Here is a 57,671-nt window from a genome sequence, read left to right on the forward strand (position 1 = left end):
CGATATTGCGTTCGAGCAAGCCTTCGATAATGCCTTGATAGTGGCTCACGCTGCGCGTCACGAACTTGAGCAGGTAGTCGTAACCGCCGCTCGCCAGGTGGCATTCCACGATCTCGTCCACGTCCTTGATCGCGGCGACGAACTTGATGAAATCCTCCCGCCGATGATCCGAGAGCGTGACTTCCGTGAACACGATCTGCACGTCGCCCAGTTTTTCAAGCTCGATCTGCGCGCCATACCCGACTATATAGCCCGCTTTTTCAAGCCGTTTCACGCGAATCAGGCACGGGCTCGGTGAGAGTCCGACGGTGTCGGCAAGCTCGACATTGGTGATGCGGCCTTTCTTTTGCAACTGCGAAAGAATGCGCAGGTCTATGCGGTCGAGCTTGCCGTCGCTGCTCATTGTCGGGGCGTGTTCCGGTGACTGGGATCGTTGGGACATGTGGAATGTGCCCGACGATCTTATCACGCGGCCACGCCGCCTTTTACCCGCAGCGCCGCGCGGACTTCGGGTTCGGCGAGCACGTCGTCGAGCGTTTTTGCGAGGCGCTCGAACAGCAGGTCGAACTCCGCCGCCGTGTAGCTCAAGGCCGGCGCAAAGCCCAGGATGTTGTCGCCGAACGCACGGAACACAAGGCGGTTCTTGTACGCGGCCGCCGCGATCCGGTCCGGCAGTTTCAGCGATGCATCGAAGCCCCGCTTGCTGTCTTTATCGGCGACAAGTTCGAGCGCGCCCAGCAAACCGCGATGGCGCGAATCGCCAACGAGCGGATGCGCGAGCAACGCGTCGAGGCCGCGCGCAAAACGCGGCGCGTGCGCCACGCCGTTCGCAAGCAGGCCGCCTTCGTGATACAGCCGCATGACTTCCAGGCCAATCGCCGCGCTGACCGGATGCGCCGAATACGTGTGGCCGTGACCCACGCTCGCGACCGGATCGCCGTCGGCTATGCCTTGATAGACGGCGTCGGACATGAGGACCGCGCCCATCGGCGCATAACCCGCCGTCAGGCCCTTGGCGACCGTCATCAGGTCCGGTTGAACGTCTTCGCCCTCGCAGGCGAACAGCGGGCCTGTGCGCCCGAACCCCGTGATGACTTCGTCGGCAACGAACAGGATGTCCAGCTTGCGGCAGGCTTCGCGCATTGCCTTGAGCCAGCCGGGTGGCGGCACGATCACGCCGCCCGATCCCTGCACCGGTTCACAGAAAAATGCGGCGACGTTTTCAGCGCCCAGTGCCGCGACTTTCGCTTCGAGCGCGCTGACCGACGCGGCGATCAGCGCGGCGTCGTCGGCAAACGTGTTGCGGTATGCGTAGGGCGAGGGCACATGATGCTGATTGGGCAACGGCACGTCGAAGTTGCGATGGAACACCGGCAGCGCGGTAAGTCCCGATCCCACCGCCGACGACCCGTGATAGCCGCGTTCGAGTGCAATGATGTGCTTCTTCGCCGGCCTGCCCGTGGCGTTGAAGTAATGCGTGATGAAGCGCAGCGCCGAGTCGACCGCGTCAGAGCCGCCGAGCGTGAAATACACATGCTGCAGCGAAGCGGGAGACCGGGCCACGAGCTGCTCGGCAAGTTCGATAGCAGGCGCGTTGCCGAAGTGAAAGTAGCTGGTTGCGTAGGGCAGGCGCGCCATTTGTTCGGCGGCGGCCTTCACGATGCTGGCCTGTCCGTACCCGACGTTCACACACCAGAGGCCGGAAAAGGCGTCGAGCAATTCGATGCCGCTGGCGTCGCGCAGAAAGGCGCCGGTCGCCGATTCGAGCACGGTGACGCCACGCGCTTCATGCGCGCGGTAGTTGATGACCGGGTGAATCAGATGCTTGCGGTCGGCTTCAATGAGCGATTGGATCGACATGAAATTCTCTCGGCGGTTCGTGGGTGATCGATCTCTCAATGGTATTGAAGGCGCCATTTTTTCCGATGCGTTAATTCATGCCTGAACCGCGCAAGCACCTCGTTTTGCAGGGCGTGCGCAGCATTTTGTGCTGCCGGCGTTATTGCATTCAGCGAAATCAGGATTTACATTTGCATCACCGATCGAATCTTACAAATCCGCTTAAGTCTGGCTTTTTCGACAGGCAAGGGGGTAAAAATGCGCTGGTTCGTCCTGCTATGGTTTGTTGGCAGCGCTGCGTATGTGTTCAGGCGCGGCGACGTGCGGTTCGGCTTCTGGCGGCAATTATCGGATCATTCGACCTTCATGGCGCCCGTCAACTGCCTGTGTTATCTGTTCTCGCCGTTGAAATCCGCGCCTTATATAGAGAGCGGCACGTTCTCCGAACTCGAGCCGTTGCGGGCCAACTGGGCTCGGATTCGCGATGAAGCACTGGCCGTCGATGCAGCCGAGAAGATCGCCGCGGCGAACGGCTTCAACGACATCGGCTTCAACTCGTTCTTCAAGACAGGCTGGCGGCGTTTTTATCTGAAATGGTACGACGCACCGCATCCGTCGGCCGCTGCGCTCTGTCCGTTTACCACGGGATTGCTACAGCAGATTCCCACCGTGAAGGCGGCCATGTTCGCGCAGCTTCCGCCGGGTGCGAGCCTGGTCCGGCATCGTGATCCATACGCCGGATCGGTCCGCTATCACCTGGGACTGGTGACCCCGAATGATCCGGGCTGTTATATCGATGTCGACGGACGCAAGTATTACTGGCGCGACGGCGAAGCAGTTCTTTTCGACGAGACCTATATTCACTACGCCAAGAACGAAACAGACGTCTCGCGGATCGTACTGTTCTGCGACATAGAACGTCCGATGCGCTTCGCCTGGGCCGCCGCGCTCAATCGCGCTTTCGCAAAAGTCTTGCTGCGCGCGGCGACCTCGCCGAACGACGAAGGCGACCGGACGGGCGCATTGAATCGCGGATTCAAATACATCTATGCCGTGCGGCGCGTGGGAAAGCGTCTAAAGGCATGGCACAGGCCCACCTATTACGTGGTCAAGTGGGTGCTGTTCGGCTCGGTTGCGTTCATTGTGTTCTACGCGCTGTAGCCAGGAGGCGCGTCAGGCCGGCACCGCGTCGTCCTTGCGCACGAACGCTTCGAAGCCTTCAACGCTCATGGGCCGCGAGAAATAAAAGCCCTGGTACGCATGGCATCCGACGCTTGCCAGGAAATCGCGTTGCGCCGCGGTTTCCACGCCTTCCGCAATCACGCCAAGTCCGAGACTCTGTGCAAGCGCCACAATGGTCCGTGCAATGGCGGCATCGTTTGGATCGACAAGCACGTCGCGCACGAACGATTCATCTATCTTCAATTGATCCAGCGGCAGGCGCTTCAGGTAAGACAGCGAAGAATAGCCAACGCCGAAGTCGTCGAGTGAGAACACCACGCCTTTTGCCTTGAGCGTCCACATCTTCTGGACGATGTCCTGCATGTTGTCCACCAGGAGGCTTTCGGTGAGTTCCAGCTTCAACCGGGCAGGATTCGCGCCCGTCTTGCGGATGACCGCCAGCACGCGGTCCACGAAGTCCGGCTGGCGGAACTGCTGCGCGCTGACATTGACGGCCATGCTCAGGTGCGCCATTTCAGGCTGTTCCATCCAGCGCGCCAATTGCGCGCAGGCGGTCTCCAGCACCCAGTTACCGAGCGCCAGAATCAGGCCGGTTTCCTCGGCGAGCGGAATGAAATCGGCCGGGGCCACAATGCCGCTCTCCGGATGCTGCCAGCGCACCAGCGCTTCCGCCCCGACCACGCGGTTGTCATCGAGCACCTGCGCCTGGTAGTGCAGCACGAACTGGTCGTCTTCAATCGCGCGGCGCAATCCTGCTTCCAGCGCCACGCGTTCCACCACGGCAGTCTGCATGGCGGGATCGAAGAAACACATTGCGTTGCGGCCGCGCTCCTTCGATTTGTACATGGCGAGGTCGGCCTGCTTCAGCAGTTCGTCGATGGCCGTCTGATGTCCCGTGAACACGGTCGCTCCAATGCTCGCCGTGCTGCGATATTCGACATCGTCTAGATGGTAAGGATTGCCAAGGACGGCGAGAATCCGCTCGCCGACGATCTCGGTCTGGTTCGCTGCCTCCTGCGGGTTTTCGTGCAGGCTTCCAAGCACCACGACGAATTCGTCGCCGCCCACGCGCGCAACCGTATCGCTTTCGCCCACGCTCGCGGCGAGCCGTCCCGCCGCCTGTTGCAGCAGCACGTCGCCCTTGTCGTGGCCAAGGGTGTCGTTGAGTGTCTTGAAGTGATCGAGGTCGATGAAAAGCAGCGCACCGCAGGTCTTTTTCTGCGCACTGAGCGCAATGGCCTGTGTCAGGCGGTCGATCAGCAGCGTGCGGTTGGGAAGGCGGGTGAGGGCGTCGAAGAAAGCGAGTTCGCGAATGCGTTCCTCCGCGATCTTGCTCTCGGTAATGTCGTGATGCGCGCCCACATAGTGGCTGACCACGCCGTCGGCGCCCGTCACGGCCGAGATGCTGAGCCACTTCGGATACACCTCGCCATTCTTGCGGCGATCCCATATCTCGCCTTGCCAGCCGCCCTCGCGGTTGATCGAATCCCACATCTGGCGGAAGAAGGCGGCGTCGTGGCGGCCGGACTGAAGCATGCGGGGCGTGTTGCCGACGAGTTCCTCGGCGCTATACCCGGTGCATTCTATAAACGCCGAGTTGACGCGCAGGATCCGCGTGTTGGCGTCGGTCACGATCATGCCTTCCAGCGAATCGAAGGCGACCGCGGCAATGCGCAGTTCCGACTCGGCCTGCTTGCGCTCGGTGATGTCGCGCCCGCTCGTGCGAAAACCCGCGAGAACGCCTTTGGCGTCGGTGATTGGCACCCACGACACCGATAGCCACACAATCGAGCCGTCCTTGCGCACGCAGCGGAATTCGAGGTCGTCTCCACGATATCCCTGCAGCCCTTTTTTGAACTCCGGCGCGACCCGCGGCATGTCTTCCGGATGAATCAGCGTGCCGGCGAAGTCGGGCATTGCCATGCATTCTTCAACGGTGTATCCGGTGTACTGCCTGACGGACGGATTGATCCAGCGCGGCTTGCCGTCCGGTCCCCACCAGACTTCCCAGTTGACCGTGCAATCGGCGATGGCGCGGAACTTCTCCTCGCTCTCGCGCAATTCGCGCGTCATGGTGGACGCGAGACGCATGGCGCGGCCGCGTCCTGTCACCAGCAACCACGCGAGCAAGGCGAGCATCACGCTCAAGCCCGTGCCGGTGAGCGCGATGAGCCATTGCGCGTTGCGGCCGAAGCCCGCCTTGAAGCCGTCCAGTGTGGTGAGCGAAAGCGTCCAGTCATGGCCCGCGACCACGAGATATTCGCTGGCGGAAAGCATTTCTCGCGCCGGCCTTTTACCGGCATTCGACGAACGATAAAGCAGGGCGGAGGCCGTGGGCTCGACGCCGTCATAGATGGCGAGCGACAGGCCGCGCGGCCGTTCGCCATAGAGACTTGCGATCACATCGTGCATGCGAAACGATGCATACACCCAGCCCGCGAGATGCGCGCGGCGCGCGGCAACATTGTCTTGCGGTTCGCCGCGGGTATAGACCGGTACGTACATGATGAAACCGGGTTGGGGATCGGGACCGTCGTCGACCGCGAGCCTGACCTTGCCCGATATCACCGCCATGCCCGAATCGCGCGCCTTTTCCATGGCCAGCCGGCGCGTGGGGTCGGTCCAGGCGTCGAAGCCGAGCGGCGCGCGGCGGTTGGCGCCAACGTTCGGTTCGCGCTGGATGATCGGCGCGTAGTCGTCGCGCATGCCCGGCGGCTGGATTGCATAGTGATTGAACCCTTGCGAGACCATGTTCGCGACATGCGCGTCCTTCTGCGCCGCCGATACCCATTTGACGAAGCCTATGGCCTGGATGCCGGAGAAGTTCGCATCGAGATTGAGCGCGGCGACGTAGTCGTGGATGTTGTCGCGGCCAACATTGTCGACCGCGGCGAACAGTCCCTGCACGCCGCGCAGCATCTGTTCGTAGGCGGCCATGCGCTGTTCGACACGGCTGACGGCGTCGCCGAGCGAGAAGTCGAACTGCGAGAGCAACTCACGCCGGGAAGCCTGGCGTTCATGATCCCACACCGCCCAGGTGACGCTCAGCGCCGCGCAGAGGATCAGCAACGGGATCACGAGCGGGATCAGGCCGACACGAGCCCAGCGGCGCGCCCAGTTCATTGCGGCGCCTTGAAATTAACCATCGCGTTGGCGAGGTCGGGCTTGAAGTACTTGAGAAAGATGCGCCGCACGGTGCCGTCCGCGCGCATCTGGTTCACGAGCGCGCGCCATTTCGCCTGCTCTTCGGGCGAGAGCGCTTTCTTCGACATGATCAGACCATGCGGCACGGCCGGATCATTGAATTCAATAACAGTCGTGACGTCGCGAATACGCTTTTCTTCGAGTGCCGGATAATCGAAGGGCTCCATGATCATGCCCTGGATGCGGCGGTTGATCAGCGCTTCGTACAACGGTTCCAGGCCCCCGGCCTGACTCACGCGATTTTCGGCGGCGAGTGTATCGACGAGTTTGTTCGCCGAATCGCTATAGCGAAAGCTGCGAATCACGCCCAACTGAAACTGGTCGCTGCGTTCAAAATCCGCGAGCCTGTGCATGCCGGAATCTTTTCGCACCAGCAGATAATATTTATCGCTGAAATACCACGCAAACGATGCAAAGCGATCGCGCTCGGCATTGGCAATGCCCGACAAACTGAAATCGAGCGCGCCGGATTCGATCAATTGCCAGATACGCGCGCGCGACATCAGGCTCACATTGACTTTACAACCGCTGCGGCGAATGAGTTCGTCGGCGAAATCCTTGTCGATACCCGTGTCGGTATCCGCGGAATAAAGCAGGCCGTGATCGTGCAAAGCGAGCGTAAATGGCCGTGAGCAGTCGGGACCGGCCGCCACCGCGCCGCTCATGGTCAAGATCAAGCAGCACAGCATAAGCAGCAAGCCGCCAAGACCATGTCTGATCACTGTGTCTCCATTCTGGCGAGTTGATTAAGAGCGCGGCGGCTCAATGAGGCTCACGCACATACGTCTTTGTTTAGCTGAATTTTTTAAGCGTTCGTTTAGTAGATTTGCCAATAGCATGCCATACAGGCAGCCGAGAGTTTATTCGCAAATCGATGGCACTAACGTCTGACGCCGCTCAGTTCGAGTAATTATTTAATTTGAGCAGGCTTGAATGAATGGATGTCTTTAATTGGAAGCACCTGATTTCAGGCGTGAAAAGACGATGATTAAGGGCATTGCCTTGAAGGAAAGCGTTTGCGCGCTTTGCAGCGCGTCAATGCACGGCGAATACCTCGTGCATTGACGCGCCGCTTCGCATTATTCGCTACTGGTCCATTCCACGTTCGCCCCGACCGATCGCAGGTTCTCGACAAAGCGCGGATGCGCGCGCCGGATCGGCAGGGCGTTGATGATCTCCGAGCGCCCCTCGATGCTCGCGGCAACCATCAGCAACGCGATCGCCACGCGAATGATGTACGGGCTTTCGACCTTGGCCGGCGTGAGCGTGAGCCCTCCGAACGTGATCAGCCGATGTGGGTCCGACAGGAACACGTGCGCGCCGAACTTCGACAGTTCGCCCGACCAGCCCATGGCGCCGTCATACACCTTGTTCCAGAACATCGCGCTGCCCTCGGCCTTCACGCCAAGCGCGATGAAGATCGGCAGCAGGTCGACAGGAAGGTAGGGCCACGGCGCCGCCTCGACCTTGGTGAGGATGTTCTGCGTGAACGGCCGGCGCACGCGCAGCGGGCCGTCGCGAACGGTACGCGACCAGCCGCTGCTGTGCTCCACGTGCACGCCGAATTTCGCGAAGGTCCGGTCGATCAGCGGAAACTGTTCAGGCGCCGTATTTTTCACCGCGATGTCGCCGCCCGTGATTGCACCAAGCGCGAGGAACGTCGCGATCTCATGGAAATCCTCGCTGAAACGGAACTCGCCGCCGCCCAGCTTCTTGCCGCCTGTCACGGTGATGCGCGAGGTTCCGATACCCTCGATTGCCACGCCGAGCATCGCGAGAAAACGGCAGAACTCCTGCACGTGCGGCTCCGACGCCGCGTTGACCAGCGAGGACGTGCCGTTTGCCGACGCAGCGCAGAGCACGAAGTTCTCGGTGGTCGTTACCGACGCATAGTCGAACCAGTGATCGTTCGCGCTCATCTGCGTGTCGGCGCGCACGATCAACGAGTCGGACGTCCGCTCGATGCGCGCGCCGAAGCGCTCGAAGACCTCGACGTGCGGGTCGATCTCGCGCACGCCGAGCGTGCAGCCCTTGACGTCGTTTTCGAGGCGCGCCACGCCGAAGCGCGCAACGAGCGGCGGCACCAGCATGATGGAAGAACGCATCTCCTCGGGCAGCCGGTGTTCGGCCGGATCGAACCGCGTTGCATGATGATGCAACTGTAGAACACCGGTTGCAAAGTCCATTGACACGCTGCTGCCGAGCATGCGGAAAATATCGAGGATCTTCTTGACGTCGGTGATCTCGGGAACACCGACAAGCCGCAACGGCTGGTCCGTCAGAAGGGTGGCGCAAAGAATGGGCAGGACGGCGTTCTTGTTGGCGGACGGAGTGATTTCACCGCGTAGCGGGATGCCGCCGTGGACGATCAGGTTGGACATGTAGGGGTGCCGGGCATTGAAGAGCAAGGCGCATATGATGCCATTGCGTTGAACGTTTGCCTGCACCGCGCGGTCAATTTTTGATGTCGCTGTCTGCGCGGCACGACATTGGAGTGCACTTTTCAGAATGCGCACCCGGCCCCTATTTTTTTCGCGTGCGGTTCGCGCTTTTTGTTCAGCAAAGTACCGTTACGTTTCAGCAAGACGCCTTCGGCGGTATCATGATGACTGTATATACATACAGTCATCATGAGCGACTCTACTTCGACGCCGCTGCCTGATTTTCAGCGGCGTTTCTATTACCTGGTGAACTTCGAGCGCGCGCTTCAATGGCTCGCGGATCGCTACGACGACCTGTGGGTGCAAGACGAACGCGTTTTCCTGCGCGAATTTCCAGCGTTGCCGCTGGCATCGCGGGCGCTGCTCGTACGCATGCTGATGCGCGTGGGTCCGTACTTCCGCGCGAGTAGACTCGTCTACGAGGAAATCGGATGTCCTTGCGAAGCACTCGCGCCGCTGAGTGCGCTTGGCTGGGCAGATCCAGATCCCGCAATCACGCTCGACGAAATCTTTTCCCTTCACACCAGGCCCGAACTGGCGAAGATTTTCCCGCCCGTCCGGGGCGCGGCCAGCACGCGAAAAGCCGAATTACAGGAATCGTTGCTGGCGGCGTATCCCGGGGCGCAAGTTTACAGGCAATGGCACCCGGACTCGCACGACGTCGTGATCCGCCTGAACGTAAGCAGCTTGTGCGAGCGCTTGAGGCTCATGTTCTTCGGCAACTTGCGGCAAAGCTGGGCGGAGTTCGTGCTCGCGGACCTGGGGATCGTACGCTATGAGCGCGTCGTGCTCGAACGGTCGTCGCGCGCATTCCAGAGCCGTACGGATATCGATTCATTTCTGGCGACGCGCGCATACCGCGACCTGCTCGACACCATCAATGATTTGCCATCCATCGAAGCCATGATTTCCAATATAGAAGCGTTGACGTGCGAGCGCGCGTGGCTCGAGCAACGCCGGCAGAAGCTGTTGTATCGCCTCGGGCAGCACTGCGAACGGCTTTGTTACTGGGAGGCGGCGCTGTCGGCGTATCGGACCTGCGCGTTTCCGGGCGCGCGGCATAGGCGCATGCGGGTAATGGAACGGGCCGGTCTTTATTCCGATGCATACTCCCTGGCGCGCGACGCATGCAATGACCCGGGGACCGAAGAGGAGGCGCAACGGGCAGCACGCATGTTGCCAAGGCTTCGGCGCAAGCTCGGGCTTCCCACGGAGCCCGTAAGCAGGCCGCGCGCGGTCGAGCGTCTCGAGGTTGTCTTGCCCATGCCGGCCAAGGTTGCCCCGGTGGAAATGATCGTTCGCGACGCACTCAGCGAGCCGGGCGCAAGCGTGCATTACGTCGAGAACACGCTGATCAATTCGCTTTTCGGCTTGCTGTGCTGGGACGCGATCTTCACGCCGCTGGCGGGCGCGTTTTTTCATCCGTTTCAACGCGCTCCGGCAGATCTTCATTCGCCTGGCTTTCATGCGGCGCGGCGCGATAAGTTCGAACGTTGCCTCGCGCTGCTCGATGACGGCCGGCATAAGCACGCAATCCGCTCGGCGTTCGTGGCGAAGGCTGGAGTGCAGTCGCCGTTCGTGCACTGGGCAGTGCTGAGCGGCGATCTGCTGGAACAGGCGCTTGCGTGCCTGCCCGCCGCGCATATGAAGTTATGGTTTCGCCGCCTCTTGCAGGACATCGCCGCAAACCGCAGCGGTTTTCCGGACCTGATCCGCTTCTGGCCCGAGCACGGCCGATACGAAATGATCGAAGTCAAGGGGCCGGGCGACCGGCTGCAGGACAACCAGACGCGGTGGCTCGCCTATTGCGCCGCGCATGACATGCCGGTGCGTGTCGTCCATGTTCGATGGACGACAGCGGAATTCCGTTAAACGACGAATCGCATCAGACGTTTATCCTCGGCCGACAAACGGCATTTTTGCCGGCATGACCGTATGGAACAGGATGTTTGCTTCCAGCGGCAGGCTCGCCATGTAACGCACCGACTGCCCGACAATATTCACGTCGAGCATCGGCTCCGCGGCAATTTCTCCATTCGCTTGCGGCACGCCCTTCGCCATGCGCGCGGCCAAATCCGTCTGCGCGTTGCCAATATCGATCTGGCCCACCGCGATGTCGTACTTCCTGCCGTCGAGCGAGGCGGATTTCGTCATGCCTTCGACGGCATGCTTGGTCGCCGTATATGCAATGGAATTGGGCCGCGGTGAAGTCGCCGATATTGAGCCGTTGTTGATGATCCGGCCGCCCATGGGCGCTTGCGCGCGCATCACGCGAAACGCTTGCTGGATGCAATAGAACATGCCGTTGAGGTTGATATCGATCACCGATTTCCATTGCTCGACGCTCCAGTCTTCGAACGGTCCCGGCGGATTCGATACCCCCGCGTTGTTGAACAGCAGGTCGACGCGGCCATACGTGTCGACTGCGGTGGCGAACAGCTTCCTGACGGCTTCGGGGTCGGCGACGTCGCACGGGCAGGGCAGCACGCGGCCGCCTTCGGGCGCGTCGTGGGCAAGTTGTTCCAGAGGTTCTCTGCGCCGTCCTGCAGCAACCACGGTCCAGCCGTCCTGCAATAGCGCCAGCGACGCGGCGCGTCCAATGCCGGCTCCGGCGCCGGTGACAATGGCGATGCGTTCGCGGCGATCGGATTCTGAATTCACGGTGATGCTCTCCTGAGATGGGCTGCTGGGTTATTGAACCGGCCAAGGGGAATCGCAAGTATTGCTTGCGCTATTGCGCCGTAATGGCGCAATGGCCAAGAATGGATGATCGTCTTATTTTGGCATCGTTGCAGGGCGCGGCCCCAAAAAAAACGCGGGGGAATCGCGAACCTGACGTTCACGATTCCCCCGCTCAAAGACCGATGCCGAAGCATCAGCCCCTTCTTCTTACCAGCTGAACTTATACCCGACCTGCCCGAACACGCCACGGCGATAATCGCCGCCAATGTTGCGGGCGTACTTCACGTTGGCATACATCTCCGACGACTTGCCCATGCTCGTGGTCAGTCCCACACCAAGTTCATACCACGTCCTGGCAAATGCGCCGTTGAAGGTGGATCCGTCGACCGTCGTATTGCCCGGGGTCAGGAAGTCGTGCAACACGTCCGCCGTGAAGTAAGGCGTCAATGCACCCGTCTTCAAATCGTTGGTCAGGTTCGCCTTGAAGATGCGAAAGCCGGCGCGACCGCGCAACGCGTTGCTCGATGTACTCGAGACCGGAGAGATGCCATCGTTGAAACCGTTCAGATGCAGGTACTGATACATCAGCTGCGCTTGCGGTTCGATGGCGATCGTGGTCGATCCAATCAGGAACGGTTTGCCGGCTTCACCTGAAAGACCCGTGCCGTAGCCGTTCTGTGAAGCACCGCCGCCGTATATGTCGCCGAACTTGTTGCGATAGTGCGTCAGTTGTGCGACGGCGTCGAAATAGCTGCCGTCCTTCAGGTACTTCGTCCAGTAGCCGCCGATCGATTGCGCCTGCGTTTCGACCGAGCCGGTGTTTGTGCTCAGCGTCGGATTCAGGCTGCGCGCGCTGTCTTCGAACGTGGCCGAACTCGAGCCGATCGTCAGCGTGACGCCGGCATGCGTGCTGCCGCCAGCCGGGTTCGACGTGAGCGTCCAGTCCTTTCCGAACTGTGCGAAGAACGTGCGTTCATCGGCGGAGAAACGGTCGCCGGAGTTTGCGTCGAGATTCTGGCCGCCGATGCGTCCCCACACGCCGTTATCGTGCGCGCCCTGGGCCTTTTCGAGGTTGGCGATATCGCCGACACGTTCATGCAGACGGCTCATGATCGCAAAGCCATAGTCGATATTCAGCGACGGCGTGAGCGCGTAACCCACCACCGCCGGCCGATACGCGATTGGCGCGGCCGGCGTGGACGCCATGGGCGGCGTGCCTGTGCCGCCGATCACCGCGCTATCGCCAGGCTGGGTAGGGGCGGTGGTAACCGGGGGCGTCACGGGCGGCGTGACCGGGGGTGTTACGGGCGGTGTAACAGGCGGCGTCACCGGAGGCGTGACGGGCGGGGTGACTGGAGGAGTCACCGGAGGCGTGACGGGCGGAGTAACAGGAGGTGTTACCGGAGGCGTCACAGGCGGAGTAACCGGCGGATTTTCCAGCGACGAGCGTAAATAGAAGTCGCTCGGCCGGCCCGAACCGCCTTGATACAACAGATATTCATACGCGCCCGCCTGCACCGGCGCGGCCATATGGAACGTTCCTGCCGCAGCCGAACCGTTCACCTGCACGACCTTGATGCCGTCGCCAACCGTCAGCGCGCCCAGGCCGGTCGGCTTCACGATCACGGTCGTATCGCCGCTCGCGTTTCCTCCAATCACCAGCTTGTCCGTGAACTGGTTCGATGCAGCACCACCCTCGTTCATCACCGTATTGACGATCAGCTTCGCGTTGTTGCCTACGTAATTGCCGCTGACGTTCAGCACATTGCCGGTCGCGCCCGATGCAGCCGCAAGGTTGATCGTGGCGTTGTTGATGAGATTGCCCTGGATCAGGAACGAGCCCGTCGAGCTTGCCGAGAACGCCGGCAACGCGTTTGCCACCGCGATCGTGCCCGAGTTGTTCACAGAGCCGAGTACCGTGCCGAAGCCGCCGAGCGTCGCGCCATCGGCAACTGTCGTCGTGCCTGAGCCGATGGTCGCGCCCGTATGTTGCGCATCGCCAACTGCAAGCGTGCCAGCAAGCACGTTCGTGTCGCCGTAGGTGCTTGCGCCGTTCATGGTGAGCATGCCGCTGCCGAGCTTCGTCAATGGGCCCGAGCCGGTCACGCCCTGTGAAAGCGTGGATGAATACTGCTGGGTATCGATCGTTCCGCCATTCGCGCCGATCACAATTGCGCGTGTTGAGGCGAGGTCGAGGTCATCGCCCAACTGCAAGGTTCCCCCGTTGAACGTCACGCCGCCAGTGGGCGCACCCAGCGCGTTATCGGCGCTGATGTTCACCGTACCCTGCGTGATCAGCGTGCCGCCGGAATACGTGTTGCCGCCCGCAGCAGGTGCAAGCGTCAACGTGCCCGCGCCGGTCTTTTCGATAGAACCCGTGCCGCTTAGTATTCCTGCATATGTGCCGTCGTCGGTCTGCGTGAAGCGCACGAGCCCGTTGTCCGTGATCGCCAGAGGCAGGCTTTGCGCACGCGCCTCGAGCGTGCCCGGGGCGTCGACCACGAACTGTCCGGCGTAAGCGCTGTTGTCGCCGGTGAGGATCAGCTTGCCATCCGCCACTTGCGCAAGCTGCACGTCGGGCAGGATGCCGTTGAGCGTCCACGTGCCGGTATCGTTCTTGATGAGCGTCTGGAAGCCGAAGATATCGCCAGTCAACGTATCTGCGCCGGCGCCGCTCAGGTACAACTGATTGTTGCCCGCGCCGCCGTCGATACTGCCATGCACCGTCGAGCCGGTGTAGATGCGCATGGTGTCGTCGCCGCCCGCGAACACGAGGTTCCCGATCACCTTGCCTTTGTTCGCGAAGTCGATGGCCCCGTCGCCGGTCGATCCAATCGCATTGTCAGGCGCTGCAATCACGCCCGTCTCCGTATTGATCACCGTGTTGCTGCCAGATGTGTTCTGAAACCAGATAGCCGCGGCATGAGTCGCCTGGATCAGCCCGCTGTTCCTGATGACGTTACCCTGGCCCTGCAGGTTCACGGCTTCCGCGATGTCCTCCGTACCCTTGGACAGCACCTTGCCGCCGGCTTCAACCGTGAGCGTGCCGTTGTCCCGGAACTCGATGGTGTTGGTGCCCGTGCCGTAAATGCCGTGCAATTCGACCGCATGATTGCTGACAGTCCCGCCCGATTTCACCGTGACGTTGGCGCGGTCGGCCAGGCTGATAGCCGAGGCATCCTGCGTATTGACGAGAGCATGGTTCTTGACGACCACCGTGCGGTCGTCGTTACCCGGCGCATCGCCGGTGCCGATCGTCGTTGTTCGTGGCGAGCCGGCACTGCAAACAGTGTTGAGACCGTTCACCGCGCATGCGGCTGCCGCTGCGATCGGGTTGAGAAGAAACGGAATGAGCAGCAACGACGGTGCAAGCGAGATGGCTCGCGATCGAACAGGATTTGACATGGTACGCCCCGGTATCTGTTATTTGAATGCGAGCGGAATTTATCAACGGGGGTAATACGATGAATGTTGTGAGGCGAACAGATGTGCCTCGAAACCGGATCAACGATGCCCGCTATGTGTCGCGCCACTTATAGCGGGACAAATAGATGCGCCCGATGTGTCAGGTAGTGTCAAGTCTCGGCATCGAGATTCGATTGGAAGGGCAAGAACCCCGATCATGCAGGCGCCCCTTGCGTTATGTGGTCCACCCTACGTTGCGTGACAGGTCATGCTGGACGATGTCCACGGTCCCTGTACGATGCGTTCCTTGACATGGCCGGCGTGCAGGCCAGGGATTTTTTATCGGGGGAAAGATGGCATCGAAGAGCACTGCGGCGAGCGTGCCGGCAAAGGTCCACGTGCATCTGTATTACGGCGTCGACCCGAGCCGTTATCGCAAGGATGACAACGTGGGTTGCCTGTACGGATATCACCATGCCGAATCGAATTCCCTGGCGTTGTCGTATTCGCAGGACCATCCCGAAGGGCGCGCGATGCGCTTGATCCGGCGCGGCCTGAAAGCGCTCCTTGGCTGCGATCTCATTCATACGTTCCGCAATCGCACCGCCTTGCTCGAAGCCGATGTCATCTGGACACACACCGAGCGCGAATATTTGTCGGCCGCATTGTTGCTGATGCTCAAACGCGGACCCAAACCGCTGCTGCTTGCGCAAAGCGTCTGGCTGCTCGATAACTGGAACTCGCTCGGCGTAGTCAAGCGCGCCATCTACAAGGTGCTGCTCGACCGGGCGGACCTGTTGACAACGCTTACTCACGACAACGCCGCGCTCGTCAGGAGCTTCTGGAACCGCGATGCGACCGTCGTGCTCTACGGCATCGGCACGGAAGACTTCCCTTTGCAGCCGGTCACGCAGTGGCGTCCGCACGCACCGTTGCGCGTCGCCGCCCTAGGCAATGACCGCGACCGCGACTGGCAGACTTTCATGGAAGCCTTCGAGAACGACAAGCGCTTCTCCGCGCGGCTTGCAACGCAGCGCAAGGTGCCGCGTCCAAGCGAAGCCGACAACGTCGTGGTCGCACCGGTGACCGGTATCGACGAGCAGCGCAAGCTCTATGAATGGGCTGATGTAATCGTGGTGCCGCTGCATCCGAATCATCATGCGTCGGGAATCACCGTGGTGCTTGAAGGCGTGATGGCTGGCAAGCTGGTGATTGCAACGGACATCGGCGGACTCAAGGATTATTTCTCGCACGACGCGGTCTCTTACGTCCCGGTTCACGATCCGCACTCGCTGCGCGAGACGGTTGCCGCGTTGGCCGCCGATCCCGACGGCACGACCGCGCGCATCGTCCGCGCGCAGCAGGAGCTGGTATCGAAAGAGCTGACCACGCGGGGCTACGCGCGCCAGCACGTCGCCCTGACGCATCAGATGCTGCGCGACGCGGCATTGAGAGAGGGCGTCACGTCGCTGGCGCGGCCCGGAACCACAACGCCAATCAAACGCAACCCGCACAAGAGATGGACCGTGTCTTGAGCGCTAGCGAACAGAGCGTGGTGTAAATTAATAAGTATGCTTACGGTTATGCCTGCGAGGACAGGCCCTGAAAAAATAACCGGGGGGAAGAGATGCGAGACGACGAAAGACTGGGCGCCCTGCTGCTGGTGCTGGCGATTGGGTGGGTTTATCAGATGATTGCCGCTTGCAAGGACTTTTTTCCCCGCCGATGGCCTGAAGCGTTGAGCGTCAAGCCGCGCTGGCCGGACTAGACTAGCGCGTATTCACTCGACATCCACTCCCGGCGAGGTCGTCGCGTCGCGCATGCTGTATGCCGACAAGATCCTGTACAGCGTGACGCGCGACACGCCCAGTTCCTTTGCGGCCTCGCCAAGACGTCCGCGATTCCTGAGCAACGCCATTTCAATTGCCTGCCGCTCTCCAGCTTCGCGCGCTTGCGCGAGCGAAGTGGGGGCGGGCTCGGCGAATTCGCCCAGTTCGAGATCATGCGCGCCGATCAGCCGTCCCTCGGCCATGACGATCGCGCGCCGCACGCGGTTGATTAACTCGCGCACGTTCCCCGGCCACGAATAATTGTGAAGCGCGGCAACCGCGTCCGGCGCGAAGCCGCGCAACGGCCGGTGCGCGTCCTTCTTGAAGCGGTCGAGCATGTGCTTTGCGAGCAATTCGATGTCCTTGCCGCGCGCACGAAGCGGCGGTTCATCGATTTGAAGTACGCACAAACGGTGGTACAGGTCGGCGCGAAACCGGCTTTCGGCCATGGCCGTCTGCATGTCCACGTGCGTGGCTGAAATGATGCGTACGTCCACAGGCGTGGAGCCGTGTCCGCCCAACCGCTCGACCTTGCGTTCCTGCAAAAAACGCAGCAGGCTCGCCTGGCTTTCGAGCGGCAGGTCGCCGATTTCATCGAGGAACAGCGTGCCGCCATTCGCCGCTTCCACCCGGCCGATCTTGCGCTGGTTCGCGCCCGTGAACGCGCCGCGCTCATAGCCGAATAATTCGGATTGAAGCAGATGTGTGGGGATTGCACCGCAATTGATCGCCACAAAGGGCTGATCGCGACGTGTCGAATGCTGGTGGATGGCGGCGGCCGTAAGTTCCTTGCCCGTGCCCGACTCGCCGGAGATGAAGACGGGCGCGTCGGTGATGGCCACTTTGCGGATTGCACGGAACAGCGCGAGCATGGCGTCGCACGAGCCGATCATTTCGCCTTCGGCGTGGCTGCCGGCTTGGGCGTGTACGTTGCCCAGCGTTGCGCCCACTACGCCGCCGCTTGCGCCGCCATCGTGCAATGCAGCAATGCCATACGCATGTCCAAGCGCGTTCAGGATGCGTTCGCCCGAAGCCGGAAGCGTGACGTAGTCGAAGCAGAAATCGCGCACGAGCCGGCGGATTGTCTCGTTATCGAGCTGGGCGGGTGTGAGGAGCGCCACCCAGCCAATGGTCTTGATCGATAACAGCGTTTCAGCCTGACGCAGGTTCGACTGAATGTGGCGGGACGAAAAGTCGAGTAATCCCCCGCTCGGCGTAGATGAAAAACTCTCGAGATCCCGCCCCAGTTCCGAGTTCCTGACCGTCCAGCCGCGCGCATCCATCAGCGAGCGAACCTCTAGCGTCAAAGGGTCGCCTACATAATAAAGATGCCTCTGACTCGACGAAAACGCTTCCATGAAGGATTACAGTGATTAGTTACAACGAATAATGCCACCAAAACCTGCAGTGGCACGCGTTGTATGGCCCGTGATTTGGTGTATTGACACGGCTCCGGATTGCGTGCTCCTTTTATAACGACTGTTTAGTCGAAAACTTGAAAACAACGCGCGCCCCAGTCCAAGGGCGATAGAGGGAAAACCCTGGGCGCCAGCAAAGCAATTGTCTGAGGAATGCGAATGACTTTGTCGTCCTTATGGATCCAGCAATGCTCACGTGCTGATGTGGCGGATTGCCGAATCCACACGCGCTTACTTGAGTGGCGCGCCTTGGGCTGCGGACAGATCGCGGAACGAGGCGCCCGCATGTTCTTTCGGCAAATGCGCGGTGCCGCCGAAGAGCTTCTCACGCAGCGTGCCATCTGCGTAGGACGTTTTGTAGATACCCCTTGCCTGCAGTTCCGGAATCACCAGATCGATGAAATCCTCGTAGCTTTCCGGCGTCACCGTGCGGGTCAGGTTGAAGCCGTCCACGCCCGTTTCGTTCACCCATGATTCGAGCGCGTCGGCTACGTCCGCCGCGTCGCCGACGATGGTCGTATAGCGTCCGCCGAGCTTCAACTGGTCGAGCAGACGCCGTACTGTCCAGCCGGATTGACCGTCGGTGACTCGCTGCACGGAGGACTCGATCCCGCGGCTTTTCGGGGCGCCTGGCGGCTGGATTTCGTCGTCGGGATTGAAAGTCGAATAATCGATACCCGTTCCCGCCGCGAAATGCGCCAGCCCGGCTTCAGGGCTCGCGTGGCGCGCATACTCGGCAAACTTCGCTTGCGCCTCTGCTCGAGTGCGGCCGACCACGACGGTCACGCCCATGAAGATCTTCAGGTCGGCGGGGTTGCGGCCAGCCTCGGCGGCTTGCTGGCGCAGTGCATCGACGAGTTTTTTCGTGCCTTCCTTGCTTTGACTCGATACAAATACACACTCGGCGTGACGCGTCGCAAACGCCTGGCCGCGGCCCGATGACCCCGCCTGGAAGAGCACGGGCGTGCGCTGCGGCGAGGGCTCCGACAAGTGGTAACCCTCGACGTTGTAATAACGCCCATGGTGATTCACCCTGTGTACTCTTGCAGGATCAGCGAAGACTCGCGCTTCGCGGTCGCGCACAACCGCGTTGTCCTGCCAACTGCCTTCCCAGAGCTTGTAGAGCACGTCGAGATATTCGTCCGCGCGGTCATAGCGCTCGTCGTGGGCGATCTGTTCGGTCAGGCCCATGGCGCGCGCGGCGCTGTCGAGATACCCCGTGACAATGTTCCAGCCAATACGTCCGTCGCTCAGATGGTCGAGCGTCGAGAAGCGCCTTGCAAGCAAGTAGGGCGCTTCGTAGGTGAGGTTCACCGTAATGCCAAAGCCAAGGTGACGGGTCACGGCGGCCATGGCCGAGACGAGCATCATGGGGTCGTTGACGGGAAGCTGGACCGACTCTTTCAAGGTCAGGTCGGCGGACTGCTGATACACGTCGTAGACGCCCACAATATCCGCGATGAAAAGTCCGTCGAACAGGCCCTTCTCGAGCAGCCGGGCGAGGTCGGTCCAATACGAAAGCTTGCGGTAATCGGTCGAGCGGTCACGCGGATGCTTCCACAGGCCGTGATTGATGTGGCCGACGCAATTCATGTTGAACGCATTCAGAAGAATCTTTTTCTTGCTCATGGAAGTCCACGTGAAGAACGATGGATAAGAGACGCCGAGGGCGCAAAAGCATCGCACGGCCAGGCGCTTCGGCGAACCATCGAATTGATATTTGCATTCCATGAATGCAGCGGGCGCTTCATGGGACACGCCTGATTTTTCCGCCTGAGTCGTCGGGTCCCGCGCGTCTCATACGCGCTAAGATAGCTACGAGCGCCGGTCCGGGCGGACCGGTATCCTGCGTGATCTCTTTGATGGGAGAGCAAGATGGCAGCCAAGAAGATTCTGTTTCTGACCGGTGATTTCGCCGAAGATTATGAAACGATGGTGCCGTTCCAGGCGCTGCAGATGGTGGGTCATTCCGTGCATGCAGTGTGCCCCGGCAAGAAGAGCGGAGACACGATCAAGACCGCGATCCATGACTTCGAAGGGGATCAGACCTATACGGAAAAACCCGGACATCTCTTTACGCTGAACGCGAGTTTCGACGACATCGATCCCGCCAGTTATGACGCATTGATGATCGCGGGCGGCCGCGCGCCCGAATATCTGCGCTTGAACAGTCGTGTGATTGAAGTCGTCCGGCATTTCGCCGATGCACAGAAACCCATTGCCGCTGTTTGTCATGGTGCGCAACTGCTGGCCGCGGCGGACGTGATTCGCGGCAAACGCATTTCGGCTTATCCGGCGTGCGCGCCGGAAGTGCGTCTTGCCGGCGGTGAATATGCGGAGATTCGAGTGGATAGTGCGGTTACGGACGGCAACTTCGTCACGGCGCCCGCATGGCCTGCGCATCCGCAATGGCTCGGGCAGTTTTTGGCGCGGCTTGGAACGGAGATCAAACTCTAGGCTGACGTGGATTCGGGCTTCGCCAGCGTCGACTGTCTTCATCGCGCGGCCGATAACAACATCGGCCGCGCGGGTCATTTTCCTACCCCAGCTTCGCCTGCAATTCCGCGGCGCCGCCTCGCCGGTACAAGGCAAGCGTGGCAAAGAACCCGCACACTGCGGCAAAAATGAGCCAGTACGCGGGCGCAGCTTTGTCGCCGGTTGCCTGGATCAGGTAAGTCGATACCGCTGGCGTGAAGCCGCCAAAGATCGCCGTTGCAAGGCTGAACGCCAGCGAGAAACCCGCCACCCGAACATTGACGGGCATTACTTCGGTGAGAGCTGCGACCATCGCACCGTTATATCCGCCGAAGAAGAACGAGAAATACAGCAGCACGGCGAGCATGCGCAGAAAGCTCGGATCGTGCGCAAGCCACGAGAGCGCGGGATACGCCGTGATGACCGCCAGCGCGGACACGAACAGGAGCACGGGCTTGCGTCCGATACGATCCGAAATCGCGCCGCCAATCGGCAGCCAGATAAAGTTCGATACACCCACGAACAAGGTCACGACCAGGCTGTCCGACGTGCTCAAATGCAGCACGGCGCGGCCGAACGTCGGCGTATAGACGGTGATCAGATAAAACGTGGTGGTGGTCATCGCGACCATCAGCATGCCGGCAACCACGGTCTTCCAGTTCGTCGCCATGGAGCGCAAGACCTCGGCAGTTGCCGGATGATGGCGGCGCGCCTGGAACTCGGCAGTCTCCTGCAGCGACCGGCGCAGGATGTAGAGAAACGGCACGATCATGCAGCCGATGAAAAACGGCACGCGCCATCCCCAACCCGCGATCTGCGCCGGCGAAAGCCAGCTATTCAACGCATAGCCGAGCGCCGCCGCGACCACGATCGCGACCTGCTGGCTGGCCGATTGCCACGACGTATAAAAGCCTTTCTTGCCGGGCGTCGCCATTTCCGCCAGATAAACCGACACGCCGCCGAGTTCGGCGCCCGCCGAGAACCCTTGCAGCAAGCGGCCGATGAGCACCAGCGCCGGCGCCAGCAAGCCAATGGTCGCAAACCCCGGAACGCACGCAATCAGAATAGTGCCGCTTGCCATGATCGACAGCGTCACGATCAGTCCGCGCCGGCGACCGACCTTGTCGATATACGCGCCCAGCACAATGGCGCCGAGCGGGCGCATCAGGAAACCCGCGCCGAACACGGCGAACGTCTGCATCAGCGAGGCGAACTCGCTTGCAGCCGGAAAGAAGGTCTTGGCGATATAGGTTGCATAGAAACCGAACAGGAAAAAATCGAACTGTTCGAGAAAGTTGCCGCTGGTGACGCGCAGGACCGCGCCCAGCTTCGAGACGTTGGGCGCGGTTGCGCCCAACGTCTGCGATTGAAATTCGTTTCCGGTTGCCATGTCGTCTCCTAGGTTTTTTTATTGCCACGTCGGCCATGATAGGCTCGGCGGACCCCGTTCCGCATCAATTCATTGTCAATCTTCCACTAGCAGTTTGCTTGGCTGGCGTTTTTCCACGGCCCATTTGAGCAGTGCTGCGCTGCGATATATACCATGCGCGAATTTTCCATATGGCAGCGTCAAAAACAAGGCCATGACAATGCCAAGGTGCACCGCGAGCAATAACGCGATCGCGGATGTATCGCGCAGCAGCAGCAGCGCGAGGCCGCTTGCGCTCGTCAACAACAGCAACGCGATAAAGCCGCGGTCCATCGGCTTTTGCGCCGCATCGCCATGTTGCGGATGGCGCTTTAAATTGAGCCATAACAACCCGGCTGGACCCGCAAGCAAGCCAATCCCGCCAAGCGAACCCAGCACGACCGGCACGCTCGTGAGCGCGTACGGCGCTTCGAGCTTCAGAAAGTAGTGATACAGCGTCGCCACGCATGTAGATGCAAAACACAACATGAAGCCATAGAACGTCAGATGATGAAAGCGGCGGCGCGCGAGGGAAAACGCGTCGTCGGCATTGTTGCAGCCTTCTCCGTGACCACCGCCCAGGTAACGCAGGCTCAGCACGTCGTGTGTTGCCTCGCCGATGGCCTGCGCCGACATTGCGCCGGGGTCTTCGTTACGCCAGAACCGCCGCACGCCCACGCCGAGCGCGATCATCGCGAACACGAACACCATGCCAAACAAAAGCGCCAGCGTATTGTGCGGGAACACCGCATAGAAATTTCCGGCGAGTGGTGGCAGGACAAGCGTGCCTTTTAACGCCATTGTCATGATAAGGAAAAGTGCCAGACCGCCGGCCAAGGCGAGCGCCAGCGTCAGACCGTTGCGCTTGTACAGTGCGCCGAATCCTGCTGGCCACGCGTAGTCCACGTACGTCTGCAGACGCACCTCGGCCATCGCCTTCGGCACGTTGACGCCGAACTCGTGCGGCGGCGCGTACTGGCACGCGTGCAGGCACGCGCCGCAGTTGTGACAGAGATTTGAAAGAAAATGCACGTCGGCACGGCCGAATTCAAGGCGGCGGGTCATCGCTGGGAACACGGCGCAAAAGCCTTCGCAATAGCGGCACGCATTGCAGATCTGCATGATGCGGCTGACTTCGCCTTCGGCTGCTGACATCGGCTTGGCGAATGTGATGGGAACTTCGTTCAGTGCAAGCGCGCTCGCCTCGCGCGTCAGGTTTTCAAGCGACTGCATGACGGGTTTCCTTCAGTTTCAGGGCTGCCTGCGCGGCCTGAGTGCCTGCGATCCTTCCAAACGCCGTGCCGATCGCCATGCCGACGCCCGCCGTATAGCCCTTGCCAAGCACGTTGCCCGCCATCATTTCTCCTGCAACGTAAAGGTTGGGGCTCGGCTTGCCGCCGAAGTGCACGGCGGACTGTTCATTCACCTTCAGCCCGAGGTACGTGAACGTGATTCCCGGACGAAGCGCGAAGGCATAGAAGGGTGGTTTATCGATAGGCTGCGCCCAGTGCGTCTTCGCGGGCGTGAGACCTTCGGTATGGCAGTCGTCGAGCACCGCGTGATCGAAGGTACCAACGCGGCATGCGGCGTTATAGGTCTCAATTGTCTCGATGAACTTCGTTTCATCGAGTCCCGTGGCGCGCGCCAGTTCGCCGAGCGAATTCGCTTTCGTGCCGGGGAACACGGGCGGCATGAAGCGGCCTATCGCTTTGGAATCGATGATCGAATAACCGATCTGCCCCGGCTGGTGAGCTACAAGCCGGCCCCAGATCGCGTAGCGCTTGGGCCAGAAATCCTCGCCTTCATCGTAGAAACGCTCGGCGTTACGATTGAGCATCACACCCAGCGATACACAATCCACCCGCGTGCAGATGCCGCCGTCATACAGTGGCGCGCGCGCGTCGATGGCGACGCAATGCGATTGCGACGGATCGCCAATGGAATCCGCGCCTGCATCGATCATGTACTTGAGCAGCACGCCCATGTTGAAGCGCGTGCCGCGAATCAGGAAGTTGTCGGCGACCCATTCGCCGTTGATTTGGCCCCACGCTTCACGCAGCCATGCGCGATTCGATTCGAAGCCGCCCGCCGCCAGCACGCAGGCGCGCGCTTCAATGCGTTCGTTGCCAATGTGTGCCGCGAGAAAACGATCGCCGTCCAGTTCGATGGAATCCACCGGCGCGTCGTAGCGTACCTGCACGCCCAGCGCTTGTGCGCTGCGGAAGTATGCATTGACGAGCGCCTTGCCGCCGCCCATGAAAAATGCGTTGGTGCGGGCTACATGCAGCGCGCCCGAGAGCGGCGGCTGGAAATGCACGCCGTGCTTGCGCATCCAGTCGCGGCATGTGGACGATTCGCGGATGGCGAGGCGCGCAAGCGGTTCGTTGGTGAGACCGCCGGTCACCTTCAGCAGATCCTGCCAGTATTCTTCTTCCGGATACGCGTCGATCAGTACATCCTGTGGCGCGTCATGCATGCAGCGCAGGTTACGCGTGTGCTGCGAATTTCCGCCGCGCCACTCCTGCGGGGCCGCCTCGAGCAGCATGACGGACGCGCCTGCTTCGCGCGCCATGAGCGCGGCGCACAAGGCCGCGTTGCCGCCTCCGATCACCAGTACATCCACCATTGTCGACGTCTCCTCCAATCCCGGGAGTGTAGGACGCCAGGTGTTCAGCCGCCAGCAGGCAGCAAGCAACAGGTCTTCACGAATCGTGAAGAGGCGGCACTGTGGCGCCAGCCCAGTCGCCTCTGGCAACAAGCGTGCGCGCGACATCGGCGAGGACCACGCGGGCCGCGAGACCGGCGGGCGAGAGTTCGTCGTCGGAGAGACTGACGAGTTGGTTCGGACGCACCATGCCGCGTTCGCTGACCGGCAGCGCGCGGAACGAGGCCGGATCGCGCCGGGCGAGCGCGGCGCCTGGCTGGATGGTGACGCCCAGGCCGCCGCCAACCGCATCCATCAGCATGGCGAGACCATCGATTTCAGCCACGATGTTGGGTTCGATACCCGCGCGTGCGAACGCGGTATCGAGCAGCGAGCGCAATCCGTGGGGTCCGCTTGGAAGAATCATCGGCAAACGGGCGACATGCGCGAGCTTCGTGGTCCGGGTCGCGGGCAGGGGTTCGAAGCTTGCGGCGGCGATCAGGAACAGACGCTCGTCCAGCAAAGGCGTGGCGCTGAAGCGCTTGATGTTGTCGCTTTGAAAAAGGATGGCGAGGTCGATCTGGCGCGCGTTGAGCATGCCCGCCAGATGGCCCGACAGGCTTTCGACCATGCGCAGGCGGACATCGGGATAACGTTCGCGCATTGCACGCATGAACGCGAGACCGAGCACGCCAGTCGTGCTCGGCGCCATGCCCACGCTGACATGGCCCGAGAGACGCGCGTGCTGTGCGGCGTGCGCGGCGTCGTCGACATGGCGGAGCGCCAGTTGCGCCTGGCGCCAGAACGCGAGGCCCGCGTCGGTGGGAACAACGCCGCTGGCGGTGCGCTGCAGGAGCCGCGTGGACAACTCGCTTTCGAGGCGGCTGATCTGCTGGCTCAGCGTGGATGTCACCACGCCAAGCTCCATTGCCGCACGGCCCATGCTGCCGTGTTCGATGACGCGGACGAAGTAGCGAAGCTGACGCAGTTCCAAAGGGTCTCCCGGCAGGTCCGTTTTGATGTCCGCGCATTATCGCTGGTATCGCTGGTGCAGGCCGGTATCAGCTCGTGCGAAACGGCCTGGGCGTAAGCTCCGTGGTTCCGGCATGCAGCCGTTCGTATTCCGCGATCAACTGGGCGCCGAACAGCAGCAACGTCGCGAGCGCTTCGAGACTGAACAGCACGACAATGGACGTGGTCAGCGATCCATACACCACGCTGACTTGCGAGAGCGTGGCGAAATACCAGACGAGCACGTGGCGCGTGATTTCCCACAACAGCGCGGCGGCGATTGCGCCGAACAGCGCGTGCCTGAAGTGTGGCCGGCCGACTGGAATCACCAGGTATATCGATGTCAGCACGAAGACTTCGCCCGCGAATCCAAACAGATAAAGCAGGGCCCGCGATGTGCCGCTCAAGGAAACTTCGATGCCGAATATATCCACGTTATGGGCGCCGACCGCCTGCAATCCTGTCGATACAAGCGTGACGAGCAGCACGCCAGCGCCGAGCGACAAGCTGTAGCAATAGGGCAGCAGCGCGGAAATCAGGAAGTGCCGCCGGCGAATCGCCACGCGATGAACGAAGATCACGGACATCGCGTTTTCGAGCACCGTGAAGGCCAATGAACTGAAGAAAATCATGGTGCAGAGAAGCACCCATCCAATCACCGTGCGATGCGCGAGAAAGTTTGCGAGCTCCCTGACGATGGCTTTTGCCTGCCCCGGCACGAGCCATTCGAGCAGATGAGACAGCGTATCCAGAAGTACGTGCCGGTCGACCACATGCGAAAGCGCGATCACGACCAGTATCAGCAGCGGGATGATGGAAAGCAGCGCGTAATACGCGACCGCGCCCGCGAGGAGCATGCCCTGGTTCGCGCGAAACGCCTTGAGAACTTGCAGCGCGAACGCGCCGGGATGATCGGCGATCGTCCTTAGCGTGCGATAGCGCATGAGTCGCATGTGTCCTCCGGTACGCGTAATGCCGCGTCGTCGGTAAGCAATGCGCAAGTCCCGGGCCTTGAAAAGGCGCATTTCCCAAGACTCTGGTCAAAATCTGTTGCGTGTATTGTCGAGTGGTCGTTAAAATAAACAAGAATCATTCCCATTCGACGTAGCAATGCCGCGCCGATACGGAAAAGCTTCGCTCTTCCGGCTTGTTCCCGCACAGGCCTGTGCGGGAACCGAGTCTCTCCCTGCTGCGCATCATCACGCTGACATTGTTTTTCGCCATAGTGCGGCGCGCCCGGCGCTCAAGGGGCGCGTGGGCCATCGCGGCGTTTAACTATGCTTTGGAAACGATGCATTGAAACTGTAAGACTGACTGTAAGACTATTTATGACCGCCCGAACCGCGCAGGGACTGCAGGTATTTCAATGACTCGTCGAATTCTGTTTCAAGTGCACTGGCTGCTCGGCATCACAGTGGGGCTGGTGCTGACGCTCATGGGGCTGACGGGCGCCACCATGAGCTTCGAGGACGAGATAACGGGGCTCCTGAACAGCCGCACGATCAGCGTTGCAAACGGCGGGAAAGGCGCCGAACGCATGACACCGGATGCGCTGCTCGCGAGCATCCAGGCCCAGTTTCCCGGCGAGGACATCAGGCCGCTGGTGTTGTCGGCTGATCCGGCGAGAGCCGCGCAGTTTCGCGTGCGCCAGCCCTCCGGCGCGGCGACATACTATGCCGATCCCTACACTGGGCACGTGCTCGGCAAGGCTGCCGGCAATGATTTTTTTTCGTTCGTCGAAGACCTGCATCGATTCCTGGCGCTGCCTCTGACCGAAGGGCGCAGGGACAACGAGATCGGCAAGCAGATTACGGGCGTGGCTGCGTTCTCGCTCATATTCTTCGCGCTGTCCGGGCTGTATCTCCGATGGCCGCGCAAGCCGCTCGACTGGCGTTCGTGGTTCGTCCTCGATCTGAAACGCACCGGGCGCAATCTTTATCGCTCGTTGCATGCGGTGATCGGCGCATGGATGGTCCTGTCCTATCTGTTGAGCGCGCTCACCGGGCTGTGGTGGTCATACGGCTGGTATCACGATCTGGTGAGCAAGACGCTGGGCATCGAGGAAATGCGGCGCGCGCCGGCCATGGATCGCAAGCCGAAGGAAGCGCTTGCGCTCGCGAAGGGCGACGCGTCCCGGGCTGCCGGCCCGCGTAAAAAGCGCGGCGCGCAAGGCGCGGCCGAGCCGGGCCATGCAATCTCGTTCGATGCCGCATGGAACACCTTCGTGCAACGAGTCGGCCCCGATTTCGGACGTGCTTCGCTCACGGTATCGCGCGATGGCAAGTCGGTATCGATTGAACGTTTCGACGGGCCGTTGCGAGGCGGCCTGATGGATCGATACACATTCGATGCCTCCACCGGCTCGCTGAAACTCACCGACCTCTATGCCGACCGGCCAGTAAGCAAGGTCGTCGGCACGAGCATGTTGTCGGTGCATAGCGGCAGCGTGTTCGGCATTGCAGGCCGGGTGGTGATCATGCTGTGCAGCCTGACCATGCCGCTTTTTGCAATAACCGGCTGGCTGCTGTATCTCGGCCGACGGCGCAAGCGCCGTGAAGCCGGAGCCATTGCCATTCCTTCCTTGCCACCCGTCGTGGTGAATGACGTGGACAGCGACTTGCTGATCGTTCATGCGAGCCAGACCGGTACGGCTGAGCGCATAGCGAGCATGAGCGCAGCGGCATTCGCATCGGCGGGACGGGCGGCGCGCTTGCTGCCCATTTCCGCGCTCGATTCCGTATCGCTGGCGGCCGCCCGTTGCGTGCTTTTTGTGGTCAGCACCTACGGCGACGGACAAGCGCCCGATCGCGCCCGTTCGTTCGTGCGGCAGATGATGGCGCGCCCCGCGCCGAGCGGCGGTTTCAGCTATGCGGTGCTGGCGCTCGGCGATCGCGAGTATCCGGATTTCTGTCACTTCGGCCGTCAGGTCGATGAATGGCTGACCCGGGCTGGCGCGCGCAAATTGTTCGAGCGCATCGAAATGAATGGGCGCGACGATGAAAGCGAACAGCGCTGGCGCCGGCAGTTATCCGAGCTGGGTGCCGCAACAACCGCTTCCTGGGCACAAGCGCCGGTCGAGGCGTGGACGCTGGCAACACGTGAGCTTTTGAATCCTGGCAGCCAGGGCGGCGGCGTGCATTTTGTGCGGCTGAAAGCGAACGCTGCGACCGCGCATCAGTGGACTGCGGGAGACATTGTCGAGATTTATCCGCGCAATGATCCGGCGGCGGTGACGCGGTTTTTATCGGCGGCGGGTTTGGATGCCGATACCCGCGTGCACGGTCAGCGTCTCGATGCACACTTGTCCGGCGCGATTCTTCCTTTGCCTGATGCCGCGGACAAGATGAGCGCTGCTGAACTTGTCGATACCCTCAAGCCGCTGCCGCATCGCGATTATTCGATCGCCTCCGTTCCCGCCGATGGCTACCTGGACCTCGTAGTGAGGCAACTGGTCAAGTCATCGGGCGAACTGGGCGTTGGCTCGGGATGGCTGACGGCTTATACAACCGAAGGCGATGCAGTGCAGGCGCGCATCCGCACGAACGCGGGCTTTCATCGGCCGGAAGGGGAGCGGGCGCTGATACTCATTGGCAACGGCACAGGCTTTGCCGGACTGCGCGCGCATCTTCGTGAGCGCAGCCTGGCGGGATCGAAGGGGCACTGGTTGTTGTTTGGCGAGCGCAATGCCCGGTACGACGCCTTCTTCAAGCACGAACTCGACGCATGGCGCGCGGACGGCACGCTTGCGCGCGTCGATCTGGCGTATTCCCGCGACGATGATTGCGGACGCTACGTGCAAGACCTCATCAGGCAATCCGCGAGCGAGATTTTCATGTGGGTGGCGGGCGGCGCGGCGATCATGGTGTGCGGCAGCCTGGCGGGAATGGCGCCTGCCGTCGACAGGGAACTGAGGGCCGCGCTCGGCGATGAACGCGTCAGCATGATGGTTGCGAACGGGTTGTACAGGCGCGACGTTTATTGAGTCGCCTCGTTTCAGGCGCGTGCCGTCCGGCTTTGCGCGCGCCTGAAAACCGCTGTTGAGACCGCTACATCAAGCGCGCGCTTGCGCATACCGGCGCGCGACTTCCGGCCAGTTGATCACGTTATAAAACGCCGCGATGTATTCCGGACGGCGGTTCTCGTACTTGAGGTAGTACGCGTGTTCCCAGACATCGAGACCGAGAACCGGCGTGTTGCCTGACATCAATCCGGTCATGAGCGGATTGTCCTGATTCGCCGAGCTTTCCACAACAAGCTTGCCTTGGTTGTTCACGCTCAACCACGCCCAGCCGCTGCCGAAACGCGTCAGCGCGGCCTTGGTGAACGCTTCCTTGAAGGCGTCGAAACTGCCGAGATCGGTATCGATCGCCTGACCCAGTTCGCCTTCGGGCGTGCCACCGCCCTCGGGCGACATGACGGTCCAGAACAGGCTGTGATTTGCATGGCCGCCGCCGTTGTTGCGCACGGGTGCCTGCAATGCTTCCGGCAGCGAAGAGACTTGCGCCACGAGCGTTTCAATCGGCAATTCTGCGTACTCCGTATCTTTCAGCGCCGCGTTCAGGTTGTTGACGTAGGCCTGGTGATGCTTCGTGTGGTGAACCTCCATCGTGCGGGCATCGATATGCGGTTCGAGTGCATCGAACGAATAGGGCAACGGGGGAAGGGTATAGGGCATCGTGGGTTCCTTTCGGATGGATGGGCGGTGCGTTTGCGTCAGTGCGTCGGGGAATCAATGCATCAGTGTGGTAGCGGGGTACTTGCGTTCAACGCTCGTTCGCCCAATTCGAGCGTCCGCGCGATGGACGTATGAGGGCCATGCGTGGCGACATGGTTCAGCAACGCGACATGCGTCTCGCGGCTATGGCGCAGTGCGGCTTGCTGCAGGGCGGGGCCGCGGGTTGTATCGAGGAAAATTTTAAGCAGCGCTTCGTGCGCGGCGCAGAGTTGCGCGACGGCGTGATCGATACGGCCGCGTTCGAGTTCGAGATCCGCGAGGTTGTGATGCGAGACCACGAGGGCCGCGACGCAATCGCCAGCACGTCCCTCGGGAGGCTGTTCAATCAGCCGATGCGCGATTGCGAGCGCATGTTCATACCCCTGAAACGCTGCAAGCGGCTGCGCTGCGCGTAGCGCGGCAACAGCCGCGCGCATCACGCATTCCCACAGGCTCAAACTCGCTTCGAGTGAGGGTGCAACGACTTCGGCTAACGGGGCAACGCGCGGCTGGTGCATGAAAGGGTCTCCTGTTCTGCACCCTTTTCGTTGACCGGACGCCTGCGTACTCGGGATGGTTAATAATAATCATTCGCGATATCAGTGTCCAGCACAGGCTTTTTCATTTGTTCTTTCGATGTAGCCATTCCGTGCTCGAACCAACTTCGCAAGCCGGCGCACCGGAATGACCATTGCTGCCGAATGGTTGCCATCTGCGTGTCTTGAATCAACGGAGATAAATCATGTCGGGTAAATGGATCACGTGCTTTGGTGCAGCAGTGCTGGCGTTCGCCTGCGTGGCATGTTCGAAGAGCGGCGATTCAGGTATTAGCCCGCCCGCGCCTGGACGTGGCACGGCTGCATCAGCGCCCGCGGCCGGTTCGTGAATACGCGGAGTGTTGATGCACGCGCTGGTCTGGGCATGAATCACCATGACGCTTTAACGCTTCGATTAGCGCGTTCGTACGCATGCGGCTTTGAGTTCGCGCCGGCATTTGCCATAAGCCGCTGTGCAGTTATCGCAGATTGACATGCAGATTTTTTTTACTATTAAACTGCGCCACAATGCCCCCCGATAGTGACTACTCGAATCATGTTTAGTCACATGAGCCATAGGCCGAGTCATAGCAGACTAAATATAGAAAGGTTTTTTACGGGAAATGATGTCGGCGCGCCCTAGGAAGCTGCAAGGATGCCGCTTGCCCATATTTGAAAGGTCGGCGTTTGCATGGCGTGGGAAGATTACAAAAAAGCTAAATAACCGAATTGCGTGGCGTGCAGGTATTGCCAGATTGTCGAGCGCGCAAGATTTCGCTCGGATTGCCCGACCGGAATCCATGCAGCTTGAATCCCCTTTTGGTCAATTTTCACAGTTTAAACATTTAACCATGTTGAAGTAGCGCCTTAACTCGACTGCGCGCAATCTGGAGCCTCAATCAATGGCAAGGTGGATACTTTAAACAGCGCAATGAGAAAGCTGCGAAACGTGCATTTTAATTGTATGAGGAATTGCATAAAAAGATTAGGTCGTTTATTAGGCTGTCGTTGTATGCAAGTGTCTTTTTTGCGGAAAACATCTTTTATTTGAAAATACCGGGCTCCGCGACTTTTATGCGGGGAATTTCATCGTTTCCGCATCATATAAATAATGATAAATCTCAAGAAGATACGGGTGATTTCTTTGGTTGGCGGCGCGATTCTCAGCGTCAGTGCATGCGGCGGTGGCGGCGGGAATTCGGATTCGTCCGCGGTCACAGGTCTTAGCAACTCGTCCGGGGTTGGCGGTAACGCAGCCGGCGCATCGTCGGCATCCACGGCCGCGCCAAGCGGGGCAAGCGCGGCTGCGGCGCCCCCGGCCACGTCCGTGGGCGCGAGTTCCCCGGCGAGTGGATTGAATCCGCCCGACAGCAGCAGCGACAACCCGCCACCTGTAATCGCTCCCCAAGCACCGGCGTCTGATGCGGACTCCGCGGAGTCAGGCACCATCGTCATGCCACTCGAAGTCATGGGCGCGGGCAGCGGCGTGGTTGTCACCACCACGCTACCGGTCCCCGCCGGCGCATCGGCAACCACGTTGACGCTGCGCGTGAACAACCTCTCCTACGACGCCAAGGGCTCCATCCAGATCAACGGCGGCAAATGGATCGACCTCACGAACGCAAACGTGGCCGTACTGGGCAACGCAAAACTGTACGGCGGCATTGGCGGCGGCTACGACACCATCAAACTGAACGTACCCATATCGGGCGCAATCAACGGCAGCAATGTCATCAATTTCCGTTTCAATACCACCGATGGCGTGAGCTCGGGTTATCGCGTGCTGTCATTCAACCTGCTCGATGCATCGGGCAATGCGCTGATTGCCGACAGCAGTTTCACGCAAGACGATCCGACCAAATGGAGCGCGCCGCTTCCAAACACCGCCGATATTGCCGCCGGTCAGAAGTTATGGCAAAGCGCCACGCTGATCGATTCGCCCATCAATTCGGGCAAGCAACTCAAGGCGCATTGCATGGACTGCCACAGCGCGAGCGGAAACGACTTGTTCAAGTTCAATTACTCGAATAACTCGATTGTCGTTCGAAGCGAATATCACGGCCTGTCGCAGAATCAGGGCTTGCAGATCGCGAGCTATATCCGGAGCTTGGCCAGCACCAATCCCACGCCCGGACCGAAATGCCGTCCGTGGAATCCGCCCTATCAGCCGGGCCCGGGCCTGGATAGCGCGCCGGTGAGCGACTGGACCTGCGGCGCGGGTATTGACGCGGTATCGGAAAATGACCTCGATACACTCGCCACGATATTCCCGAGTGGCGTCGATAAAGCAGCGATATCGACCAAGGGGCAAATCAATCTGCGCGAAATTCCCATTGGCTTCCAGTTACCCGACTGGAATCACTGGGTGCCGCGCATTCACCCGAAGGACGCCTGGGGCGATTACTTCACGAACAGCAACCTGAACAAGGATTACGCGGGCGAGGGCACGGGTTCATCCACCTACAACATGCGCACCCAGCTTGCCAACGGCGGCACGAGCTACGCGCAAGGCAAGACCGGCGACATCTTCAACGACCTCTATTACTGGGGCAGCGAACTGGGCGAGCGGTTCACGCCACCGAACGAAGGCGTGAGCGGCAGCTATACGATTGCGCAGCAGAAGAACCTGTACGGGACCGCGCAGTGGCAGTTGATGAAGTCGTGGGAGCTTGCGCAGGATTTCTCGCTGGAAACGAACTGCCCGACCGCGTGGGTCACCAAGGAGAATGCGCCCAAGGCGGAAAAGCGCGGCTGGTGCGGATACTGGCGCTTCGTCTTCAACGTGTCGCCGCACATCCAGGGTTTTCCGGCCGACAACAGCATGTTCGGCAGCGCGGTGGCGCATTACGTGAAGGCCAACCAGTGGTACTACCTGCAGATCCTGCTCAATCCGGGTTCGGGCGCACACAACGTGCACCTGCCGACCGACTGGCAATACGCGTACGGCCTGCTCAACAACCTGCTGCAAAGCAGCGGGCGGCCGGAGCCGATCCGCAACTTCCTCTACGTGCTCAAGGGCGCACAGGAAATGGATAACGGCGTGGGCGTAACCGATGTCACGCGCGGCTGGACCATTCGCGACAGCAGCCCGCTCGATGTCTGGAACGGCGGTCAGAACGGCGTCTGGAAGGGCACGAGCCCGGCCACGGAGCAGGCGGTGGTCAACGCGTTCCTGTCGAACTGGATGGACACCACGACGAGCTTCAACATCACCACGTGGCAGCGCGAGGGGGCGGCCAATGCGGTGGCGGGCGAGACGACGTGCGGCTGGAGCATGCGCAGCCTGTGCGCGATTGGCTATGTTCACGGGACGGTATCGGGCGGCACGACGGAGAACTTCCCGACGTGGACGTGGAACCAGATTCCGCAGATGCTGGGCGAAGGCATCGACAAGACGCAGGTGAACCGTTTGTCGACGTGGCTGAACACGGCGTATCCGAGCGGTAACTACCTGAGCTTGATCAAGAACTGATCGATAGCGGCATATAGGCAGCACAGAACGCGAGGCTTCCGGCAGGTTCGGAGCCTCGCGTTTTTTATGGGCGAGCTGAACTCAGGGTCTGCGATCGGTTGAACGGATTTTCTTCGACATGATTTTACATGGCACTTGAAGATACTATGGGATCCTAAAAGAATAACAACTGGCGAGTTCTGCTGATCAGATAGCCAAGTCTGACCACATTGAGATAAAGATTGTGATTATGAAAAGCGCCCGCGTTAGTGCCGCGAAAGGTCCGAGTCAACTGCGAGGGACGGCAGCTTTCATGCAGACATTTACGCGCGCGCTGACCGTACGCTGCTTGGATTTATCAACATTTGCCGGCCAATAAGATAGGCATGTCTATCAAGTGTCAGTGATGTGTGCCTTTGCCTTCACCTCGTTCTTGATCTTTGGCGGTCCTGTCAATCACGTCTTCATCAGAAAACGGCAATGAACGCGGCGTCCAGTGTGCGACGACCGGTGTTGACCTGTGTGTATCAAACGAATTTCAAGATACGGAAAAAGAAACGTAATTTAAACTGCTCGCAAGCCGCTCCGTCAGTTTATTTTTCTTGTTACTGAACGGTTGGGAGCGAAGCATCGCGCTTTTTACGCGTGGATCCATATTAACTACTCCAATCACACGTTCATGCACGAGTCGGAACTATCAAACACAATTGATCCAGTTATCGCCGTTTGGCACTTGCTGCGTAACCGGGGGGTCGACGCGGCAGTGAATCATTCCAGCATCACGCCTCAACTGCGTGCAGAGGTACGCATAAGCGCCGGCGAGCTATTGGAGTCAGGGGGAGATGAATCGGCGATCAAGCCCGAGGCGGCCAACGGCGCGCGCTATGCACGAATCGCGTTATTTTCCGACGCGCTCGGCAACCCGGCCGCGACCCGTCGATATAGCGAGAGGGCCGTCGCCGTGCTCGGAGCAGCCTTAAGCATCCGGTGGATCAACTGGTTGATCAGCCAACGCGCGTTGTCGGCAACAGTTGCGATGCTTCGTGCTTATGAGCAACTAGAAAGTGAAGATTCGCGCGCAGCGTGGTGGCTGGCCTCGGCGTTGGCGCAGTTGCCCGGCGACGATGCGCGGGCGGAGCGTCGTGCGGCACTTGAGCGCGCTTACGCGCGCGATCCTGCGATTGATCGGGCGTTGCCGCTGGAACTGGCAATCTTGTATCGCGAGAGCCGGGACTGGGATCGCGTTGAACAAGTCTGTCGAGACGTTCTATCGCGGGAACCGGCCAACGCCGAAATTGCCTGGCAACTCAGTCACGCGCAATGGCAACGCGACAATGACGCTGTTGCGGCCGAAGCGACGATGCGCGCAGTCAATGCCACCGCACCGGGCAATAGCAAGGTGGTTGCCGCGATCGGCCTTTATCTCGCTGAGCAGGGACGCTACCGAGACAGCGAGGCTGTATTGCATGCATCACTCAAGCTAGATCCTGGCAACGCCCAGGCGTCCGCCGACCTGGCAGAACTCCAGTTACGCCGGGATTTCTGGTCTGCGGCATGGCCGCGATTTGAAAAACGCCTGACGACTGCCGATCGCGCTTCGGACAATGTCGTCCATGTTATGGCCTCCTTGGCCCCACGCTGGCAGGGAGAATCGTTGGCTGGCAAGACGCTGATCGTTTATAGCGAAAAGGGCAGCGGCGATGATATCCAGATGGTCCGTTTCATTCCGGCATTGGCTGCGCAAATCCGTCAGGCAGGCGGCACGCTCAGGCTTGCAGTGCGTCGCTCATTGCAGCCGTTGTTTTTACGCTTTTATGAGAATTGCGTCGCGATCGAAGATAAGTTGCTGGGCACACCTGACTATGTACTGGCCATGATGAGTGTCCCCCACGCTATACGCCTGAGAAAGAGCCAAGTGCGCGGTGTACCCTATCTGGTTGCCGACACTCGCAAAGTGAAGACTTGGCGCGAACGGCTCAGCTCAAACGAGGGCGCGCTGCATGTTGGATTGGTTTGGAGCGGCGATCCCACGCATCGGCGCGACGCAAAACGCTCGATCGCATTGACCGCGCTGGAACCGGTCTTGGCTATGCGGAATGTGGTGTTCTATCCATTGACGCCGGGTCGCTCCAACGACTCCATGGCTTTGCTTGATCGAGGTTATCGAGTGTGCGATCTGACTGATCGCTATACCAATGGTTTCGACGACGTTGCCGCGCACATCACAGCGCTTGACGCAACAGTAACGATCGATAGTGCTCCATTGCATCTGGGTGGCGCGCTGGGTCGCCCAGTGTTCGCGATGCTCGATCATGTATCGCACTGGTGTTGGGGCGATGCGCAAGCGCAACCATGGTACGACTCGGTCGAACTTTTCAGGCAGCCCAAGCCGGGGGAACGGGCGCCTGTTATAGAACGGGTAGTGGCACGTTTGGGCAGGATGGTGGATGCTGCGATAGACCGGCCGCGTGCACAGCGTTGATCAAAGTCAACAAAACAGATACCAAAAAATTATATTCGTACGATATCTACGAACTTTGATATTTGTCTTATTACTTAAATGTAAGGAATGTTAAGTTTGTCGATGAAGTGACGTCTGATACAGCTATCTTAGGAAAAATTAAGTATCCGACGTCATATAAATTTATTATGGATAACGAAATTAAGTCCTAGAAATTAAAATAAATGGATAGTTGAAATGTCGAAATGTATTGCAAGAGCCTTGTGCGTATTCCGATCGCCTAAGGTGAGTCCGAGTGCGGGTGCCATCGTTTTATCGATTACCTTGGCGGCGTGCGGAGCAGGCGATCAATCCAAATCGCCTGCTGGAGGTTTCGATACAGGAACGGTTCCGTCGACATCTGTAATTAGGGGAAGCGCTTTGAATCCGGCCGAGTCCGTAGCTCACGTTGGCACAAGCGGTCTGCGAGCTAGCGCAACGAACGATCGCTTCATCGTTAAATACCGAGAAGGCACGCTAGAACGCAACCGGGTCAGTTCCGTGCAGGGTCGTTTGGACAATTCCGCGCGGGATTTGCGTTTTAAGGCAAAGCACTTACGCCGTCTCGGTATAGGAGCCGACGTGATTAGTGTCGACAAGGGACTTACGGCTGGCGACGCCGAATCGTTTATGCGTCAGATCGCCAAAGATCCCGATGTTGAGTACATTGAGCCGGATGCCATTATGCAAACCGCGATGGTTCCAAATGATCCGGACTATCGTGCTCAGTGGAACTTTGCTCCTAACAAGACGATGGGTGAGTATCAGGGAATTAACGCCGAAGGTGCATGGGACATTAGTAATGGGGCGGGCGTCGTGATCGCTGAACTCGATAATGGCGTTACGAAACATAGCGACCTCGATGCTAACATCCTCCCGGGCATTGAATTCGCCAGCGGCAAAGTGGTCGGCGACGGCAGCAATCCGGGTATATCGCCTGACGTCGGATGCAGCGTCACGTGGCACGGAACTCACGTCGCCGGTATTCTTGCAGCGGTGACTAACAACGGTACGGGTGTTGCCGGCGTCGCTTGGGGTGCGAAAGTACTGCCTGTTCGCGTTCTCAACGGGTGCGGAGCCGGATATATGTCAGATATCGCGGACGGCATTGTCTGGGCCTCGGGCGGATCAGTCCCAAATGCGCCTTTGAACGCCTTTCCTGCGCAAGTTATTAACATGAGCTTGAGTGGCCAGAGCGTAGCAGGCGAATGCGCCCGAACATATCAGACCGCGATTGACGCAGCGGTTGAACGGGGAACCACAATAGTCGTCGCGGCAGGCAATAACGGCAGGGAAGCCGGTTGGTACCAGCCGGCGCAGTGTAAACACGTTATTGTTGTAGCTGGCCATCAATCGGATGGACAGATCGTTAGCTCTTCCAATAGGGGGTCTCTAATCACCGTAAGCGCACCAGGATCTGCTCTATCAACCTATAATGATGGCAAGTCTTTTCCTGGGGCGGAAAGCTACCTCGAGATGACAGGCACTTCGATGGCTGCACCCCATGTAGCCGGTGTGGCGGCGCTTATGCAATCCGCGTCTTCAACGCGCCTAAGTCCCGGCGAGGTGCGAAGCATTCTGAGGCGGACTTCTCGTGCAACCCCCGCTGTCTTCTGGCCTGCTGCTGCGAATCTTGTTGACGCCACAGCCGCTCTCAAAGCGGTGAAAAGTGGATTGCCACCGGTGGCTAATCTCGATTGTGTAGTGGGCGAGATGATGTTTGTTAGATGTATGGACAAATCCAGTCACCGCGGCGGCACGATTGTTTCGCGCTCATATAACTTCGATAGCGCTAACAACGAGACGTTTTGGACGCCCGTTAGCGAGTGGAGCGATATCGTTAATTTTTACGAATATCCGGGTACTTACTACGTCACTCAGAAGGTAACTGATAGCGCAGGGGTGACTGATCAAGTTGTTCAAATGATTAAGCTTGTTAGTCCGGAAGTCCAAAAGCTTACTCCGAATGAACCGGTAATCGTGAGTTCAAACGCGGCCTACAACGTTTACTTCTCAATGGAAGTTCCTCCAGGTGCAACAGACTTGAAGTTTAAGATTTCAGGCGGCAGCGGCACTGCGCACATGTATGTTCGCAAAGATTCACCAACGCAGATAAACCCATTGTGCGTGCCATTCCGACCGGGCAACGATGAAGAATGTACTTTCAACGCTCCCGTTCCGGGCACGTATTACGTCTTGCTTAACAAGCAACCAGATTTTTGGGATGTAACGCTTGTAGGAAGCTACACGTTAAAAAAGGGTTAGGTGCACACTGGACGTGTCCTGTGTAAAAAAGTTTTTTATCGCATTGCCATTCGAATTTCAAACGGGTGGCGATGCGACTAAAGCCTGCCTTCCAGTCTCTCGGTGTGAGCAACGACGTATTTGCTGAGCAGGATGAGGAGTTGTCGTTTTAGATCGCGTGCCTTGATCCATCCATCTCCTGCGCGCATGCGGACGACTAAATCGCTTATCTGAAAGTGCTTGGCCTTCAACAACAAAGAATTGCTGCGCACATGGGCTATTCGTCAAAGCGCACGCCAAGAGTCCGTACCAAGAAATCGTGGACCAAGACCGGAAGCGCTTCATGGAACTGCTCGCGATCAAACCCTTCGGGATCTGAAGCAGGTGGAAAGTCAGCCCGCTGCATTGCCACGGGAAAGGGCGACAGGAAAGAAAAGTGCCCCGCGCCCGGTACGACGATCGTTTCCAATGGCGTGCCCGCCGGCAATTGCGCCAAGGCACGCTGGATTGCGTCAGGTGGCGTAACCGGATCGCGCTCTCCGGCCATCACCAGTAACGGCGTGACTACGCTGTCAAGCGCTCCGGGCGCCATGAACCAGTCCGTGGCCGGCGCGAGCAAAACAGCGGCTCCAATACGGCTGTCTGCAATGACCGGCAGTGGCTGACCGGAACGCGACCAGGCATGGCCGCCAGCGAGTGCCAGGGCCGTGAATCCGCCCATCGAATGCCCCACTATGCCGACACGGCAGGCATCCGCCGACAACCGAAAGAATGGATCCGCGAGCAGAGCGTCGAGGGCAAGCGACATATGACGCGGACGCGCCACCGCAGACTCGTCCGTGTTGGAGAGGGAGCGATCGTTCTTGTTGTCGCCCGGATGCTCCGGACTGACCACAATAAAACCGCGCCTGGAAAGATGAGTGCCAATGCTCCGGTAGAGAAGGTGCGAGCCGCCACCACCATGCGATATCAAACATACGGGAAACAGGCCCGACGCAATCGGAGCGTCCAGTGTCGCGTCGAATGTATAGGGGCCGAGTGTTGTCCCCGACGCCGCCGCCAGTGTCGGATATTGAACGATGCAGGCAAACGTAATGGCTCGATCATGATCTTCTATTTGCACGCTGCGCAAACCTGAATTCATAAGACCTCGAAGAGCGGTTGCCAGGGTGAATGCGCGGTGTCGGCAATGCACCGGAAGTGCAGTTTAATGCACCAGATACGTGCCGTGAAGAAGATTAAGCCACTAAAAAGCACAGGGTTTGTGCATCGCAAAATTTCCGTTGATGGGCCTGTTCAGTTGTGAACGTCAGCGCCGTTATCCCCCATAACCCTGACCTAAAAGGAAGTGACTCGATATGCGTTTGTTTGCACCCGGCATGGTCCTGATGGGCCGGCTGACCATGCCGAAAAAGCTCGTTGTTCTCGCGCTGCTGTTTCTGTTGCCGCTTTCAGTTTGCCTCTTCTCCACGCTGCGCGACGCCGATCACGCCTATGCATCCACGCAGCAGGAAATAGAGGGCGTGGCATTGCTCGGCACGAGTCAGGCGCTGATCAAGTCGGTACAAAAACGCAGAGGCGCAAGTGCCGGCGTCATGGCAGGCAACGAAGGCATGCGTTCCGCTTTCAACACCGCGAACGCCGAATCCGACCACTTGCTGAAAACCTTGAGCGCTCAGGCCGCCGCCACAAGAACCTTCAGCGTAAAGGCTCAGGTCGATACACTCGCTGTTCAATACGCGAAGCTCGCGGCAATGCCGTTGTCGGCGAATGCGAAGGATGTATTCGACGCACACACCGCGCTGGTTCGTGCAATCTTTGCGTTCACCGCCGACCTGGCCGACAGCTCCAGGCTCGCGCTCGATCCAGAGCCTGCAACGTATTACCTCATCAACACTGTGGTTGTATCGTTGCCTGCGGCTGCGGAAATGGCTGCGATCGCACGGGGCAAGGGTACGGCGGCACTCAGCAGCGCGCAGATCAATCCTGCGGATCGGGGCGCGCTTGGCGTGCACGCAATGATGCTGCGTGACCAGATGGAAAACGTGCGGCAGGATCTCGTGCGCGTGCGCCGTGCCCTCGACGATTCCGCCGCGCAGAATCAGTTGGGTAATTCTGATTTCGACGACTTCGATTCCTTCGGGAAAACCGTCGCAAGCCTTGCGTCGGATGCAGGCGCGGCCACGGTGGATGCAGGTGCGTATTTCGCCATGGGCACCCGTGCTGTCGATTCGCTTTATAGCGCGCATACACGCCTTTCCGCCTTGCTTGGTAGCCTGCTTGCAGAGCGGGCTGGTGCCGAAGCGCGCAAAGTGTGGACTATGAGCGCGCTTAGCGCGGTATCCGTGGGTCTTGCGCTTTACCTTTTTATCGCGTTCGCGAAACGCACGAGCGAAGATGTCAACGAGATCGCCGCATGCATGGCGCGCGCCGCCGAAGGCGACTTGCGACATCGGCTCGTTGTTGACGGCCGCGACGACATCGCCTCGATTCGAAGCGGACTCAACACGCTGTTCATGGCGCTCAACGACATGATCGTTTCGACAAAAGCCACCGCCGGGTCGGTGCTTGCGGGCAGTGAAGAGATCGCTTCGGGCAATCTCGACTTGTCGCGCCGAACCGAAGAGCAGGCGGCGTCGCTCGAGCAGACCGCCGCGAGCATGGAGGAGCTCACTTCCACTGTGCGCCACAATGCCGACAACGCGCGGCAAGCGGGCGCGCTGAGCCGCGATGCATCGGCCAAGGCAGGCAGCAGCGGCGAGATCATCACGCGCGCCGTGTCTGTTATGAACGAGATTGCCAAACGTTCTAGCGAAATGGGCGAAATGATCTCGACTATCGAAAGCATTGCGTTCCAGACCAATATCCTTGCACTCAACGCCGCAGTGGAAGCAGCGCGTGCCGGCGATCAGGGCAAAGGGTTCGCCGTCGTCGCGGGAGAAGTGCGCACGCTTGCGCATCGTACGTCGGTGGCGGCGAAAGACGTCAAGGGTTTGATCGAGCGCTCGGCCGAAGGCGTACGAGGCGGCACGACGCTGTTTCATGAAGCGGATGCCGCGATCCAGAGCGTGATCGCTTCCATTAGCGGTGTGGATGTCATTATCAACGAGATCGCAGGCGCATCGGCGCAACAGGGCGACGGCATAGAACAGATCAATGTGGCGATCGCGCAGCTTGATCGCGTGACACAGCAGAATGCGGCGCTGGTGGAAGAAGCGGCTGCAGCTAGCGCTTCGCTAAAGGAACAGGCGCTGAAAATGGAGGGCGTGGTTGCGGCATTCGATGTTGCATAGCCCTTGCCCCCGCAATGCACGTCCCTGGTCGCGAGCGGGTATATTGAGCGGATCCGCGAAGCGCGAGGCGTCACGCTTCGAAGAACCGTCTTGATCGATCAGGGGAATTGCAATGGAAAAAAGCGAGCTTTCCGACCTCTACCGAGCCTACATTGCCTGCTTGAACAAGCAGGACTGGACGCAACTCGGACAGTTCGTTCATGACGATGCGTCCCATAACGGCAAACGCTTCGGCCTGGCTGGATATCGTGAGATGCTGGAACGAGACTTCGATGAAATCCCGGACCTCCACTTCAACATTCAATTGCTGATCGCCGATCCTCCGTTTATAGCAAGCCGGCTCGCCTTCACGTGCGCGCCAAAGGGAAGATTTCTCAGCCTTCCTGTGAATGGCAAGACGGTTTCCTTTACGGAGAATGTCTTCTATCAGTTTCGGGAAGGAAAAATCGTGGAGGTGTGGTCGGTGATAGACAAGGCGGCTATTGAGGCGCAGCTCTAGCTTCGAAACTCATGCCGCCAGATACCCGCCGTCGACGGGCACGATAGCGGCGGTCATGAACGACGCGGCGGGCGTGCACAAAAACGCCACAACCTGCGCAACTTCCTCAGGTGCGCCCCAACGCTTCATGGGCGTGCGATCGAGAATCCCTTGCGCGCGGCCCGTATCTTCCTGCAGCGCCTGCGTCAACGGCGTGGCAATCCACCCCGGCGCAACCGCATTCACGCGAATGCCGTCCGCAGCGTAGGCAATGGCGAGCGATTTGGTCAGTTGCGAAATCGCGCCCTTGCTCGCGCTATAAGCGGGCACGAGGCCGCCGCCGAAAAAGCTCAGCATCGACGCCGTATTCACAATGCATCCCGACGATGCCTTGAGCAACGCGCGCGCACCGGAACATACACGCATGGTGCCGTGCAGGTTGATATCGACAACGTCTTCGAATACGTCGACTTCGTGTTCGGCTCCGCGCCGGATCACGCCCGCGCAATTCACGACAATATCGAGCCGGTCGAACTCCTTGAGCACGGCGCTTACGTTCGCAGCAGAACGCACGTCGAGCGTGACCTTGCGCACGGCCGGCGCCAAACCATCCGGCGCCTCCGCTGCAAGCGGCAAGCCTGCCGCCACCACGTGCGCACCAAGCTGCGCCAGATGATTGGCAATGGCTGCGCCAATGCCGGACAGGCCGCCGGTGACCAGCGCCACCTTGCCTTCGAGCACGTTATCCTTGAAAGTCATGTCCAATCCTGAGAATAAAATTTACGAGGGCTGTGTCTCGATTGAAGCGGGCAGCACGTCGGGCGCGACCTCTTTCACCACGAACAAATAGACCAGCGCAGCGGCGAAAGCGACGCCCGCGCTGATCGACAGCGCGTTGACGAACGAATGCGTCTGGTCGACCACAATGCCGGTGATGATCGGCGCGAACGATCCGCCAAGATAGCCGCCAAAGTTCTGCATGCTGCCCAACGACGCCACCAGATGACGTGGCGCCGCCACGCTGACGAGCGCCCATGCGGTGCCACTCGACATATTGACGAAGAACATCGCGAGCGAGATATAGACAATGGCGAGCGTGGTGCTGGGCGTATAAGCGGCCGGCACCGTGAACGCAGCGGCGCCAACCAGCCCAATGCAGACCGGCCACTTGCGGCTGCGAATGGGCGCCATGCCGCGCTTGAGCAGATGATCCGCAATGTAACCGCTTGACACCATGCCAATGGTCCCGAAAACATAAGGTATCGATACAAGCCAGCCCGTGTGCGCAATGCTCAGGTGGCGTTCGTTTTCGAGGTAACCCGGCAACCACGTCAAATACAGCCACACCATATAGATCACGCCCATGAAGCCGATGATCATGCCCCACGTATTGCGCAGCTTGAAGAGGTTGCCCCATTCGGCGAGACTCACGCCTTTTGCGCGCGGCTCGACCTTGTGATCCGACTCCAGATAAGCAATCTCCGATTCGTCCAGCGCCACTTCATCGCGGTTGCGATACGTCATGTACCAGCCAATCGAAACCAGTATGCCGAGCACGCCCATGATGACGAACATAGTTCGCCATCCGAATGAAAGCATCAGTACGGTCAGCAGCGGTGGCGCGATCATCGGCGCAATGGTCGAGGACGCGACAAAAGTCCCGGTCGGACGGCCCCGTTCATGCACGGCGAACCATTCGTTCACGACTTTTGCGCCCGCTGGAAACAAGGGCGCTTCCGCCACGCCGAGAACAATGCGCGCCGAGAGGAAATGATTCAGCGACTGAATGAAGCCGCCCGCAAGCTGCGCGACCGACCATATCAGCATGCCGAGTCCGAGCATGGCGCGTGAACCGAAGCGATCAAGGAGGGCGCCTACAGGAAGCTGGGCGAATGCATACGCCAGCGAAAACGCCGACAACAGCAAGCCCATCTGAGAAGCGGAAAGATGCAGTTCCTGGCTGACCGAATGATTCGCTATGGACAGCGTTGAACGGTCCAGGTAATTGACGATACCCGCTATGGTCAGGAATGTGACCGCGATTATCTGCGTGCGCTTGAGGCGTGGGGATTTCTGAAGCATATGCTTGTCTCCTGCATGGAATGTGTCTTGAGCAATGACTGCTTTCTTGTTGGCGCGTGATGCTAGTAGACCCAAGCTTAGTAGGTCGCGCGTCCTCCCGACAGATCAAACGTCGCACCCGTATTGAAGGTGCAGGAATCCGAGCATAGCCAGAGCGCGAGGGCGGCTACTTCCTGCGTGGTGCCGAGCCGGCCCATGGGGCTTTTATCGATCATGGTCTGCACGTGGGCTGCGGCCATCTGCTCGAGCAAGGGCGTTTCCACCGCTGCGGGCGCGATGCCGTTCACCAGGATGCCGGTCTGCGCCAACTCTTTGCCAAGCGACTTCGTCATTGCAATGACACCCGCTTTTGCCGCGCTATAAGCCGATGCATTCGCCGTACCTTCCTTGCCTGCAAGCGACGCAATATTGACGATACGCCCAGTACGCGCCCCGCGCATGACCGGCAGCACGATCCGGCTTACGTGATAGGTGCCCAGCAGGTTGACCTCGATCACGCGCTGCCATTCGGCGGGATCGCATTCGTCGAGCGGCTGTGTGGAACCGGCAAAGCCCGCGTTGTTCACAAGGTAATCCACGCGGCCATACCGGTCGATGGTAGCGGCAAGCGCCGCTTCAATGGAAGCGGGGTTGGTGATATCGACATGAAAATGCGCGGGCGCATCTGGCGTGCCAAGGTCGCCCGCGATCCGGTCCCAGTTCACCGCGTACGCACCGTTGGCGCTGAACGCCTTGCAGATCGCCCGGCCGATTCCACCGGCCGCGCCTGTCACGACCGCCACGCGTCCAGCGAAGTCGTATCTCGCGTGCGAAGAAGAAGCCGTGGTCATCGAATGAACTGGTCCACGTAGTCTTCGCCCAAACCGTTCGATGCATAGTGTTTGCGGCACATCTCGATCTTGGTGAACACGTCTTCGTAGCCGGTGTAGTTGCCGTACGGATCGCAATAGAACATCACGCCGTTCACCTGGAAGTACGTAATCATCTCCTCGACGTCATCGGGCACGTACAAGGTATGGGTTTCGCCGGGAGGCTCGTAGACGTAGCTTCCTTCCGTTGCGGTCCATTCGTGTTCGAGGTACTTCCAACGCCCTTTCAACACGAACCCGTGAACGCCTTGCGGATGCCGATGCCGGCTTAAGACACCCGACTTGCGCACGCGCAGCAGGTTCATCCAGTAGCCTTGCGAAGCGTTGAGGCACAGTGGGCGGAACGACACGTTTTCGGCTTGCGGCACCCACACGCGTTCGTCGGTCGGAATGGCGAACGGCACCACGACTTCCTTCTGCGCCTCCTTGGGAAAGGGCAACTGATAAGGCATGGTGGCGGGATAGGTATTGAGGATATCTGGCATGGGCGACCTTTATAATTGTCCATAATATGGACTTACGTCCACAATGTGACTAATTATCGAAGATTTTGAGATGCGAGGTCAATCCTGGGGTATTTACCGAGATGTCTCAGTTTCTGCGTCCGATCAGGTACGCCTCGAATCCACGTGTGTGATGGACTAGCTGGCGGCGTCGTGTTGGTCGAGCGGCCTTCCGAAGTCCGTCGGTACGATCACGAGCGGGCGTGTAGCCGGGTCATGCGCATCGGCTAGGGAGAACGCTTCCGCGATGATGCGCTCCACGTCCTGGCGCATCATGGTTACATCGAAGGGAAGGTGCGCCGCGAAAGGGTCCCAGTCGAAGCACCCGAACACCGAGGACTGCCACGCTTCGCGAGGTAATTGCGATGCAAACTGAACCAGCCCTTCGAACGCGGTAATCGAGTTCATGAGCAAGCCCGCAGGAAGGCGGCCGAGCTGCTCGACCCGCCGGGCGAGCGCGCGGCGCGCATCCGCTGCGAGATAGCCGCAGCATTCCACGGCATCGGATGAGGGCGTCAGATTGCGTGCCGCGAAGGCCTCGCGAAATCCGGCTATACGCTTTTCCGTCGCGTACTCGTTCGCAATACCGCCAAGAAACACCAGCTCCTCAGCCGCGTCGCCGCGAGCCTGCATCTTGCCGATGAGCACGTCGGTCAGCGCGCGAGCGCCGCCCTGGTTATCGGAGACGACTGACGGTGCGTCTGCACCCGGCAAGTCCACATTGATGCACGGAACGCCCGCCGCCGCGCACAGCGCGTTGAGCGGCGAAGGATCGCGCACGCCCGCGATGAAAAGGACTTCGACGCGTTGCGAAAGCAGCGTCTGCGTGACGCTGCCTTCCACCGCGGGATCGCGCTGCGTGCTCACGACCACGGGGCACAGGCCGCGGCGCCTGGCTTGCTCTTCAAAGGTCTCGGCCAGCCCCGCAAAAAAACGGTTTCGATAATGCGGAAGGATCATGCCGGCAAGCCCGGAGCGCGATAGCCGCAGCCCGCGTGCGGCCATATTCACGTTGTAGCCCAGTTGCTGCGCACTTTCGAGAATGCGGTTTGCGGTCTCTTCCTTGATGCGATATCGCGTCCACGTGCCGTTCAGCACCATGCTCACCGCCGCCACCGACGATCCGGTCGCCCTGGAAATATCGTAGATCGTGGATTTGCGTCCAGCAGCGGTGCGGGTCATCTTGTTTTCCTTTTCAGATTCGTCCGTTTGCAGCAGGAAGGCTGATCTACTTCGGTGGCTCGCCATATTAGGGTATTCGAGCGTTGACCGGATAGCTGAATGGATTCAGCATCGTTTTTTAAATTTAGCTGAATGGATTTAGCATTTAAGAGGTTTTGCACCGGCAAGAATTAGTTTGTTCTCGATTCCGTCCAAAGCTATGGTTATTTTCAATCCCGGGTCCGCTGGCGCGCGGCCGCTACAAAAAGGAGTTTTGCAATGAACAAGTTGGGCGTCCACGCATTGGTATGGGCCGGCGATCTCACGCCGGAATCGACCCGCAAGGTCATCAGCCAGACCAAGGCGGCCGGTTTTGATCTGGTCGAACTATCGCTTCATGGTCCGAAGGTCATGGACTTGTCGCTGACGCGTGATTTGCTGCAGGAACACGGCCTGGAAATCGGCTGTTCTCGCGGTCTAACTTTCGATGCAGACGTCTCCAGCGATAATCCCGAATCGGTCGCGCGCGGTCTCGCGCTGCTGGAAGAGGGCGTCAGCATCACCGCCGAACTGGGCGGCACGTATTTCGGCGGCATCCTGTATGGCGCGATGGCGAAATATTCCTCGCCGATCACGCCGCAGGGACGGCGGCACGCGGTGGACTCGCTCAAGCGCATCGCCGACTTCGCGTTGAAAAAAGGCGTGACGCTCGGCCTGGAAGTCGTGAACCGCTACGAAAGCAATTTGCTGAACACGGCTTCGCAAGCGCTCGACATGCTGGATGAAGTCGATGCACCCAACGTGGTCGTGCATCTGGATACCTATCACATGAACATCGAGGAATCGGATTTCATGCAGCCCGTGCTCGCATGCGGCAAACGCCTCGGCTATGTTCATATTGGCGAAAGCAATCGCGGTTATCTGGGCTCGGGTACTATCGACTTCGCGCAGTTTTTCCACGCACTCGCCATGATCGACTACAAGGGCGTGGTGACCTTCGAGAGCTTCTCTTCAACTGTGGTGAACGAGCAGTTGTCGAATGCGCTGGCGATCTGGCGCAACTTGTGGGAAGACAGCATGGATCTGGCAACGCATGCGCGCGCGTTCATGGCCGGTGGAATCAATGCTGCGGCGAAGGCCCGCGCGCACCATTGACGAAGTAGCCCGCCACGCTCGCCGGTATCGTGTTCAGGCGTTGCCCGGCAGTTGCTTTTGCACATTATCCTGGATGGAGCCGATGATCGAAGACCGCTTTTTAGAACGGTTGCAGCACCTTGTTGACTATGGCCAGCGCCGCATTCTCGGTCTCGCGGGTGCGCCGGGCGCGGGAAAATCGACGCTGGCCCAGGCCATTCTCGATGCGTTTCCCGGCCGCGCCGTTGTCGTGCCAATGGACGGGTTTCATCTCGCGAATGTCGAGCTCGAACGTCTTGGGCGCGCCTCGCGCAAGGGTGCGGAAGATACTTTCGACAGCGCCGGTTTTGTTGCGTTGTTGAGCCGGATTCGCGCGCAACGCGAAGGCGAGATCATCTACGCACCGACGTTTCGCCGCGAGATCGAGGAGCCGATTGCCGGCGCGATTCCCGTCATGGCGGACGTGCCGCTCGTGATTACGGAAGGCAATTACCTGCTGTTGCAGCGCGGGCATTGGAACGCGGTTCGTTCCTTGCTCGACGAAGCCTGGTATGTGGATGTCGATCGGCAATTGCGCGTGCAGCGGCTGATCGCGCGGCACATGCATTTTGGCCGCGACGAAGATGCTGCAAGGACATGGGTGCAGCAAACCGATGAAGTCAATGCGGCGCTTATCGAATCAACGCGCGAGCGCGCGGATATTGTTTTCCGGTGGGAATGAAAGTCGCATTTCCTGACTGACTGACCCGTTCCCACCGTAATTTGTCGCCGCGTCAGGGCCGTCCAAGGCTGTGGTAATACGCGGCGAGATTGGCGATGTCGGTATCGGAAAGCGGCTTGGCCATCATTGTCATCATCTCGTTCTGGCGCGCGCCGGACTTGAAATCGTTCAGCGCCTTGACCAGATATTCCTCGGTTTGTCCGGCCAGATTGGGCGCGTCGGGAATCTTCGACAGCCCGTCAATGCCGTGACATGCCTGGCATTGCACGGCTTTCGCGCGCCCGGCCTGCACGTCGCCGGCGAACGCCGCGCGGCCCGGCCACGCGGCGGCGAGCAGCAACGCCGCCGCAGTTATCATCGTCAAGGTCTTCTTCATTTGCCGCCCGTGTACGAGATGCGATAAATCGCGCCGGCGAAATCATCGGAGACGAGGAGCGACCCGTCCTGCAACTGCTGTACATCGACCGGTCGGCCCATGTATTCGCCCGACGCGGTGAGCCAGCCCTCGGCAAACACTTCTGCCTCGCCCGCCGTGCCGTCGTCCTTCACCGGCGTGAACATGACGCGCGCGCCGATTGGCTTCGTGCGGTTCCATGAACCATGCTGCGCATCGAAGATCCCGCCCTGGTACTTCGCCGGGAACATCTTGCCGGTGTAGAACGACATGCCGAGGTCAGCCGCGTGCGCCGCCATTTCCACTTGCGGGAATACGACGCCGGCAGGCGGTGTCGCGTCCTTGTATTCGACCGTGCGCACCTTCCCGCCGCCATACCACGGGAAACCGAAGTTCTCGCCCGCCTTTGTCGCGCGATTGAGTTCGCCGGGCGGGATGTCGTCGCCCATGCCGTCGACCTGGTTGTCCGTGAACCACAGCGTCTTGTCTTTCGGATTGAAGTCTAGCCCAACCGAATTACGTATGCCGTGCGCATAGATCTCGCGATTCTTGCCGTCCTGATCCATGCGGATAATGCCCGCCAGGCCGTTGCGGTCAAGGTCGGCGAGTTTGTCCTTGGGCGGCACGTTCCACGGTTGCCCGAGCGTGATGTACAACTTCTTGTCCGGGCCGATGCGGCAGGTGCGCGCGCCGTGATTGAAGCTTTCGAACTGCGTGGGGATCAGCTTGCCTTGCGGCACGACGACGGCGGCCGCGACGTCGCTGCCGCCTTCGCCGAAGAACTGCGCAGCGGGAAACGCGAGCACACGGTTCTGCTCGACAACATAGAGCACGCCGTCGGGCGAGAAGCACACGCCATTGGGCACCTTGAAGGTCACCGAGCTTGCAAACGCGACCACGTCGTCCGCGACGCGGCGCTTGGTCCGGTCCGTCACCTGCCAGACGCGCGCCTTGCGCGTGCCGACAAAGACCACGCCTGTAGAGGGTTCGATAGCCATATGGCGCGCTTCCGGCACGACCGCATACAAGTCGATCTTGAAGCCCGGCGGCAGCTTGATGGCCTTGAGATTCTCGCGCAGGGCGTCGGCGCGCTGGCCGGACTGCGGTACTTGCTCGGCGGGGGCGGTGTTACCCGTCTGCTGGAAATTCGACAGCGTATTGACGTTGTCTTGCGCTGCGTAGGCGCAGGGCAAGACGGCGAGCATTGCACCGAGGGCAATGGGTAAAAGCTTGAGCGCTGCGTTCATGTGTTCGTCTCCTGAGATGCTGCTTCGTTTTTAGTGACTGCAACTACGGGAAAACGTGATGCGCGACGGGGGAATTGCCGGCTGCGGCCTATTCGCGGCCAAGCGATGTCATGAGGGGTCTGGGCGATTGCCGGAGAGGTTTGCTCAAACGGGAGGTCTTTTTCATTTGTTTCCTCGCAGCGCGTTCGATCCATGACGGCGGCGTGCATCGGCTGCCAACTACAAGACGTAGCGAGCCGGCACGCATTTAAATCCGGAAACGCGGCCTTCAACGACGGGCGTTTGCGACGGCCGACTGTTCATGCGTATGAAAGGCAGGGTTGAGTGTCTGGTATAGACCGTCCGCGCAGACAGGTCAAGGATGAGTTAACAGCTTCACGTACTGTGGTTCGGCCTGCCAGCGTTTCCCGGTAATAAATATCAAGTGTCGCGGAAGCTTGTTCCAATGTGTTATGTGGCAAAAGCGGCAAGCGGCAGTGGCTACCTTATCGTGATTCCGTGACGTTCCCGGACACATATGGTTATGAATTTTGGTTCGTTCCGGGGACTCCGAAGCAGGTCGAAAAATAGTCACGTTAGCATTAATTCGATGGAATTTGGCGTGCGCGTGCGATCGTTTTTACATAGGTAATACGGATACCGAAATATGAATTTCTCGCTAGCAATCGCATTCATGCGAACGCAAACTCAGCGACAAGAATTGCCCGAACAACTCCGAATCCGAAAATGGCAAAACTGCCAGCTTCGCGATGTACTGACTATGTACACTCCGCCAAGCGGGATTTTGTCGACGCGGCCCGCTGGCGGGGTACCAGTGCCGCACGATCGAACTTTTGTCCCAAGGTGCGGACGGTCACTGCAAATTCATTTTCGTTTGTGTACATTCCTGCATCGTCGGGGCTTTAGCGAATTCAATTGCCATGGCGATGCGTTGATTTCGACCTGCCTGTTTGAATGACTTTCAAAAGGCATGCGAGACCTATTTCAATTCCGCTCGACTGACATTTATGGTGCTCGAGATTCCAAACAAATTAAAACCGGGATCAATTTGGTTCGCTTCCGGCGGTTGTACAGGCCGTCGTGACCAGAACGATCCTGCCCGGCGTATTTCACGGGCCGCTCGAATGATTGCGGCCGCTTCTTGCAAATTGCCGTGCGAGGCGGCTCCACGGCGCTCGCCGGTTCAATCCCAAGTCCTGGAATTCACATGCTCGCCCTAGTACGTGTCGCGTTGCGGCGACCCTACACGTTTGTCGTGCTGGCGATCCTGATCCTGATCATCGGACCGCTTTCGGCGCTGCGCACGCCCACCGATATCTTTCCCGATATCCGCATTCCGGTGATCAGCGTCGTATGGCAATACACGGGTTTGCCGCCCGACCAGATGGTTGGACGAATCACCTCGCCGTTCGAGCGCTCGCTGACCACGACGGTAAACGACATCCAGCACATTGAAGCGGAATCGGTGAACGGTTTCGGCATCATCAAGATCTTCTTCCAGCCAGGCGTCAACATCAGCAATGCCAACGCGCAGGTGACCGCCGTTGCGCAGACGCAGTTGCGCCAGTTGCCGCCCGGCACCACGCCGCCGCTGATCCTGAACTACAACGCATCGACAGTGCCGATCATCCAGCTCGCGCTATCGGGCAAGGGATTGTCGGAACAAAACCTGGGCGACCTCGGGCTGAACCAGTTGCGTCCGGCGCTCGTCACCGTTGCAGGCGCGTCGATTCCTTACCCGTTCGGCGGCAAGTCACGCCAGGTGCAGATCGACATCAACCCGGCGGCCTTGCAAGCGCGCGGCCTGTCGGCGCAAGACGTGGCGAACGCGCTGGCGAGCCAGAACCTGCTGACGCCTATTGGCACGGAGAAGATCGGCGATCACGAGTACACGCTGCAACTGAATAACGCCCCGTCGGCCATCAAGGCGCTGGGCGACCTGCCGATCAAGGCGGTGAACGGCACGACCGTTTATATCCACGATGTCGCCAATGTCCGCGACGGCAGGCCGCCGCAAACGAACATCGTGCACGTGGACGGCAAGCGCTCCGTGCTGATGTCGGTGTTGAAGAACGGCTCGGTATCCACGCTCGGGATCATCGACGGCATCAAGCAGCACGTGATCGATGCAAAGGCGTCGCTGCCCGATGCGCTGCAGATCGCACCGATTGGCGACCAGTCGCTGTTCGTGCGCGCGGCCATCAGCGGCGTGGCGCGCGAAGGCGTGATCGCCGCCGCGCTGACGAGCCTGATGATCCTGCTGTTCCTTGGCAGTTGGCGCTCGACGGTGATCATCGCGACCTCGATTCCGCTCGCAATTCTCGGCTCCATCGCAACCTTGTCCGCGCTCGGCGAGACGCTCAACATCATGACGCTCGGCGGTCTGGCGCTCGCGGTGGGTATTCTTGTGGATGACGCGACCGTCACCATCGAAAATATCAACTGGCATCTGGAGCAGGGCAAACAGGTTGAAGAAGCCATTCTCGATGGTGCCGCGCAGATCGTCACGCCGGCGTTCGTTGCGCTCCTGTGCATCTGTATTGTGTTCGTGCCGATGTTCTTCCTCAACGGCGTCGCGCGTTTTCTCTTCGTGCCGATGGCGGAGGCCGTGATCTTCGCGATGATCTCGTCGTTCATCCTGTCGCGCACGCTCGTGCCCACGATGGCGAAATACCTGCTGCATCCGCACGACCTCAGCGAAGACGCGCACGAGAAAAAGCGTCCGGGACCGCTTGGACGCTTCCAGCAAGGGTTCGAACGGCGCTTCGAGAAAATTCGCGCGGGCTATCACGGCTTGCTCGAACTTGCGCTGAACCATCGTGCGCCGTTCGTGAGCTGCTTCCTCGGCTTCGTGCTGATTTCGTTCGCGCTCGTGCCCTTGCTCGGCCGCAACTTCTTTCCGTCGGTGGACGCGGGCCAGATCCTGCTGCACGTGCGCGCGCCGGTCGGCGTGCGGGTTGAGAAAACCGCGCAGATCTTCGCGGACGTGGAAGGGTCGATTCGCCAGATCATTCCGCCCGCTGAACTCAGCACCATGGTCGACAACATCGGCTTGCCCGTGAGCGGTATCAACCTCGCGTACAACAACACGGGGACCATCGGCTCGCAGGACGGCGATATCCAGATCGCGCTGAACGAAAATCATCATCCAACCGATGACTACGTGCGGCAGATGCGCGAGAAACTGCCGCGTCTTTATCCCGGCGTGACGTTCTCGTTTCCGCCTGCCGACATCATCAGCCAGATCCTGAATTTCGGCTCGCCCGCGCCGGTCGACTTGCAGGTGCGCGGCAACAACCTGCCTGCGAACTTCGCCTATGCAAACCGCCTGTTGCGCGAGATCCGCCAGATTCCCGGCGTGGTCGACGCGCGCATCCAGCAAGCGCAAAATTCGCCGACATTCAATGTGGACGTCGACCGCACGCGCGCGCAACTGCTTGGCATCAACGAGCGCGACGTGACGAACAGCCTGGTGGTGAATCTCGCGGGATCGAGCCAGGTCGCGCCAACATTCTGGCTGAACAATGCGAACGGCGTGTCGTATCCGATCGTGATGCAAACGCCGCAATACAGCCTGGATTCCCTTGCGTCGCTGCAGAACTTGCCGATCACGTCGAGCCTGCAAAGCAGCGGCCAGATTCTCGGCGGCCTCGCCACGGTCGAGCGCGCGAACACCAATGCGGTCGTGAGCCAGTACAACATCCAGCCGATGGTCGAGATCTTCGCCACCACACAGGATCGCGATCTGGGCGCGGTTGCATCGGACATCCAGCGCATCGTGCAGAACAATGCGGGCGCGTTGCCGAAGGGTTCGTCGATTGCGTTGCTCGGCCAGGTGCAGACCATGAACAGCGCGTTCGCCGGCATGCTCTTCGGTTTGCTCGGCGCGGTGGTGCTGATCTATCTGATCGTGGTGGTCAATTTCCAGTCGTGGGCCGATCCGTTCGTGATCGTCACCGCGTTGCCCGCCGCGCTCGCGGGCATCATCTGGATGCTGTTTGCTACGCACACCACATTGTCCGTACCGGCGCTGACCGGCGCGATCATGTGCATGGGCGTTGCCACTGCGAACTCCATTCTTGTTGTCAGCTTTTGCCGCGAGCGTCTTGCCGAACACGGCGACCCGTTCAAGGCCGCGCTCGAAGCCGGCTTCACCCGCTTCCGGCCGGTGCTGATGACCGCGCTCTCCATGATCATCGGCATGGCGCCCATGGCGCTTGCGCTGGGCGAGGGCGGCGAACAGAACGCACCACTTGGCCGCGCCGTGATCGGCGGCCTGATTTTCGCCACCACCGCGTCGCTGCTCCTGGTCCCGGTGATCTTCTGCATCATTCACTCGCGCCCTGGCCGCGCGATTGCCCCGACACCCGTTACGGGAGGTCCTGCTCATGTCGTCTGAACCTGTTATCACCAATAACCCGCCCGTGCCGCGCCGCCGGCTAGTCGTGATCGCCGTGGTCGGCGTTGCCGTTGCGTTGATTGTCGTGGCCGCCGGGGTTGCGCTGCGCGCTGTCGATGCCCGTAACCTCAAGACCTGGACCGCCGCGCAAACGGTGCCGACCGTGACGGTGATTCATCCTGTCAGCGCGGCGAACGGCCCGACGCTCGACCTGCCTTCGCATCTGGAAGCGTATTCCCGCGCTCCGATCTTCGCGCGCGTGAGCGGTTATCTGAAGTCGTGGAGCGTAGATATCGGCACGCCTGTCAAGGCCGGTCAACTGCTCGCGGTGATCGAGTCGCCGGAACTCGATCAGCAGTTGCTGCAGGCGCGCGCGGACCTCGCGAGCGCTCAGGCCAACGCGGCGCTTGCCGGCACGACTGCAAAACGCTGGCAGGCGTTGCTCGGCTCGGACTCGGTCGCCCAGCAGGAAGTCGATGAACGCACCGGCGACTACACCGCGAAGAAAGCCACGGTCGCGGCCGCGCAGGCCAACGTGGACCGCCTGCTTGCGACCAAGGGTTTCGAGCGCATCATCGCGCCGTTCGACGGGGTGGTGACGGCCCGCGACACGGACGTGGGCGCGCTGATCAATGCGGGCAGCGGCGGTATTGGGCAGGAATTGTTCGTGGTCTCCGACGTCAAGCAACTGCGCGTGTATGTGCAGGTGCCGCAAAGCTATGCGCCCGATGTCCGCGCCGGCACGACCGCCACGCTCACCGTGCCGGAATATCCGGGGCAGCGCTTCACGGCGCGCGTGATTGCATCGGCGGACTCGGTCAATGCAACGTCAGGAACGACGCTGGTGCAATTACTCGTGGATAACACGGCCGGCAAACTCTTGCCGGGTGGCTTCGCGAGCCTGCAATTCAAGCTCCCGGTACAGCAAAACGCGGTGCGCGTGCCCGCCAGTTCGCTCGTGTTCGATGCACGCGGCCTGATGGTCGCAACACTCGGCGCGAATGGCGAAGTCGTGTTCAAGAAGGTGACGATCAATCGCGATTTCGGCGACTCGGTGGAGATCGGCTCGGGACTCGCCGCAACGGATCGTGTGATCGATACCCCGCCTGACGGTCTGGTCGATGGCGATCACGTGCAGGTCGCCAGCACCGCCAAGAAGGTGTCCGCAAATGGCTAGGATGCCTGAACTACGCGCTCCGGCGCTGGTGGTCGCGGTTTGCGTCCTGGCTGGCTGCTCGCTGGCGCCTGACTATCATGTGCCGCCCACGCCGGTAGTCGCGCAATACAAGACAACGGGACCGTGGATCAGCGCGCAACCCGCCGACCAGTTAAGCCGCACCGGCTGGTGGAAGAGCTACAACGACACCGGGCTCGACGATCTCGAACAGCGCCTGCTCGCGAACAACACGGACCTTGCGGCGGCGTTCGCGCATTACCGGCAAGCGCAGGCGTTTGTTGATCAGGTCTCGGCGGGACTATTCCCGAAGATCACCGCAAGCGCGGTCCCGCAGCGTGACAAGCAGTCGCGTAACCGGCCCCTGCGTGCAGGCGGTCCCGACGAATACAACTCCGCCACGCTGAGCGGTGAAATCGATTACGACCTTGATTTATGGGGCCGCGTGCGTGATTCGGTGGCGGCCGGCAAGGACGAAGAGCAGGCATCGAAGGCCGATCTTGCATCCGTGCAATTGAGCTTGCAGATTCAACTCGCCGATAGCTACATTCGTCTGCGTGGTCTCGACCAGCAAACCCAGTTGCTCACCGACACCGTCGCGGCGTTCGCGCGCGCGTTGCAGCTTACGCAAACGCTGCACGGCGGCGGGATTGTTTCCGGGCTCGACGTATCGCGCGCGCAGACGCAGTTGTCGTCGGCGAAATCGCAGTTGTCGCAGAATCTGGCGCAACGCGCGTTGATCGAGCACGCGATCGCGGAATTGATTGGCGCGTCGGCTTCCGAATTCAGCTTGCCGCAGCAGACCGCGTCGATCGCGTTGCCGGTGATTCCGGCCGGGTTGCCGTCCACGTTGTTGCAGCGCCGTCCGGATATTGCAGCGGCCGAGCGCCGCGTGGCCGAAGCGAACGCCAGGATCGGCGTGGCGCGCGCGGCCTATTTTCCGTCCATCACGTTGAGCCTGCAGGGCGGCTTGCAGAGTTCCGCATACGCCGGATTGATCAGTGCACCGAATCTCTTCTGGGCAATCGGTCCGCAGCTCGTGCAATACGTCTTCGATGGCGGCTTGCGGCGCGCACAGCTCGACACGGCGAAAGCGGCAACCGATGAAGCCGGCGCGCGCTATAGAGGCGTGGTGTTGTCGGCGTTCCAGCAGATCGAAGACAACCTTTCGCTGCTTCAGGAACTCGGCACGGCGCTCGAACAGCAACGCGACGCGGGCAACTCGGCGCAGCA

General features: G+C 60.0%; 40 protein-coding genes (2 of these 40 cut by a window edge). 16 read left to right on the forward strand and 24 right to left on the reverse strand.

What is annotated here, in order from left to right; translation table 11 throughout:
* Positions 1 to 403 carry the 5' portion of an Lrp/AsnC family transcriptional regulator gene (locus ACRWA7_RS03395; protein WP_438391042.1) on the reverse strand. The gene continues 95 nt to the left of window position 1, outside the view, so 403 of the gene's 498 nt are visible here — the first part of the coding sequence; the start codon lies at positions 401 to 403; its stop codon lies beyond the left edge, outside the window.
* Between the two features lie 62 nt (positions 404 to 465).
* Positions 466 to 1,860 (reverse strand): aspartate aminotransferase family protein, encoded by a 1,395-nt coding sequence (locus ACRWA7_RS03400; RefSeq protein ID WP_438390064.1) that lies wholly within the window; start codon positions 1,858 to 1,860, stop codon positions 466 to 468.
* 237 nt (positions 1,861 to 2,097) lie between these two features.
* On the opposite strand from ACRWA7_RS03400, the gene ACRWA7_RS03405 reads away from it, so the two are divergent.
* Positions 2,098 to 3,000 (forward strand): aspartyl/asparaginyl beta-hydroxylase domain-containing protein, encoded by a 903-nt coding sequence (locus tag ACRWA7_RS03405; protein WP_438390065.1) that lies wholly within the window; start codon positions 2,098 to 2,100, stop codon positions 2,998 to 3,000.
* A gap of 12 nt (positions 3,001 to 3,012) precedes the next feature.
* Here ACRWA7_RS03405 and ACRWA7_RS03410 read toward each other — a convergent pair whose 3' ends face one another.
* The 3 genes from ACRWA7_RS03410 to ACRWA7_RS03420 all read right to left on the reverse strand — a co-directional run bounded on the left by ACRWA7_RS03410 (position 3,013) and on the right by ACRWA7_RS03420 (position 8,606).
* Complete coding sequence (locus ACRWA7_RS03410; protein WP_438390066.1) at positions 3,013 to 6,144, reverse strand: bifunctional diguanylate cyclase/phosphodiesterase; 3,132 nt, start codon at positions 6,142 to 6,144, stop codon at positions 3,013 to 3,015.
* Complete coding sequence (locus ACRWA7_RS03415) at positions 6,141 to 6,947, reverse strand: substrate-binding periplasmic protein (RefSeq protein ID WP_438390067.1); 807 nt, start codon at positions 6,945 to 6,947, stop codon at positions 6,141 to 6,143. The genes ACRWA7_RS03410 and ACRWA7_RS03415 overlap by 4 nt, the downstream gene beginning before the upstream one ends.
* A 357-nt stretch (positions 6,948 to 7,304) precedes the next feature.
* On the reverse strand, positions 7,305 to 8,606 hold the full coding sequence (locus ACRWA7_RS03420; protein ID WP_438390068.1) for a UDP-N-acetylglucosamine 1-carboxyvinyltransferase: 1,302 nt from the start codon (positions 8,604 to 8,606) through the stop codon (positions 7,305 to 7,307).
* A 249-nt stretch (positions 8,607 to 8,855) separates the two neighbouring features.
* Here ACRWA7_RS03420 and ACRWA7_RS03425 point away from each other — a divergent pair, with 249 nt between their 5' ends.
* A complete protein-coding gene (locus ACRWA7_RS03425) occupies positions 8,856 to 10,538 on the forward strand; it encodes a VRR-NUC domain-containing protein (RefSeq protein ID WP_438390069.1) in 1,683 nt (560 codons plus the stop codon).
* Positions 10,539 to 10,559: 21 nt separating this feature from the next.
* Here ACRWA7_RS03425 and ACRWA7_RS03430 read toward each other — a convergent pair whose 3' ends face one another.
* Both ACRWA7_RS03430 and ACRWA7_RS03435 read right to left on the reverse strand, forming a co-directional pair.
* Positions 10,560 to 11,327 carry an SDR family oxidoreductase gene (locus tag ACRWA7_RS03430; RefSeq protein ID WP_438390070.1) on the reverse strand — a complete coding sequence of 256 codons (768 nt, stop codon included), beginning with the start codon at positions 11,325 to 11,327 and terminating at the stop codon, positions 10,560 to 10,562.
* A 228-nt stretch (positions 11,328 to 11,555) separates the two neighbouring features.
* On the reverse strand, positions 11,556 to 14,753 hold the full coding sequence (locus ACRWA7_RS03435) for an autotransporter family protein (protein ID WP_438390071.1): 3,198 nt from the start codon (positions 14,751 to 14,753) through the stop codon (positions 11,556 to 11,558).
* 353 nt (positions 14,754 to 15,106) lie between these two features.
* Between ACRWA7_RS03435 and ACRWA7_RS03440 the strand changes: the two genes are divergently transcribed.
* A complete protein-coding gene (locus tag ACRWA7_RS03440; RefSeq protein ID WP_438390072.1) occupies positions 15,107 to 16,288 on the forward strand; it encodes a glycosyltransferase in 1,182 nt (393 codons plus the stop codon).
* Between the two features lie 92 nt (positions 16,289 to 16,380).
* Positions 16,381 to 16,521, forward strand: a complete 141-nt coding sequence (locus ACRWA7_RS03445) for a hypothetical protein (protein ID WP_157766722.1) — start codon at positions 16,381 to 16,383, stop codon at positions 16,519 to 16,521.
* 12 nt (positions 16,522 to 16,533) lie between these two features.
* On the opposite strand, the gene ACRWA7_RS03450 is transcribed toward ACRWA7_RS03445, so the two are convergent.
* Positions 16,534 to 17,940, reverse strand: a complete 1,407-nt coding sequence (locus ACRWA7_RS03450; protein ID WP_438390073.1) for a sigma 54-interacting transcriptional regulator — start codon at positions 17,938 to 17,940, stop codon at positions 16,534 to 16,536.
* A gap of 291 nt (positions 17,941 to 18,231) precedes the next feature.
* Entirely contained in the window at positions 18,232 to 19,629 is a 1,398-nt protein-coding gene (locus ACRWA7_RS03455) for an LLM class flavin-dependent oxidoreductase (protein WP_438391043.1), read from the reverse strand.
* Between the two features lie 246 nt (positions 19,630 to 19,875).
* Between ACRWA7_RS03455 and ACRWA7_RS03460 the strand changes: the two genes are divergently transcribed.
* Complete coding sequence (locus ACRWA7_RS03460) at positions 19,876 to 20,457, forward strand: DJ-1/PfpI family protein (protein WP_438390074.1); 582 nt, start codon at positions 19,876 to 19,878, stop codon at positions 20,455 to 20,457.
* Positions 20,458 to 20,539: 82 nt separating this feature from the next.
* On the opposite strand, the gene ACRWA7_RS03465 is transcribed toward ACRWA7_RS03460, so the two are convergent.
* The 5 genes from ACRWA7_RS03465 to ACRWA7_RS03485 form a co-directional block, all read right to left on the reverse strand.
* Positions 20,540 to 21,865, reverse strand: coding sequence for an MFS transporter (locus tag ACRWA7_RS03465; RefSeq protein WP_438390075.1), 1,326 nt, complete (start codon positions 21,863 to 21,865; stop codon positions 20,540 to 20,542).
* 75 nt (positions 21,866 to 21,940) lie between these two features.
* Positions 21,941 to 23,116 carry a tricarballylate utilization 4Fe-4S protein TcuB gene (tcuB, locus tag ACRWA7_RS03470; protein ID WP_438390076.1) on the reverse strand — a complete coding sequence of 392 codons (1,176 nt, stop codon included), beginning with the start codon at positions 23,114 to 23,116 and terminating at the stop codon, positions 21,941 to 21,943.
* On the reverse strand, positions 23,103 to 24,509 hold the full coding sequence (gene tcuA, locus ACRWA7_RS03475; RefSeq protein WP_438390077.1) for an FAD-dependent tricarballylate dehydrogenase TcuA: 1,407 nt from the start codon (positions 24,507 to 24,509) through the stop codon (positions 23,103 to 23,105). The genes tcuB and tcuA overlap by 14 nt, the downstream gene beginning before the upstream one ends.
* A gap of 76 nt (positions 24,510 to 24,585) precedes the next feature.
* The gene (locus tag ACRWA7_RS03480) at positions 24,586 to 25,521 is read right to left on the reverse strand and encodes a LysR family transcriptional regulator (protein WP_438390078.1); all 936 of its coding nucleotides are present in this window, start codon (positions 25,519 to 25,521) and stop codon (positions 24,586 to 24,588) included.
* A gap of 67 nt (positions 25,522 to 25,588) precedes the next feature.
* Positions 25,589 to 26,491, reverse strand: a complete 903-nt coding sequence (locus ACRWA7_RS03485) for a YihY/virulence factor BrkB family protein (RefSeq protein ID WP_438390079.1) — start codon at positions 26,489 to 26,491, stop codon at positions 25,589 to 25,591.
* Positions 26,492 to 26,904: 413 nt separating this feature from the next.
* On the opposite strand from ACRWA7_RS03485, the gene ACRWA7_RS03490 reads away from it, so the two are divergent.
* The gene (locus ACRWA7_RS03490; protein WP_438390080.1) at positions 26,905 to 29,520 is read left to right on the forward strand and encodes a PepSY domain-containing protein; all 2,616 of its coding nucleotides are present in this window, start codon (positions 26,905 to 26,907) and stop codon (positions 29,518 to 29,520) included.
* A 69-nt stretch (positions 29,521 to 29,589) separates the two neighbouring features.
* Here the strand turns inward: ACRWA7_RS03490 and ACRWA7_RS03495 are convergent, their stop codons facing one another.
* Positions 29,590 to 30,213 (reverse strand): superoxide dismutase, encoded by a 624-nt coding sequence (locus ACRWA7_RS03495; RefSeq protein WP_438390081.1) that lies wholly within the window; start codon positions 30,211 to 30,213, stop codon positions 29,590 to 29,592.
* Positions 30,214 to 30,275: 62 nt separating this feature from the next.
* A complete protein-coding gene (locus tag ACRWA7_RS03500; protein ID WP_438390082.1) occupies positions 30,276 to 30,770 on the reverse strand; it encodes a hypothetical protein in 495 nt (164 codons plus the stop codon).
* 1,153 nt (positions 30,771 to 31,923) lie between these two features.
* On the opposite strand from ACRWA7_RS03500, the gene ACRWA7_RS03505 reads away from it, so the two are divergent.
* The 3 genes from ACRWA7_RS03505 to ACRWA7_RS03515 all read left to right on the forward strand — a co-directional run bounded on the left by ACRWA7_RS03505 (position 31,924) and on the right by ACRWA7_RS03515 (position 39,004).
* Positions 31,924 to 34,260, forward strand: a complete 2,337-nt coding sequence (locus ACRWA7_RS03505; RefSeq protein WP_438390083.1) for a hypothetical protein — start codon at positions 31,924 to 31,926, stop codon at positions 34,258 to 34,260.
* 658 nt (positions 34,261 to 34,918) lie between these two features.
* Entirely contained in the window at positions 34,919 to 36,721 is a 1,803-nt protein-coding gene (locus ACRWA7_RS03510) for a hypothetical protein (protein WP_438390084.1), read from the forward strand.
* 600 nt (positions 36,722 to 37,321) lie between these two features.
* Positions 37,322 to 39,004, forward strand: a complete 1,683-nt coding sequence (locus ACRWA7_RS03515) for a S8 family serine peptidase (RefSeq protein WP_438390085.1) — start codon at positions 37,322 to 37,324, stop codon at positions 39,002 to 39,004.
* A gap of 256 nt (positions 39,005 to 39,260) precedes the next feature.
* On the opposite strand, the gene ACRWA7_RS03520 is transcribed toward ACRWA7_RS03515, so the two are convergent.
* Entirely contained in the window at positions 39,261 to 40,127 is an 867-nt protein-coding gene (locus ACRWA7_RS03520) for an alpha/beta hydrolase family protein (RefSeq protein WP_438390086.1), read from the reverse strand.
* Positions 40,128 to 40,341: 214 nt separating this feature from the next.
* On the opposite strand from ACRWA7_RS03520, the gene ACRWA7_RS03525 reads away from it, so the two are divergent.
* Together ACRWA7_RS03525 and ACRWA7_RS03530 are read left to right on the forward strand one after the other, a co-directional pair.
* The gene (locus ACRWA7_RS03525) at positions 40,342 to 42,276 is read left to right on the forward strand and encodes a methyl-accepting chemotaxis protein (protein WP_438390087.1); all 1,935 of its coding nucleotides are present in this window, start codon (positions 40,342 to 40,344) and stop codon (positions 42,274 to 42,276) included.
* Between the two features lie 112 nt (positions 42,277 to 42,388).
* The gene (locus tag ACRWA7_RS03530) at positions 42,389 to 42,775 is read left to right on the forward strand and encodes an ester cyclase (RefSeq protein ID WP_438390088.1); all 387 of its coding nucleotides are present in this window, start codon (positions 42,389 to 42,391) and stop codon (positions 42,773 to 42,775) included.
* Positions 42,776 to 42,784: 9 nt separating this feature from the next.
* Here ACRWA7_RS03530 and ACRWA7_RS03535 read toward each other — a convergent pair whose 3' ends face one another.
* The 5 genes from ACRWA7_RS03535 to ACRWA7_RS03555 all read right to left on the reverse strand — a co-directional run bounded on the left by ACRWA7_RS03535 (position 42,785) and on the right by ACRWA7_RS03555 (position 47,390).
* Positions 42,785 to 43,513, reverse strand: coding sequence for an SDR family NAD(P)-dependent oxidoreductase (locus tag ACRWA7_RS03535; RefSeq protein ID WP_438390089.1), 729 nt, complete (start codon positions 43,511 to 43,513; stop codon positions 42,785 to 42,787).
* Positions 43,514 to 43,534: 21 nt separating this feature from the next.
* On the reverse strand, positions 43,535 to 44,836 hold the full coding sequence (locus tag ACRWA7_RS03540; protein ID WP_438390090.1) for an MFS transporter: 1,302 nt from the start codon (positions 44,834 to 44,836) through the stop codon (positions 43,535 to 43,537).
* A 77-nt stretch (positions 44,837 to 44,913) separates the two neighbouring features.
* The gene (locus ACRWA7_RS03545) at positions 44,914 to 45,666 is read right to left on the reverse strand and encodes an SDR family oxidoreductase (RefSeq protein ID WP_060858792.1); all 753 of its coding nucleotides are present in this window, start codon (positions 45,664 to 45,666) and stop codon (positions 44,914 to 44,916) included.
* Positions 45,663 to 46,190, reverse strand: coding sequence for a 2,4'-dihydroxyacetophenone dioxygenase family protein (locus ACRWA7_RS03550; RefSeq protein ID WP_438390091.1), 528 nt, complete (start codon positions 46,188 to 46,190; stop codon positions 45,663 to 45,665). The genes ACRWA7_RS03545 and ACRWA7_RS03550 overlap by 4 nt, the downstream gene beginning before the upstream one ends.
* Positions 46,191 to 46,346: 156 nt before the next feature.
* Positions 46,347 to 47,390 carry a LacI family DNA-binding transcriptional regulator gene (locus tag ACRWA7_RS03555; RefSeq protein WP_438390092.1) on the reverse strand — a complete coding sequence of 348 codons (1,044 nt, stop codon included), beginning with the start codon at positions 47,388 to 47,390 and terminating at the stop codon, positions 46,347 to 46,349.
* Positions 47,391 to 47,648: 258 nt separating this feature from the next.
* Here ACRWA7_RS03555 and ACRWA7_RS03560 point away from each other — a divergent pair, with 258 nt between their 5' ends.
* Both ACRWA7_RS03560 and ACRWA7_RS03565 read left to right on the forward strand, forming a co-directional pair.
* Positions 47,649 to 48,524, forward strand: a complete 876-nt coding sequence (locus ACRWA7_RS03560) for a sugar phosphate isomerase/epimerase family protein (protein WP_438390093.1) — start codon at positions 47,649 to 47,651, stop codon at positions 48,522 to 48,524.
* A gap of 82 nt (positions 48,525 to 48,606) precedes the next feature.
* A complete protein-coding gene (locus ACRWA7_RS03565; protein WP_438390094.1) occupies positions 48,607 to 49,224 on the forward strand; it encodes a nucleoside/nucleotide kinase family protein in 618 nt (205 codons plus the stop codon).
* A 52-nt stretch (positions 49,225 to 49,276) separates the two neighbouring features.
* On the opposite strand, the gene ACRWA7_RS03570 is transcribed toward ACRWA7_RS03565, so the two are convergent.
* Together ACRWA7_RS03570 and ACRWA7_RS03575 are read right to left on the reverse strand one after the other, a co-directional pair.
* Positions 49,277 to 49,600 (reverse strand): c-type cytochrome, encoded by a 324-nt coding sequence (locus tag ACRWA7_RS03570; RefSeq protein WP_082850673.1) that lies wholly within the window; start codon positions 49,598 to 49,600, stop codon positions 49,277 to 49,279.
* Entirely contained in the window at positions 49,597 to 50,865 is a 1,269-nt protein-coding gene (locus ACRWA7_RS03575) for a PQQ-dependent sugar dehydrogenase (protein ID WP_438390095.1), read from the reverse strand. Before ACRWA7_RS03575 ends, ACRWA7_RS03570 begins: the two co-directional genes overlap by 4 nt.
* 1,207 nt (positions 50,866 to 52,072) lie before the next feature.
* Between ACRWA7_RS03575 and ACRWA7_RS03580 the strand changes: the two genes are divergently transcribed.
* The 3 genes in view from ACRWA7_RS03580 to ACRWA7_RS03590 are tightly spaced (at most 1 nt apart) and all read left to right on the forward strand, a layout consistent with a single transcriptional unit that may run on beyond the window.
* Complete coding sequence (locus tag ACRWA7_RS03580; RefSeq protein WP_438390096.1) at positions 52,073 to 55,264, forward strand: efflux RND transporter permease subunit; 3,192 nt, start codon at positions 52,073 to 52,075, stop codon at positions 55,262 to 55,264.
* A complete protein-coding gene (locus ACRWA7_RS03585; RefSeq protein WP_060858797.1) occupies positions 55,254 to 56,441 on the forward strand; it encodes an efflux RND transporter periplasmic adaptor subunit in 1,188 nt (395 codons plus the stop codon). The genes ACRWA7_RS03580 and ACRWA7_RS03585 overlap by 11 nt, the downstream gene beginning before the upstream one ends.
* Before the next feature lies 1 nt (position 56,442).
* Positions 56,443 to 57,671, forward strand: the 5' portion of a protein-coding gene (locus ACRWA7_RS03590) for an efflux transporter outer membrane subunit (protein ID WP_438391044.1). 235 nt of this gene lie beyond the right edge of the window; the window shows 1,229 of its 1,464 coding nt (coding positions 1-1,229); it begins with the start codon at positions 56,443 to 56,445; its stop codon lies beyond the right edge, outside the window.

The sequence above is a fragment of the Caballeronia sp. DA-9 genome (genome assembly GCF_051615025.1).
Lineage (GTDB): Bacteria > Pseudomonadota > Gammaproteobacteria > Burkholderiales > Burkholderiaceae > Caballeronia > Caballeronia sordidicola.

Bases quoted from the DNA above. Each gene is read 5' to 3' on its own strand.
- ACRWA7_RS03400 (WP_438390064.1), bottom strand. From the start codon at position 1,860: ATGTCGATCCAATCGCTCATTGAAGCCGACCGCAAGCATCTGATTCAC.
- ACRWA7_RS03405 (WP_438390065.1), top strand. From the start codon at position 2,098: ATGCGCTGGTTCGTCCTGCTATGGTTTGTTGGCAGCGCTGCGTATGTG.
- ACRWA7_RS03410 (WP_438390066.1), bottom strand. From the start codon at position 6,144: ATGAACTGGGCGCGCCGCTGGGCTCGTGTCGGCCTGATCCCGCTCGTG.
- ACRWA7_RS03420 (WP_438390068.1), bottom strand. From the start codon at position 8,606: ATGTCCAACCTGATCGTCCACGGCGGCATCCCGCTACGCGGTGAAATC.
- ACRWA7_RS03425 (WP_438390069.1), top strand. From the start codon at position 8,856: ATGAGCGACTCTACTTCGACGCCGCTGCCTGATTTTCAGCGGCGTTTC.
- ACRWA7_RS03435 (WP_438390071.1), bottom strand. From the start codon at position 14,753: ATGTCAAATCCTGTTCGATCGCGAGCCATCTCGCTTGCACCGTCGTTG.
- ACRWA7_RS03440 (WP_438390072.1), top strand. From the start codon at position 15,107: ATGGCATCGAAGAGCACTGCGGCGAGCGTGCCGGCAAAGGTCCACGTG.
- ACRWA7_RS03445 (WP_157766722.1), top strand. From the start codon at position 16,381: ATGCGAGACGACGAAAGACTGGGCGCCCTGCTGCTGGTGCTGGCGATT.
- ACRWA7_RS03450 (WP_438390073.1), bottom strand. From the start codon at position 17,940: ATGGAAGCGTTTTCGTCGAGTCAGAGGCATCTTTATTATGTAGGCGAC.
- ACRWA7_RS03455 (WP_438391043.1), bottom strand. From the start codon at position 19,629: ATGAGCAAGAAAAAGATTCTTCTGAATGCGTTCAACATGAATTGCGTC.
- ACRWA7_RS03460 (WP_438390074.1), top strand. From the start codon at position 19,876: ATGGCAGCCAAGAAGATTCTGTTTCTGACCGGTGATTTCGCCGAAGAT.
- ACRWA7_RS03465 (WP_438390075.1), bottom strand. From the start codon at position 21,865: ATGGCAACCGGAAACGAATTTCAATCGCAGACGTTGGGCGCAACCGCG.
- tcuB (WP_438390076.1), bottom strand. From the start codon at position 23,116: ATGCAGTCGCTTGAAAACCTGACGCGCGAGGCGAGCGCGCTTGCACTG.
- tcuA (WP_438390077.1), bottom strand. From the start codon at position 24,509: ATGGTGGATGTACTGGTGATCGGAGGCGGCAACGCGGCCTTGTGCGCC.
- ACRWA7_RS03485 (WP_438390079.1), bottom strand. From the start codon at position 26,491: ATGCGACTCATGCGCTATCGCACGCTAAGGACGATCGCCGATCATCCC.
- ACRWA7_RS03490 (WP_438390080.1), top strand. From the start codon at position 26,905: ATGACTCGTCGAATTCTGTTTCAAGTGCACTGGCTGCTCGGCATCACA.
- ACRWA7_RS03495 (WP_438390081.1), bottom strand. From the start codon at position 30,213: ATGCCCTATACCCTTCCCCCGTTGCCCTATTCGTTCGATGCACTCGAA.
- ACRWA7_RS03500 (WP_438390082.1), bottom strand. From the start codon at position 30,770: ATGCACCAGCCGCGCGTTGCCCCGTTAGCCGAAGTCGTTGCACCCTCA.
- ACRWA7_RS03510 (WP_438390084.1), top strand. From the start codon at position 34,919: ATGCACGAGTCGGAACTATCAAACACAATTGATCCAGTTATCGCCGTT.
- ACRWA7_RS03520 (WP_438390086.1), bottom strand. From the start codon at position 40,127: ATGAATTCAGGTTTGCGCAGCGTGCAAATAGAAGATCATGATCGAGCC.
- ACRWA7_RS03525 (WP_438390087.1), top strand. From the start codon at position 40,342: ATGCGTTTGTTTGCACCCGGCATGGTCCTGATGGGCCGGCTGACCATG.
- ACRWA7_RS03530 (WP_438390088.1), top strand. From the start codon at position 42,389: ATGGAAAAAAGCGAGCTTTCCGACCTCTACCGAGCCTACATTGCCTGC.
- ACRWA7_RS03535 (WP_438390089.1), bottom strand. From the start codon at position 43,513: ATGACTTTCAAGGATAACGTGCTCGAAGGCAAGGTGGCGCTGGTCACC.
- ACRWA7_RS03540 (WP_438390090.1), bottom strand. From the start codon at position 44,836: ATGCTTCAGAAATCCCCACGCCTCAAGCGCACGCAGATAATCGCGGTC.
- ACRWA7_RS03545 (WP_060858792.1), bottom strand. From the start codon at position 45,666: ATGACCACGGCTTCTTCTTCGCACGCGAGATACGACTTCGCTGGACGC.
- ACRWA7_RS03550 (WP_438390091.1), bottom strand. From the start codon at position 46,190: ATGCCAGATATCCTCAATACCTATCCCGCCACCATGCCTTATCAGTTG.
- ACRWA7_RS03555 (WP_438390092.1), bottom strand. From the start codon at position 47,390: ATGACCCGCACCGCTGCTGGACGCAAATCCACGATCTACGATATTTCC.
- ACRWA7_RS03560 (WP_438390093.1), top strand. From the start codon at position 47,649: ATGAACAAGTTGGGCGTCCACGCATTGGTATGGGCCGGCGATCTCACG.
- ACRWA7_RS03565 (WP_438390094.1), top strand. From the start codon at position 48,607: ATGATCGAAGACCGCTTTTTAGAACGGTTGCAGCACCTTGTTGACTAT.
- ACRWA7_RS03570 (WP_082850673.1), bottom strand. From the start codon at position 49,600: ATGAAGAAGACCTTGACGATGATAACTGCGGCGGCGTTGCTGCTCGCC.
- ACRWA7_RS03575 (WP_438390095.1), bottom strand. From the start codon at position 50,865: ATGAACGCAGCGCTCAAGCTTTTACCCATTGCCCTCGGTGCAATGCTC.
- ACRWA7_RS03580 (WP_438390096.1), top strand. From the start codon at position 52,073: ATGCTCGCCCTAGTACGTGTCGCGTTGCGGCGACCCTACACGTTTGTC.
- ACRWA7_RS03585 (WP_060858797.1), top strand. From the start codon at position 55,254: ATGTCGTCTGAACCTGTTATCACCAATAACCCGCCCGTGCCGCGCCGC.